This window comes from Pseudoalteromonas aurantia (genome assembly GCF_005886875.1).
GTDB lineage: Bacteria > Pseudomonadota > Gammaproteobacteria > Enterobacterales > Alteromonadaceae > Pseudoalteromonas > Pseudoalteromonas aurantia_A.
Genome location: NZ_PNBY01000068.1, coordinates 1 through 52,258, shown reverse-complemented (window position 1 = coordinate 52,258; position 52,258 = coordinate 1). Strand labels below are relative to the sequence as shown.

43 protein-coding genes are annotated in these 52,258 nt (G+C 41.6%); 18 read left to right on the top strand and 25 right to left on the bottom strand.

Features of this window, described 5'->3' with window-relative positions; all coding sequences use genetic code 11:
• Positions 1 to 41 precede the first annotated feature (41 nt).
• Together CWC18_RS14100 and ggt are read right to left on the bottom strand one after the other, a co-directional pair.
• A complete protein-coding gene (locus tag CWC18_RS14100) occupies positions 42 to 1,736 on the bottom strand; it encodes an NAD-dependent malic enzyme (protein WP_138589513.1) in 1,695 nt (564 codons plus the stop codon).
• A gap of 170 nt (positions 1,737 to 1,906) precedes the next feature.
• On the bottom strand, positions 1,907 to 3,667 hold the full coding sequence (ggt, locus tag CWC18_RS14095) for a gamma-glutamyltransferase (RefSeq protein WP_138675501.1): 1,761 nt from the start codon (positions 3,665 to 3,667) through the stop codon (positions 1,907 to 1,909).
• Between the two features lie 92 nt (positions 3,668 to 3,759).
• On the opposite strand from ggt, the gene rrtA reads away from it, so the two are divergent.
• On the top strand, positions 3,760 to 4,359 hold the full coding sequence (gene rrtA, locus CWC18_RS14090) for a rhombosortase (protein WP_138589515.1): 600 nt from the start codon (positions 3,760 to 3,762) through the stop codon (positions 4,357 to 4,359).
• A gap of 49 nt (positions 4,360 to 4,408) precedes the next feature.
• Here rrtA and CWC18_RS14085 read toward each other — a convergent pair whose 3' ends face one another.
• The 5 genes from CWC18_RS14085 to CWC18_RS14065 all read right to left on the bottom strand — a co-directional run bounded on the left by CWC18_RS14085 (position 4,409) and on the right by CWC18_RS14065 (position 11,558).
• Positions 4,409 to 6,886 carry a S9 family peptidase gene (locus CWC18_RS14085; protein WP_138589516.1) on the bottom strand — a complete coding sequence of 826 codons (2,478 nt, stop codon included), beginning with the start codon at positions 6,884 to 6,886 and terminating at the stop codon, positions 4,409 to 4,411.
• Positions 6,887 to 7,124: 238 nt separating this feature from the next.
• On the bottom strand, positions 7,125 to 8,051 hold the full coding sequence (locus tag CWC18_RS14080; protein WP_138675500.1) for a YeiH family protein: 927 nt from the start codon (positions 8,049 to 8,051) through the stop codon (positions 7,125 to 7,127).
• Positions 8,052 to 8,110: 59 nt separating this feature from the next.
• A complete protein-coding gene (locus CWC18_RS14075) occupies positions 8,111 to 9,259 on the bottom strand; it encodes a 5-(carboxyamino)imidazole ribonucleotide synthase (protein WP_138589518.1) in 1,149 nt (382 codons plus the stop codon).
• 1 nt (position 9,260) lies between these two features.
• Complete coding sequence (gene purE / locus CWC18_RS14070; protein ID WP_119860601.1) at positions 9,261 to 9,743, bottom strand: 5-(carboxyamino)imidazole ribonucleotide mutase; 483 nt, start codon at positions 9,741 to 9,743, stop codon at positions 9,261 to 9,263.
• A gap of 225 nt (positions 9,744 to 9,968) precedes the next feature.
• Positions 9,969 to 11,558, bottom strand: a complete 1,590-nt coding sequence (locus CWC18_RS14065) for an ABC-F family ATPase (RefSeq protein WP_138589519.1) — start codon at positions 11,556 to 11,558, stop codon at positions 9,969 to 9,971.
• 415 nt (positions 11,559 to 11,973) lie between these two features.
• On the opposite strand from CWC18_RS14065, the gene CWC18_RS14055 reads away from it, so the two are divergent.
• Complete coding sequence (locus CWC18_RS14055) at positions 11,974 to 12,498, top strand: TetR/AcrR family transcriptional regulator (protein ID WP_138589521.1); 525 nt, start codon at positions 11,974 to 11,976, stop codon at positions 12,496 to 12,498.
• Positions 12,499 to 12,513: 15 nt separating this feature from the next.
• Here the strand turns inward: CWC18_RS14055 and CWC18_RS14050 are convergent, their stop codons facing one another.
• Entirely contained in the window at positions 12,514 to 13,044 is a 531-nt protein-coding gene (locus tag CWC18_RS14050; protein ID WP_138589522.1) for a GNAT family N-acetyltransferase, read from the bottom strand.
• Positions 13,045 to 13,120: 76 nt separating this feature from the next.
• On the opposite strand from CWC18_RS14050, the gene CWC18_RS14045 reads away from it, so the two are divergent.
• Both CWC18_RS14045 and CWC18_RS14040 read left to right on the top strand, forming a co-directional pair.
• Positions 13,121 to 13,321 carry a hypothetical protein gene (locus CWC18_RS14045; protein ID WP_138589523.1) on the top strand — a complete coding sequence of 67 codons (201 nt, stop codon included), beginning with the start codon at positions 13,121 to 13,123 and terminating at the stop codon, positions 13,319 to 13,321.
• A gap of 204 nt (positions 13,322 to 13,525) precedes the next feature.
• Complete coding sequence (locus tag CWC18_RS14040; RefSeq protein WP_138589524.1) at positions 13,526 to 15,037, top strand: Calx-beta domain-containing protein; 1,512 nt, start codon at positions 13,526 to 13,528, stop codon at positions 15,035 to 15,037.
• A gap of 72 nt (positions 15,038 to 15,109) precedes the next feature.
• Here CWC18_RS14040 and bioD read toward each other — a convergent pair whose 3' ends face one another.
• From bioD to bioB, 4 genes are read right to left on the bottom strand one after another with little or no spacing between them, the layout of a single operon-like run.
• On the bottom strand, positions 15,110 to 15,793 hold the full coding sequence (gene bioD / locus CWC18_RS14035) for a dethiobiotin synthase (RefSeq protein WP_138675499.1): 684 nt from the start codon (positions 15,791 to 15,793) through the stop codon (positions 15,110 to 15,112).
• Complete coding sequence (locus CWC18_RS14030) at positions 15,790 to 16,572, bottom strand: methyltransferase domain-containing protein (RefSeq protein WP_138675498.1); 783 nt, start codon at positions 16,570 to 16,572, stop codon at positions 15,790 to 15,792. The genes bioD and CWC18_RS14030 overlap by 4 nt, the downstream gene beginning before the upstream one ends.
• Positions 16,569 to 17,702 (bottom strand): aminotransferase class I/II-fold pyridoxal phosphate-dependent enzyme, encoded by a 1,134-nt coding sequence (locus tag CWC18_RS14025; protein WP_138675497.1) that lies wholly within the window; start codon positions 17,700 to 17,702, stop codon positions 16,569 to 16,571. Before CWC18_RS14025 ends, CWC18_RS14030 begins: the two co-directional genes overlap by 4 nt.
• Positions 17,702 to 18,739 carry a biotin synthase BioB gene (gene bioB, locus CWC18_RS14020; RefSeq protein WP_432760766.1) on the bottom strand — a complete coding sequence of 346 codons (1,038 nt, stop codon included), beginning with the start codon at positions 18,737 to 18,739 and terminating at the stop codon, positions 17,702 to 17,704. Before bioB ends, CWC18_RS14025 begins: the two co-directional genes overlap by 1 nt.
• 122 nt (positions 18,740 to 18,861) lie before the next feature.
• Between bioB and bioA the strand changes: the two genes are divergently transcribed.
• Both bioA and CWC18_RS14010 read left to right on the top strand, forming a co-directional pair.
• A complete protein-coding gene (gene bioA / locus CWC18_RS14015; protein ID WP_138589529.1) occupies positions 18,862 to 20,151 on the top strand; it encodes an adenosylmethionine--8-amino-7-oxononanoate transaminase in 1,290 nt (429 codons plus the stop codon).
• 152 nt (positions 20,152 to 20,303) lie between these two features.
• Positions 20,304 to 21,641 carry a KamA family radical SAM protein gene (locus CWC18_RS14010; RefSeq protein ID WP_138589530.1) on the top strand — a complete coding sequence of 446 codons (1,338 nt, stop codon included), beginning with the start codon at positions 20,304 to 20,306 and terminating at the stop codon, positions 21,639 to 21,641.
• A gap of 79 nt (positions 21,642 to 21,720) precedes the next feature.
• On the opposite strand, the gene CWC18_RS21545 is transcribed toward CWC18_RS14010, so the two are convergent.
• Together CWC18_RS21545 and CWC18_RS21540 are read right to left on the bottom strand one after the other, a co-directional pair.
• Positions 21,721 to 21,927, bottom strand: coding sequence for a GNAT family N-acetyltransferase (locus CWC18_RS21545; protein ID WP_249348206.1), 207 nt, complete (start codon positions 21,925 to 21,927; stop codon positions 21,721 to 21,723).
• Positions 21,928 to 21,989: 62 nt separating this feature from the next.
• Positions 21,990 to 22,148, bottom strand: a complete 159-nt coding sequence (locus CWC18_RS21540) for a hypothetical protein (RefSeq protein WP_249348202.1) — start codon at positions 22,146 to 22,148, stop codon at positions 21,990 to 21,992.
• A gap of 498 nt (positions 22,149 to 22,646) precedes the next feature.
• Between CWC18_RS21540 and CWC18_RS14000 the strand changes: the two genes are divergently transcribed.
• From CWC18_RS14000 to CWC18_RS13990, 3 genes are all read left to right on the top strand, one after another.
• On the top strand, positions 22,647 to 23,153 hold the full coding sequence (locus tag CWC18_RS14000) for a hypothetical protein (RefSeq protein WP_138589531.1): 507 nt from the start codon (positions 22,647 to 22,649) through the stop codon (positions 23,151 to 23,153).
• 114 nt (positions 23,154 to 23,267) lie between these two features.
• Positions 23,268 to 24,032, top strand: coding sequence for a hypothetical protein (locus tag CWC18_RS13995; protein WP_138589532.1), 765 nt, complete (start codon positions 23,268 to 23,270; stop codon positions 24,030 to 24,032).
• A gap of 137 nt (positions 24,033 to 24,169) precedes the next feature.
• Complete coding sequence (locus CWC18_RS13990) at positions 24,170 to 27,214, top strand: SPOR domain-containing protein (RefSeq protein ID WP_249930136.1); 3,045 nt, start codon at positions 24,170 to 24,172, stop codon at positions 27,212 to 27,214.
• On the opposite strand, the gene CWC18_RS13985 is transcribed toward CWC18_RS13990, so the two are convergent.
• The gene (locus tag CWC18_RS13985) at positions 27,198 to 27,503 is read right to left on the bottom strand and encodes a hypothetical protein (RefSeq protein ID WP_138589534.1); all 306 of its coding nucleotides are present in this window, start codon (positions 27,501 to 27,503) and stop codon (positions 27,198 to 27,200) included. The genes CWC18_RS13990 and CWC18_RS13985 overlap by 17 nt on opposite strands.
• 485 nt (positions 27,504 to 27,988) lie before the next feature.
• Here CWC18_RS13985 and CWC18_RS21865 point away from each other — a divergent pair, with 485 nt between their 5' ends.
• On the top strand, positions 27,989 to 28,081 hold the full coding sequence (locus CWC18_RS21865) for a YqaE/Pmp3 family membrane protein (RefSeq protein WP_138589544.1): 93 nt from the start codon (positions 27,989 to 27,991) through the stop codon (positions 28,079 to 28,081).
• A 76-nt stretch (positions 28,082 to 28,157) separates the two neighbouring features.
• Here CWC18_RS21865 and CWC18_RS13975 read toward each other — a convergent pair whose 3' ends face one another.
• The 3 genes from CWC18_RS13975 to CWC18_RS13965 form a co-directional block, all read right to left on the bottom strand.
• Positions 28,158 to 31,298 (bottom strand): efflux RND transporter permease subunit, encoded by a 3,141-nt coding sequence (locus CWC18_RS13975; protein WP_138675495.1) that lies wholly within the window; start codon positions 31,296 to 31,298, stop codon positions 28,158 to 28,160.
• Positions 31,295 to 32,380 (bottom strand): efflux RND transporter periplasmic adaptor subunit, encoded by a 1,086-nt coding sequence (locus CWC18_RS13970; RefSeq protein WP_138675494.1) that lies wholly within the window; start codon positions 32,378 to 32,380, stop codon positions 31,295 to 31,297. The genes CWC18_RS13975 and CWC18_RS13970 overlap by 4 nt, the downstream gene beginning before the upstream one ends.
• 192 nt (positions 32,381 to 32,572) lie before the next feature.
• Complete coding sequence (locus CWC18_RS13965; protein ID WP_249348204.1) at positions 32,573 to 33,184, bottom strand: class I SAM-dependent methyltransferase; 612 nt, start codon at positions 33,182 to 33,184, stop codon at positions 32,573 to 32,575.
• Positions 33,185 to 33,367: 183 nt separating this feature from the next.
• On the opposite strand from CWC18_RS13965, the gene CWC18_RS13960 reads away from it, so the two are divergent.
• The 7 genes from CWC18_RS13960 (at position 33,368) to CWC18_RS13930 (ending at position 41,761) form a co-directional block, all read left to right on the top strand.
• On the top strand, positions 33,368 to 34,117 hold the full coding sequence (locus tag CWC18_RS13960) for a MipA/OmpV family protein (RefSeq protein WP_138675493.1): 750 nt from the start codon (positions 33,368 to 33,370) through the stop codon (positions 34,115 to 34,117).
• The gene (locus CWC18_RS13955) at positions 34,107 to 35,198 is read left to right on the top strand and encodes an efflux RND transporter periplasmic adaptor subunit (protein ID WP_171041115.1); all 1,092 of its coding nucleotides are present in this window, start codon (positions 34,107 to 34,109) and stop codon (positions 35,196 to 35,198) included. The genes CWC18_RS13960 and CWC18_RS13955 overlap by 11 nt, the downstream gene beginning before the upstream one ends.
• A gap of 3 nt (positions 35,199 to 35,201) precedes the next feature.
• Positions 35,202 to 38,225, top strand: a complete 3,024-nt coding sequence (locus CWC18_RS13950; protein ID WP_138675491.1) for an efflux RND transporter permease subunit — start codon at positions 35,202 to 35,204, stop codon at positions 38,223 to 38,225.
• A 23-nt stretch (positions 38,226 to 38,248) separates the two neighbouring features.
• Positions 38,249 to 38,914, top strand: coding sequence for a response regulator (locus CWC18_RS13945; RefSeq protein WP_138589540.1), 666 nt, complete (start codon positions 38,249 to 38,251; stop codon positions 38,912 to 38,914).
• Positions 38,911 to 40,287 (top strand): sensor histidine kinase, encoded by a 1,377-nt coding sequence (locus tag CWC18_RS13940; protein WP_138589541.1) that lies wholly within the window; start codon positions 38,911 to 38,913, stop codon positions 40,285 to 40,287. The genes CWC18_RS13945 and CWC18_RS13940 overlap by 4 nt, the downstream gene beginning before the upstream one ends.
• A gap of 146 nt (positions 40,288 to 40,433) precedes the next feature.
• Positions 40,434 to 41,216, top strand: coding sequence for a sporulation protein (locus CWC18_RS13935; RefSeq protein ID WP_138589542.1), 783 nt, complete (start codon positions 40,434 to 40,436; stop codon positions 41,214 to 41,216).
• Positions 41,217 to 41,317: 101 nt separating this feature from the next.
• Positions 41,318 to 41,761: a hypothetical protein gene (locus CWC18_RS13930; protein WP_138675490.1), complete on the top strand. Its 444-nt coding sequence runs from the start codon at positions 41,318 to 41,320 to the stop codon at positions 41,759 to 41,761.
• Between the two features lie 689 nt (positions 41,762 to 42,450).
• Here CWC18_RS13930 and CWC18_RS13925 read toward each other — a convergent pair.
• The 7 genes from CWC18_RS13925 to CWC18_RS13895 all read right to left on the bottom strand — a co-directional run bounded on the left by CWC18_RS13925 (position 42,451) and on the right by CWC18_RS13895 (position 50,597).
• Positions 42,451 to 43,149, bottom strand: coding sequence for a TorF family putative porin (locus tag CWC18_RS13925; RefSeq protein ID WP_138592955.1), 699 nt, complete (start codon positions 43,147 to 43,149; stop codon positions 42,451 to 42,453).
• A gap of 12 nt (positions 43,150 to 43,161) precedes the next feature.
• Entirely contained in the window at positions 43,162 to 44,379 is a 1,218-nt protein-coding gene (locus CWC18_RS13920) for a BCCT family transporter (protein WP_138592954.1), read from the bottom strand.
• A gap of 182 nt (positions 44,380 to 44,561) precedes the next feature.
• On the bottom strand, positions 44,562 to 46,229 hold the full coding sequence (gene betA / locus CWC18_RS13915; RefSeq protein WP_138675489.1) for a choline dehydrogenase: 1,668 nt from the start codon (positions 46,227 to 46,229) through the stop codon (positions 44,562 to 44,564).
• A 10-nt stretch (positions 46,230 to 46,239) separates the two neighbouring features.
• Positions 46,240 to 47,715, bottom strand: a complete 1,476-nt coding sequence (betB, locus tag CWC18_RS13910; RefSeq protein ID WP_138592952.1) for a betaine-aldehyde dehydrogenase — start codon at positions 47,713 to 47,715, stop codon at positions 46,240 to 46,242.
• A gap of 1 nt (position 47,716) precedes the next feature.
• Positions 47,717 to 48,292 carry a transcriptional regulator BetI gene (gene betI / locus CWC18_RS13905; protein WP_171041116.1) on the bottom strand — a complete coding sequence of 192 codons (576 nt, stop codon included), beginning with the start codon at positions 48,290 to 48,292 and terminating at the stop codon, positions 47,717 to 47,719.
• 545 nt (positions 48,293 to 48,837) lie between these two features.
• A complete protein-coding gene (locus tag CWC18_RS13900; RefSeq protein ID WP_138592951.1) occupies positions 48,838 to 49,017 on the bottom strand; it encodes a DUF2256 domain-containing protein in 180 nt (59 codons plus the stop codon).
• 86 nt (positions 49,018 to 49,103) lie between these two features.
• Complete coding sequence (locus CWC18_RS13895; protein ID WP_349304805.1) at positions 49,104 to 50,597, bottom strand: cryptochrome/deoxyribodipyrimidine photo-lyase family protein; 1,494 nt, start codon at positions 50,595 to 50,597, stop codon at positions 49,104 to 49,106.
• A gap of 184 nt (positions 50,598 to 50,781) precedes the next feature.
• On the opposite strand from CWC18_RS13895, the gene CWC18_RS13890 reads away from it, so the two are divergent.
• Complete coding sequence (locus CWC18_RS13890) at positions 50,782 to 52,146, top strand: ABC1 kinase family protein (RefSeq protein WP_138675487.1); 1,365 nt, start codon at positions 50,782 to 50,784, stop codon at positions 52,144 to 52,146.
• Positions 52,147 to 52,258 lie beyond the last annotated feature (112 nt).

Here is a 52,258-nt window from a genome sequence, read left to right as displayed (position 1 = left end):
ATCTGATCGGCATTAAGCAAATGCTGGCTTAATACTATTTACTAAATACTACAGCGTTTGTAGTTTCTATACTTAGGTAGCCAATAGTTTTTATTGATTGCCGCCCAGATAGCATCATCATCCATTTCAAGCGCAACGCCTTCTTCCATAGCAGATTTTGCAACAGCAAACGCAATACGTTTACTTAGCTGTTCAATATCAACCAAAGCAGGCAGTAAACAGCCCTTACCAGTATTAGCCAGTGGTGAAGATTCTGCCAATGTCTTACTCGACACCATTAACATATTATCGGTAATTCGTGTGGCTTTAGCAGCAATAACGCCAAGCCCTATGCCAGGGAAAATATAACTGTTATTACATTGGGGGATCGGGTAAGTATTACCTTCAAACTCAACGGGTTCAAATGGGCTACCGGTAGCAACAATCGCATTACCCTGAGTCCAAGCAATTACATCTTTTGGATGTGCTTCTACCTGACGTGACGGGTTACTTAATGGAAATATAATTGGACGCTCACATCCAGAGTACATCGCGCGGATCACTTGTTCGGTAAACAACCCTGGTTGGCCAGAAACTCCAATTAAAATATCTGGCTTTGCGCAGTGCATTACATCAAGAAGTGATGCAAAGTCGCCGCTATAACTCCATTCACTTAGCGCATCATTTGATTGAACTAAAGCCGCTTGGAAATCGCGCAGATCATCCATACCTTCACTAAGCAAGCCAAAACGATCAACCATGTAAATTTGGCTACGAGCTTGCTCGCTTGAAGCACCTTCAGCCACCATTTGACTAATAATTTGCTCAGCAATACCACACCCAGCAGAGCCTGCGCCAACGAACACCACTTTCTGCTCTGATAATTTAGCACCTTTGACACGACACGCAGCTAACAAAGAACCCACAGTCACAGACGCTGTACCTTGAATATCATCGTTAAAGCTACATATTTGATCTCTGTATCGTTTCAGTAGTGGCATTGCGTTAGGCTGCGCAAAATCTTCAAACTGTAGTAGAACACTTGGCCAACGACGCTTAACAGCGTCAATGAATAAACCTAAAAACTCATCGTACTCAGCTTGGCCTATGCGCTTATGACGTGCGCCCATATACATAGGATCATTGAGTAATTTCTCGTTATTTGTACCTACATCGAGCATGACAGGTAATGTATAAGCTGGGCTAATACCACCACACGCTGTGTATAGCGACAATTTACCAATCGGGATCCCCATGCCACCAATGCCTTGGTCGCCTAATCCTAGAATACGCTCTCCATCAGTGACAACTATTACCTTCACTTTGCCTTTTGTGGCATTACGTAAAATATCGTCGATTTGGTAGCGATCTTCATAAGAAATAAACAAGCCGCGTGAGCTGCGATAAATATCAGAGAATTTCTCACAAGCATCCCCCACCGTTGGGGTGTAAATAATTGGCATCATTTCTTCTAAATGATCGCGCACCAGACGGTAATATAACGTTTCGTTATTGTCTTGAATTGCACGTAAGTAAATATGCTTGTTTAAATTGTCATTGAAGCTTGAGTACTGCTGGTAACAACGTTCAACTTGTTCTTCGATTGTTTCAAAGCGCGGAGGCACAAGTCCCGTTAAATTAAAATTCTCTCGCTCATTTTGGCTAAATGCACTGCCTTTGTTTAACAATGGCGTTTCAAGAAGGTTAGGGCCAGAAAAAGGAATATATAGATAATTTGGATCTGTTTTTTTAGTCATATTTGCAAGCTAGACACATTTTAAAAGGCTAAGAGTTTATTATTGCTGAAAGTGGCCAAATTTCAATGAAATTCGTTCAGATCAGACCAATACAATCGACTCTGTAAATACACTGTTAAATGCCTTACAGAGCCCATCATTATAACGTAGTTTATTGTGCAAGCCTATGACTATTCGCTGCTTTCACCCAGCGCAATCCCTTCTCTACGAGGATCTACGCCACCGAGTAGTTCACCATTTTTCAATTCAATTACATGTAACCCAGAATTTAAGTCTCTTAGATGAACTTTATGCCCACGTTTTTCAAAATCCGCTTTTATCGACGCCAGATTTGTTCCCTTTTCTAACGTAGTGTAGCGATTTCGATTGGTAATTTTTGGCAAATTTACTGCTTGCTGTGGGGTTAATCCCCAATCTAAGACCCCAATAACCGTGTGTGCCACATAATTAATGATCCGACTTCCGCCTGGTGAACCAACCACAAGTTTTAGCGAGCCGTCAGCATTAAAGACCATCACCGGAGACATCGAACTTCTTGGTCGCTTGTGCGCTTCAACGCGGTTCGCCATCCACTTGCCATTTTTCTTTGGACTTAATGAAAAATCGGTTAGTTGGTTATTTAATAGATAGCCGTCAACCATAACCGTTGAGCCAAACCCCATTTCGATCGAGCTGGTCATAGAAACCGCATTACCCTGTGCATCAACAACAGAGACGTGCGTTGTTGAAGGGAGCTCAAAGCCGTCATCTTTCGCATAAGCTAACTTGCCAATCGGCTGACCTACTGGCACATCATGGTTATCCTCATCTGAAATAAGTTTAGCGCGCTCAGCTAAGTAGTCAGCTGCAAGTAATGCGGTTGTTGGTACGCTCACAAAGTCGGGATCTGCGACATAATGGTTTCTATCTGCAAATGCTAACCGCGATGCTTGTGTGAACAGATGCAATGCATATTCATCATTTGCAGGATACTGTGACAGTTTTTTACCTTCCAGCAATTTCAATATTTGTAATACCGCAATGCCGCCACTACTTGGCGGAGCCATAGAACATACCTTATATTGATGATATTCAGTGCAAATTGCATCTCGAATTTTACTGGTATAGTTAGCTAAATCAGACTCAGTTAACGTCCCTGGCGCAATTGCTGATGTTTGCACCGCGTTTACTAACCGTTTGGCATGTTCGCCTTCATAAAATGCACGAATGCCATGAGCGGCAACTTGCTTATACAGCGCTGCAAGCTCTGGATTCTTTTTTAACGTACCAACTGTCAATGCTTTTCCATTTGGGTAAAAGTACTCTTTAGCAGGTGAAAGTTTTGCTAAGCCGGGGTTAAATTTTTTCTCTAACAGCATATTTAACCGAGCTGACACAACAAACCCGTGTTCAGCCAATTCAATGGCCGGTTTAAATAACGTCTGCCAATCTAATTTTCCATGCGCTTTATGTGCTTGGTTAAACGCGTGTAAGAGACCAGGTACCCCCACAGAGCGGCCACCTACAACCGCCTCAATCCACTTAGCGGGTTTACCTGTGTCATCTAAAAATAGGTTGTGATCAGCACCTGAAGGGGCTGTTTCTCTGCCATCGTATGTGATCAGTTGCTGTGTTTTATTGTCGAAATACAATAAAAATGCGCCACCGCCAATACCTGATGACTGTGGCTCTACCAAAGTGAGTACCAATTGCGTTGCAATCGCTGCATCGACGGCATTTCCACCTAAAGCCAGCATCGCTTGCCCTGCTCGACTAGCATACGGATTCGCAGCTGCGACCATATACTCATTTGCAGTCACTTGCTGCTTGATTTGTAGACCCGTGGCCGCTTCAGGTTCTCGCGTCTCTCTTTGTTGTGTTTCTAAAATAGTGCAGCTAGATAGCAGTAAACTGATAGTGATTGCCGCGAGTAATGGCAGAGACTTTTTCATGTTATTCACTTTTGTGTTGTTCTTAGCATTGGCATAATAAAAGTAAAGAGGCACAATATGCAAAAAATAAAGATGCTTATAACCAAATTATTATGTTTGATTTACCTATCAACCGAAAATATATTTTACCGCCCCTATGTTTAATATTACTCAGTACTCTCTTTATGGCGGTCAATAGTAATCCGCTATTTGAATTTAACCGTTCACTCATTGAGCAGCATCAATGGTGGCGCATTGCCACGAGCCAATTTGTTCATGCTAACTGGACACATTTAGGGCTTAATGTACTGGGCATTGTATTTATATGGTTATTGCATGCAGAACACCGCTCACCCCTTCGTTATCTCGTTCATACACTTTTCCTTGCTATTTGGACTGGTATGGGGATCTGGCTATTTTGTCCAACAATTAATGTCTATACCGGATTAAGCGGTTTACTGCATGGTGTTATTGTCTGGGGGGCAGTCAAAGACATGTGTGTGGGTATGCGCACAGGATTATTGTTATTTGCTGGTATTTGGGTAAAGCTTGGTTGGGAACAGTGGCATGGGCCAAGTGTTGATGTGGGTAATCTAATAGACTCAAGAGTTGCCATTGAAGCACATTTAATCGGTGCAATAGGTGGGTTGATATTAAGTCTCAATTTGCTTTATGAGCTATTAAAAAACCACTTTTTCACAGATAAGAAGTAATTGAGAAACAAAAACGCCAACACAATGTTGGCGTTTATTATATAAACGTTTATAAGTTTTCTTGGAACAACTTATAAATACGACGATATTCATCTAACCAGCTTGAAGGCTGAACAAAACCATGCGGTTCAACTGGGTAAATGGCCGTTTCAAAATCTTCTTTTTCCAGCTCAATTAAACGCTGTACCAAACGCACAACATCTTGGAAAAACACATTATCATCAATCATTGGAGCATTGATCAACAAATCATTTTTCAACCCTTGTGCATGATAAATTGGTGAGCTTCTACGATAGGCTATTGGGTCAACATCAGGATGATTCAATATGTTTGACGTGTACCCTGTATTGTAATAAGCCCAATCAGTAACAGGACGAAGTGCCGCACCTGCTTGGAATAGATCTGGTTGCGTGAACATTGCCATAAACGTCATGAAGCCGCCATATGAGCCGCCATATGTACCCACCGATTTGGTGTCTACATTGGCGTACTCGGCCATCCACTTCACGCCATCCGCTAAATCTTCAACTTCAGGTTTACCCATTTGACGGTAAATCGCAGTTCGCCAGTCTCGGCCATAGCCTTTTGAAGCTCGATAATCCATATCCATTACTACGTAACCTTCACTGGCTAACAGAGAATGAAACATAAATTCACGGAAGTAGACTGACCAACCCATATGTGAATTTTGCAAGTAGCCAGCACCGTGATTGAAAATCACCGCTTTACGCTTTTTACCACCCTCACCTTCAACATAATCTGCTGGATAGTATACTTTGGCATACACGGGTTGATCTGTATGACTTGAAGGCACTGCGACTATCTTTGGCGCAATCAGTTTTTTATTTAAAAATGTGTCTGATACTGTATTTGTTAAACGTGTAGTTGTCGCTCCGGGCTTCGCATCAGCAACGTATAATTCATTTGGCATCATTATTTTTGAATGATTCAATAACAGCTTAGTGCCATCAGGGCTTAAACTGTAATCTGTCATACCATTTAAATCTGTCAGCGTTTCTGTCTTTGCGGTTTGAGGATCCACACGATATATTTCGTATAACCCAGGGTGCTCAACATTCGCTTTGTAGTAAATAGCGCTGTCGTCTTTACTAAGCGTTAAATTCGATACAACATAATTGCCTGATGTCAGCTGCGTTGCACGCCCACCGAGTGGTTTGGTGTATATATGGCTATATCCTGATTCTTCAGATAAGTAGTACAAGGTATCTGTATTATTTAACCAGCCGAAATCGTTGTAAACATAGTTCACCCACGCCTCATCATGTAAGCGATGCTGAGATACAAACTCTTGCTGTTCAAAATCTACTGTCGCTAACCAACGGTCTTTGTTATCCCACGCCTCAAGCATGACTGCCACTTCTGAGCCTGTGCTATTCCATTGAATGGCGCTTTGACTCCAGCCCCAATCTCGTATTAAGTTGATTGCACGTGGCGACTTCTCTGACTGATAGGTTTTACCTATAGCTGCTGCATTCTCTTTTTTAACACCTGCTAACACATCTTCATCATAACCCGGTAAAGTGTCATAGCTTAAACTTGTTTGCGCTTTAGTGGCTAACTCTAGCAGCACAACCTCTGAATAAACCGCTTTTGCTTGTGCAACACGACGGCGAGCTTGCACAGGGTCGATATCACCGTTTTGACTCACATAGTTTGGCATGATGTCTGTTTCTGCATTCCAGCGAGTTTTGTCTGTCACGACCGCAATCAGTTTATCCCCTGCTGGAGATAGGCTTGCTGATACCAATGCTTTGCCTTTACCAAGGTAAAAGTGGCTATTTGCTACTGTGCTATTTTGTTCTTTGAGTGCCTTGGTACGTTGCTCACGATCTAGGCTATTTTTATGCGTTAAAGCAACATATTCAATCAGCTTATGTTGCTCTTCGGCAATAAAACCATTAGGTGCAGCTAAGCCTTTTGGTGCATCAGACAAATGAAGTTTTGTTAGCTCTTTTGACTGACCGGTACGAACATTCACAGTGTAAAAAGTATTTCCAACCCGGTACGCAACATCGCCTGAATTTAAAAATTGTAATTGAAATGCTCGCTCTGACGAAAACGTTAACTGTTTGATGTCGCCAGTACTAATCGTTTTAGCAAACACATTGCCTTTAAACGTATAGACTTGATACTCACCATTTGAAGAATACACCGCATTTTTGGCACCAACCGAATGTAATTGCGAAAGCAATACTTTTGTTGGTGCAGTGTTATTTGCGACAATGAACGTGTCTTTTAAATCACTACCTGCTTGCTTTTGATTGAATACAACCGTTTTGCTATCTGCTGCCCAAAACGCATTTTGCGGTTTACGTCCTAGCCAGTCTGGATGAGCCATCGCTTGCTCTAACGTGATTTGCTCACCACCAAAATCGACTGGTGTTGCTACAACTGAGGCTGGTATACCTTGGTCTTTAATTTGATTTGATGAGGTATGTGTTGTTTGGCAACCGGTTAAAAATAAACTTGATGCGATAGCGGCTGAGATAAGAGATTGTTTGATCATTGCGCTTCTATTTTTATGAAAATTGCCTTATTTAAGCAAATTCACTGCAATATTTCGACTTATTTTAGACTAATCGCCGAGTTTTAAGACGAAAAAAAGGCCAGTATGGGATACTGGCCAAATACTCTCTGCGCTCACATATTCGTTGCCAAACAACGAATATGAAATGAGGCCTATCCACGCCTCATAAAATAAGACCGTACAACCTTCAAAAGAGTTCCGTATAATTTAAAATATATTACGAAATGTAACCATCTTTTATCAGCAGTAGCAGTGTACTACTTACTATGATCCACAAAATCATAGCCATAGTAAAAGGTCGCCAGCCAGTTTCAACTAAAATTTTTCTTGAAACACCCGCTCCAATTAAAAACAAGGTTGCAACCAACACATGCTTTGCACCAGCATACAGGGTTTGCCACAGAAAATAGCCTTGTTCAAACCACGTATTACACAGTGCAGCCATTAAAAAGCCCACGATAAATAGCGGAATGCTAGCTTTCTCTTCACTCTTCCAAAAAACACCGGCTAAAGCAGTATACGGAATGATCCACATTGCACGTGTTAATTTTATGGTCGTGGCGATGCCAACCGCTAAAGGACTAAATGTCGCAGCTGCAGCAACTACACTGCTCGTATCGTGGATTGCCAACGCAGCCCATACAGCAAACTGTTGATCCGATAACCCAAAATACAGCCCAATACTGGGAAAGATCATCAACCCTATCGCGTTCAGTAAAAATACCACCGTCAATGCCACAGCAATTTCATGTTCTTTCGCTTTGATTACTGGTGCCATCGCAGCAATTGCACTACCACCGCAAATCGCAGTACCAAACGAGATCAAAACACCGGTATTTTTATTCAACCTGAATAATTGTGTGAGGATCTCACCTAAGCCAATTATGGCGGTGATACTCACAATCGTTAGGACAATTGAGCTTCGGCCCACTTCCAACACATCATAAATATTAACATTGAAGCCCAGCCCAATTACCGCTACTTTTAACATCCACTTACTGGCTTTGGAGCTCAACGCAACCATAGGGTTACCAAAAAACCACGTAAAAGCGATCCCCATAAATAGCGCCAGAGCAGGACCAACAAGGGGAGTGAAAGACAGCAGAAACAGGAGGAAGAAACCGACTGTATGTAATGGCACCATAATTTGAAACTCTATTTTTTAAGCACAAAAAAGCCGGATATTAAATCCGGCCGTAGCAGTTAATTTAAAATGAGCTGCTGCCCTGTGGCGAGGACGCCTGGGAAGCTTTCTTCTGGTAAAATATCTGCTAGTTCTCCTAGCTTTTCACCCAAGCTGTGCAAAGAACTGGCAGATACATTGATATGACCCATCTTACGCCCTGCTTTCGCTTCCTTAGCATACCAATGACTGGTCACGTCACTAACGGATAATACCGCTTGTGGGATCTGATGTTGGCCAAGCACATTGATCATAGCCGTGGGCCTCAATAACTCTGTAGAACCCAAAGGCAGACCGGCAACGGCCCGCATATGATTTTCAAATTGGCTTGTATGGCAGCCTTGCTGGGTCCAGTGTCCTGAATTGTGCACGCGAGGCGCAATCTCATTAACCAGTAATTCACCTTGCACATCGAAAAACTCAATGGCCAACACACCAACATAATCAAGACACGTTGCAATAGCATTAAAAGCACGCTCAGCTTGTTGCTGAATTGCCCCTTTTTCTTTACCTGCAATCGATAGTGTTAATACGCCATTAGTATGTTGATTTTCAGTCAGTGGATATATTTTACACTGGCCATTACGATCTCTAACACCGATGATCGATACCTCACGGTCAAATGGGATCATTTTCTCAGCAATAATAGAGTGCGGTGTTAATTCACTTCCTGCTGCTAAAAACTCTGCCATTTCAGCCCAAATAACGTCAACATCATCCAATGACTTTACTCGCCATTGACCTTTACCGTCGTACCCTGCTTGGCAGGTTTTAACTACCATTGGCATCGCCAGTTCAGTGATCGCATCTAAAAAGTGCTGTTTTTCTGTAATTAACTTATAGGGCGCGCAACGAACAGAGGCAGTATCTAGTAATGCTTTTTCCTTCGCTCTGTCACCCCCAGTTGCAATCGCTTCAGCACCCGGATAGAACTTACCGCTCGCAGAACACAGCGCTAATACATCTGCTGGGATATGCTCAAACTCAGCCGTGATTGCACAACTTTGCGCGATGGCCTCAGTCAATGAGAGTTCATGTATCTGCCCTGTTACCGGGTTGATGATCTGCTTATTCGCGACATCATATGCCAACACGTGTAAATCTAAATGCGTCGCAGATAAGCTCATCATGCGCGCTAATTGCCCTGACCCTAAAACTAAAATATTCATATTATTCAGCTGGATTTGGGTTAGCTAAAATAGTTTCCGTTTGTTCTTTACGGAATGCTTCAACCTTGTCAAATATTTCTGGTTGCTGACAACCCAATATTTGTGCAGCGAGTAATCCAGCATTTGCTGCACCAGCATCACCAATAGCCAATGTTCCTACAGCAACACCTTTTGGCATTTGGCAAATCGAAAGTAATGAATCAACACCATTTAATGTTTTAGATTTAACTGGTACACCCAACACTGGCAGGCTTGTAAAAGCCGCAGCCATACCAGGAAGGTGTGCAGCACCACCAGCGCCGGCAATAATGACTTTAATACCGCGCTCAGCAGCGGTTGATGCATAATCAGCCAAAAGTTGAGGAGTACGGTGCGCTGAAACAACTTTTGTTTCATACTCAATGCCAAACTTATCTAACATATCTGCTGCATGTTGCATGGTAGGCCAATCTGATTTTGAACCCATAATAATGCCAACCGTCATAGTAAATCCTCGGTAGTAGTAAATTGAACGATACGATATAAATCACAGTTTTGAATGTACTTTGGGGTATTCAAAACCATGCTAATTTTTGCGCGGTATTATACCTAACTATAGGGCTAATACCATTGTTATTACTGCTTTATGAAATACAGCGCATCTTATAAAAAGCAATAAAATTAACTGCGACCCAACCAAAAACCGCGCTCAAAAGCGCGGTTCGTTCAGTTATGGCTGCTCTTGTGAGGCAAGGTACTCTTCGTAACTGCCTCTAAAGTCAATCACTTTCCCGTCTTTGATTTCCCAAATACGCGTCGCGAGCGATGACACAAACTGCCTGTCGTGAGACACGAAGAACAAAGTGCCTTCATACTGCTCTAATGCTAAGTTAAGTGCTTCGATAGACTCCATATCCATGTGGTTAGTCGGCTCATCCATCAGCAACATGTTGTGTTTGAACATCATTAGCTTACCAAAAAGCATTCGACCTTGTTCACCACCAGAGAGTACTTTAACTGACTTTTTAATGTCATTTTGAGAAAACAGCATACGGCCCAAGTAGCTACGAATAACTTGCTCATCATCGCCTTCTTGTTGCCATTGCTCCATCCACTCAAACACCGTCATTTCTTTATCAAATTCTTCGGCATGATCCTGAGCGTAATAACCGATATTTGAATTCTCAGACCATTTAAAGTCACCTTCTTTAAGGTCTAGTCGACCTGCCAAAGAATGCAATAACGTTGATTTACCAACACCATTTTCACCAATAATAGCTATGCGCTCGCCGACTTCAACTAAACCTTCCAGACCTGAAAACAATAACTCATCATAACCTTGACCCACTTTATTGAGTTCAAGTGCATTTCTGAATAATTGCTTTGACTGCTCAAAACGAATGAATGGAGATTGACGAGACGATGCTTTTACATCATCCAGTTGAATTTTATCAATTTGTTTAGCTCGTGATGTCGCTTGCTTTGCTTTAGAAGCATTTGCAGAAAAACGCGAAACAAACTGTTGCAACTCAGCAATCTGTGCTTTTTTCTTAGCGTTTTCACTCAGTAGCTTTTCACGCGCCTGCGTTGCCGCAAACATGTACTCATCATAGTTACCTGGGTAAACACGCAATTCACCGTAATCAATATCTGCCATATGTGTACAGACTGAGTTTAAGAAATGACGATCGTGAGAAATAATTAGCATGGTGCAATCACGCTGATTCAGAATATCTTCAAGCCACTTGATTGTATAAATATCCAAGTTGTTGGTCGGTTCGTCAAGTAACATGATATCTGGATCAGCAAATAGTACCTGTGCTAACAGCACTCGTAATTTAAAACCCGGTGCCACTTCAGACATTAAGCCATAATGCTGCTCAGTGGGAATACCAACACCAAGTAACAATTCACCTGCTTTTGCTTCAGCTGAATAACCGTCCATTTCGGCAAACTCAGTTTCAAGATCAGCGACTTTCATACCATCTTCTTCACTCATTTCAGGCAAAGAGTAAATACGATCTCGCTCTGCCTTTACGCTCCAAAGCTCCTTATGACCCATGATAACAGTGTCAACAACAGAGTATTCTTCGTATGCAAATTGGTCCTGATTTAGTTTAGCTAGACGGGTGTTCGGTGACACACTCACGTTACCGGCGCTGGCTTCAAGTTCGCCACCCAGGATCTTCATCAATGTCGACTTACCACAACCATTTGCCCCAATCAGGCCGTAACGATTACCATCGCCAAATTTTACAGAGATATTTTCGAATAAAGGTTTTGCACCAAACTGCATGGTGACGTTAGCTGCGCTTAAAATAACAGGCTCCTCAGATTTATCTGAATTTACATTTCATCAGAGCCTGATTTTAAACTAAACGCGCGCGTAAAACCACGATGTTCAGGGAGAAGTTACGGCTTTATCCTCTTTCTGGCTATTTTTCAGTTGCGGGTAAGCAGCCCTGATATGCGCCATAAAATCCGTTGGACCCAGAATGAGTAAAAACAACAACATCCCCCCTGGTAGCAAAACCAGCTTTAAAATGGGCCCCAGTATAAAAGAGTAAAAACCTATAAAGGGTAAAAACAGTAAGTAACCTAATATCTTATACATAACACGTCCTTATAAATTGAGCGCGCTCATTATAATAATTGAGCACGCTCACAATCAAGCGAAATATGTGCTTGTATCAAAAATAGTGCTAGTATATTTGCAGACATATATGGGTAATGTTATGAATAAAAGAGAAAAAACATATTTAGCTATTCTAGATGCTAGCTGGAATTTATTTAATGAGTATGGCTATCATGAAACCACTACTCGGCAAATATCACAGCAAGCAGGTGTAGCAACCGGCACTGTTTTTAGTCACTTTCCTTCCAAAGCCGAAATACTTAAAGTAGCAATGTATCGTAAAATCGAAGACGTCATTAAAAATGCTGCTTTGTCAGATACTCACCATACGCCAAGATTAAAGCTGCGCCACTACGCTAAGCACCTATATGCTTTTTACTTAGAAAATAGAGAATTTAGTAAAGAGCTCGTTGTTTGTATTCTTTGGCAACAAGCTTACTTTGTCGACCAATTAGACGCGTTTAAACTGACCCTTTACTCAGAGACGCAATATGATGCAGCTCAAGCAAATATCATGATGGATTGTTACTTTATGACGCTGTTACAAGGCCTCTGTAACGAAGCGCAGACAGCTGATGAGATGGTCCGTGTACTGAGTAACAAATTACACTTAATTCAAAAATAAAGAGAAGGATTAAACTCATGTCAGAGAATTACACTGTATTCTTAATTGATAATGGTGGTGATCTGACTTGTCTGCGTCTTGTGACTCAACAAGGTAAAACTGAAGCCGGTTTAAGAGCTGTGCACACCGCGCATTATTGCGTGCCACTTTGGCTGATATAACCAAGTTACCATGAAACAGGGTATTGCCGTGCTGTATAGTTTGCACTAGGCAGTCTAGTGCTTCATACATAAGCCCCCTTCCCCAATACATACTGGACAGCTCAAAGCCAATATGGCACGTGTTGCTTAATTTATCATGATCATAGATGCCCAACGTACCGACGAACGTATTGCATGGCTTAAGTAACATAGCGTAACGTGTACCAACACCAAGATACATTTGCTCTAAGTCCCACTGTATCAGGGCTTTAATTTCATCACGGGATAAACACATACCATAATCGTTGTATTGCGCTACACGAGGATCATTAAGAATGCTCAATAGTACATCTGTGTCTCGATATGAAATTGGCCGAAATAATAAACGCGATGATTCAAGGTTCATTTTACATTGTACTGATTGGAAATTTTCAAAATTAGTATAAACTATCCGCGCAAAGTCAGTCTATCTAGGAAACCCAATGTCTGAAGAATTTGAAGTGATCCAACCTACCACGAAAGTATTTTGTCCAGAAAAAGGTGAAGGTTGGACATTAACTGGGATCACCGGTATCGACGAACAGACATCAGTCATGTTTAACGGGGTACGCTATACCATCCCTGCAAAAAAAATTGTAGAAGAGCTGCTCCCTAACTATCTAAAAATGAACAACAATGACTAACCCAACTAAAAAAACCAACCCTTTAGTACCAAATAAATGTTGATAAATTGTTTTGTGATGTAGATAATAGCCTAAGATTGCAAAGTCAATAACGGAAGCACTCGCCTCAAAGGATTAAGAAATCATATCTGTTATATGGATCGGATGTGACATTACTTTGTGTTGTATTAGCTGTTCGGGATGAACTACCTTAGGTATTGCACCATGCTAAAAACTTCACTAACTTTACCCGCACTTTCATTGATCGCAATTAGTATTTCTACCTCCGGGTATGCAAACGAATGTCAGGGTGAGCTCTATGGCATTAATGCTGGTCGTGGCGATTTAGGCTTATTATTTAGCTTAAATGAAGAAGCTCAAACTGCACAAGCCAACTCTGTTGCTAAATTTAGTTCTAGCGCTTTGGCGTTCGACAGCGCTACTAATCGAATGTACTATGTGGCCTCACCCCGTCCCACAGAATATGAAGTCGACATCAGTGGACTTGCTATCAGTGCTGATGAACTAGCGCACTTACCAATTAAAGGTAAAAAATATAGAACGACCAAACTCGCCTACTATGACTTCACGAGCCAAAGTCATACCACCGTGGGAACAACTAAGTCCGTCGTTGGGATGGTTTATGATAGTCAAAATGACGTTTTACTCGCTAATAGTTACAATAAGCTGTATCAAATTAACAAGGAGACTGGCGAAGCAACCGAGCTTGCTTCACTTGGCGGTGTATCGGGAAAATACCGCGGCGACCTAGTTATCCAAGATGCTAAATTGCTTCTTGTGACTTCTAGTTCAACCTATGAAATAAACCGCAGTAACTACTCATTAAGCTTGCTTTCTAGCCATGGGCTAACCTCAGTGACAGGTGCAACCCTTAACCAAGCGGGCGATGTGATGATCAGCCGCACCTTGATCAACGACCACGGTCACGCTAATAAGTCACAGTTATATGTCTTAGAACCGAGTACAGGGTCGACATGTCTTGTGGCAACCGTGCCAGTTAGATTAAACGACTTAGCAACTAACACCAACCAACCCGTTGCCTGTTACACCAATGCACAGTGTGGCACCGTGCCAAAGCCGTCGTTCTCGTTACAACCAGTGACAGACTCGGTTGTTGAAGGTGGTACGCTCACATACAGTGCGACCATCAGCGCGACGTTTAATGAAGATATCACGGTGGCTTTATCTATAACAGATGGCACAACGTCGCCAAGTGATTACACATTAACAACGAGTGCCGTAACCATTCCTGCAGGTCAAACAAGCGCGACCGTTACCATTCAAACAATTGATAACGATGTACACAGCGCAGACAAAACATTAACCGTCAATGCCACCGCACAAACAGGCGTTACAGGCCAAAGCAGCGCCAGTGGAACTATCATTAATGACGATGAAGCCTGTACTCCGGTAAATTACACTCGGATAAACTACCAATTTGTTTCTGAAAGCTCATTTTACAATAATGATTGGGGCGTTAAGGTCAATGGAAGTTATGTGAAGTTACTTGATGAATATGGCGCAAGCGGCAGTTACGACGTATTACAGTCAAGCTCTATTACTTATGTATTAGCCATAAAAGGGAATAGTAACCAGCTGACGACCAATATGAGACAAAGCGGTAATGTACAATACTGGGAAGATGAAAACGACAGTGATTACAATGATTTTGCTGTTCGAGTAACAACCCAAACGGTACAAAAAGGGTGTAACTAACCGTGTAATTCCTATCTCCGACATGTAGCAAGCAAAGCCAAAGTAAACGGAACACTTTGGCTTTTTATAGTTTTACAGTGTGATCCCAAACAGATCTGTTAACGCTGCATGAATTTGCAGTTTAGGTGTGTCTTCGGTGTAAGGTGCAACAGCCAGTAATGGCGCATCGATGCGCTGCCTGAGCGTCGCTAAATTCTCATCAAATTCCGCCATATCTTTGTCAATTTGATTAGCGACCCAGCCAACACACTTCACCCCTTGCATTTTTAAAACTTGCATTGTTAATAATGCATGATTTAAGCAGCCCAACTTCATTCCGACCACTAACAAAACAGGCAGCTGCTCGGTCTTAACCCAATCATACATATACTCGGTATCGTTAATCGGCAGTGCCCAACCACCCGCACCTTCTACCAACGTGAACTCCGCACCTAACGTAGCTAGCGCATGATAATGATGCTGTAACTGCTTTACCGTCACTTCAATACCTGCCCTTTTAGCCGCAATATGAGGCGCTATTGGTGGTTCAAAGCAAAATGGGTTAACTTGCTCATACTTCGCATGAGTCGATGCACATTCCATCAAACTCAAAGCATCGTCATTCACTAACTGACCAAACGCTTCTTCTGCGCCTGCTGCTATCGGCTTAAAACCAATGGCTTGGCGTTTGTGTTTAGTCAAAAATTTTAGCAATAACGACGTGACATATGTTTTACCAACTTCGGTGTCGGTGCCGGTAATAAAAAATGCACTCATCGTTTTATTAACTCCATTAATGCAACTTGATAGGTAACGGGTGCACACCCATTTGTTAAAGGGTAATTATTAAGAACTTTAGTGTAAGCTGCTTTGCCCATCAACCCTTTGTTAGCACGCCCAGTTTGCAATTGGTTTGCACCAATTTGCTTTATCGACTTTATCGCAGCCTTTGCATCAGGATACTCATCAACAAAACATTCCTGTGTCATAGTACGTACGTCAAAACCCGCGTCTATGGCATGCCTGTGCAATGTCGATAATGCTAAGAATGGATTAACATGTGCCCTACCATCGAGTGCATGCCAAGCGATATCTATCTCAAATAAGGAACCGGTCAATACCGACGACAACACAACTTGCCCATTCGGTTTACATAACCTCGCTAATTCAACAAATAGTTTAGCTGGATTTTGACTCCACTGAATGGCAAAGTTTGAGAAAACAACGTCAAATACCTGAGATTGGAATGGTAAATTATCCATATCAGCACATATGCGATGATCACCCACTTCTCCTTGCATGAGCATTGAGTGACTTAAATCCATATTAACGATAGAGTCAGCATAGTGCGCTAATGTCTGCTGGTGTAAAAGTGGCCCAGATCCTAAATCAAGTAAACTCTTGTTACCAGTTCGCAGCATACTCAATAACAAATGCGCTGCCTTGGCTTGTACTTTTGCATATTGACCATACTGGCCCGACGCCCTTGAAAAGCACTGGGCTGTATGTTGCTTCACACTGTTATTAAATTCATTATTTACAGACAAGATCGTCATAATACGTCACTTAAACTGTTCACCAAATGCGCTACATCTTCAGCCTGATGAGCCGCCGTGATCGTCACTCTTAAACGCGCAGTATTATGAGGCACAGTAGGCGGCCTTATCGCAGTTAACCATATATTGCGTGACTTAAGCGCCATCTGCGCTTGCAATGCATTTTCTGATGAACCTAAGACAATCGGTTGTATCGGCGTGTTTGATGCCAACACAGGGATGCTTTTTTTTGCACACAGTGTTTTGAACAACGTAATATTTGATTGCAAAGCATGACGCTGTGCGTCTGCATTGATGAGCCTATCAAGTTGTGTCAATGCGCTCTTTGCCATTAAGGGCGATAGCGCAGTTGAATAAGTGTACTCTCTGCTAGTTTGCAGTAGATAGTCAACAATGTCTTGGTGCGCTAGTATCGCTGCGCCTTGACTTGCCATCGCTTTACCAAATGTTATCACCAGTATGTCTGGTTTATTCGCACCAGCGGCGCTCCCGAGCCCTTGTTCACCCACCACACCAAATGCATGCGCATCATCAATCATTAGCCACGCATTGTGTTGCGTTTTTAGCGCACTTAATTGATCTATGGGGGCAGTGTCTCCATCCATTGAGAACACACCTTCACTGACTATGAGTTTGTTGGTGACATGACTCTTTTCTAATCGAGCGTGTAAATGATTCATATCATTGTGATTAAAGCGTATGTGTTTCGCACCACTTTGCAAAGCTCCATCAATTAAACTTGCGTGGTTAAGCTTATCTTGAAATATGACGCTATCTTTCGCAACGCTCTGCTCGCTAAACAAGGATTTAAGTACGCTACTGTTGGTACTAAACCCGCTGCTAAAAAGCAATGCAGCATCATATCCCAACAAATCGCACAGCTTTTTTTCTAGTTGTTTATGAATCGCTAAATAACCCGTCACTAAAGAAGAGCTTCGACTACCTGACTCACCACTTGCTGCAAGTGCACAGTCACCTAAGCCCAAATAATCATTACTGGCAAAGTTAATATACTGCTTTGAGTTAACAACGATATGCCGTGCATTAGCCTCTTCAACACAAATACGTGTTCTAAGCAACGACGCATCACGTCGCTGCTGAACACTGTCTTTTATAAATTCAAACGCCATTAGTTTGCTTCGTAAAATAACTCTGATGTGGCTTTATCTGCAATTGCGGATGATAGCGAGGCTTCATAGGCTTCGTCTGAATAATCATGACGCTCTTCAGGCTTCATACCGAGCTTCTTCAGCAAATTCATATCAGCATCTGCTTCTGGGTTTTCTGTGGTTAGTAGCTTATCACCATAAAAAATCGAATTTGCTCCAGCAAAGAAACACATAGACTGCATCTGCTCATTCATCGCGGTACGACCCGCCGATAGACGCACATAACTGTATGGCATCATGATCCGCGCAACAGCAATAGTACGAATAAACTCGAAGTGATCTAAATCTTCCACATCTTCTAATGGTGTACCTTTTACTTTAACTAACATGTTAATTGGCACACTTTCTGGCTGTTGCTCAAGGTTTGCTAACTGGATCAACAAACCAAAACGGTCAGATGCTTGCTCACCCATACCGACAATACCACCTGAACACACTTTCATTCCGGCATCACGCACATTATCAATGGTATCCAATCTATCTTGATAAGTACGTGTAGTGATTATTTGTTGATAGTATTCTGGCGATGTATCAAGGTTATGGTTGTAATAATCTAGACCTGCTTCTCTTAGAGAGTGTGCTTTATCATTATCTAGCATACCCAAGGTCATACAAGTCTCTAAGCCTAGCTCTTTGACTTCTTTTACCATCTTTTCAATGTATGGCATGTCACGATCTTTAGGATCTGACCATGCTGCGCCCATACAAAAACGCGTAGCGCCCTTGTTCTTGGCCAAACGAGCTTGTTCAACTACTTTTTCAACTTCCATCAAGCGTTCACGCTCAAGATCCGTTTTATAGTGCCCCGATTGCGGGCAATATTTACAATCTTCTGGGCACGCACCGGTCTTAATTGAAAGTAGTGTTGAGATTTGTACTTCATTGGGATTAAAGTTTTCGCGGTGAATACTCGCAGCTCGGAACAGTAAATCATTAAACGGCATTTCAAATAATGCTTTTACTTCCTTATGTGTCCAATCGTGACGAACTGTGATCATATTAATTCTCTTTATTCTTGTTACAAGTGTCTAAATAACGTGCACTTAGCTTGACGGTCATTGGCTTAGTCTACGCAGTGGCGTAGTATTGTCAACGACTAAGCAACCACCAAGGTTTACAAGTGAGCAAAAATAATACAATAGATTTAGATTTTGATAAAAAGCATATTTGGCATCCTTACACGTCAATGATTGACCCACTCCCGGTATACCCTGTTAGTCACACAGACGGCGCTTACCTTTACTTAGAAAGTGGCGAACAACTGATCGACGGTATGGCCTCCTGGTGGAGTGCGATTCACGGTTACAATCACCCCAAACTGGTTAATGCAATCACAGAGCAAGCGACCACCATGAGCCACATCATGTTTGGCAGTATTACGCATGCACCCGCAATAACACTGTGTAAAAAGCTGGTCGAGATCACCCCTGCTCCTCTGCAAAAGGTGTTTTTAGCCGACAGTGGTTCAGTTAGTGTTGAAGTCGCGATAAAAATGGCCCTGCAATATTGGCTCAGTCAAGGCCAGCATACTAAAAGCAAACTGATGACCGCTAAAAAAGGTTACCATGGTGATACCTTTGCTGCGATGAGTGTATGTGACCCAGTTAACTCTATGCATAGCATGTATCAAGGCTTTTTACCTGAGCATATTTTTGTTCCAGCGCCGAGTGCATCTATCGCGGGTGATGTAAACCAGCAAGAGCTACTCGAATTGGAGTTGACTTTTAAGCAACATCATCATGAAGTTGCTGCCTTTATAATAGAACCCATCGTGCAAAATGCAGGAGGAATGAACTTTTACCATCCCGCCTATTTAGCAAAATTAAGAGCATTGTGCGATGAATATAATGTGCTTCTCATCTTAGATGAAATAGCCACGGGGTTCGGTCGTACAGGTAAGTTATTTGCCAGTGAACATGCCAATATTAGCCCTGATATTTTATGTATTGGTAAGGCGCTTACTGGCGGAATGATGACACTTTCAGCAACATTAACGACCGATAATATTGCATTAGGAATTAGTAAAGGCAGTGCGGGAGTATTAATGCATGGACCAACCTTCATGGGTAATCCATTAGCCTGCGCTGTTGCATCTGCCAGCATAGAACTATTATTTGAAAATGACTGGCAGGCGCAAGTGACTCGCATTAGCAAAGCCATGCAAGCTTTAACACAGTGTATACAGTTAGATGAGGTTCAGGATGTACGAATCCTTGGTGCGATAGGTGTTGTCGAAGTAAATCGCACCATTGATGTGGCTAAAATTCAAAAATTCTTTATTAGCCAAGGGCTTTGGATCAGACCGTTTGGTAAACTTATTTATATCATGCCGCCATATATTACCTCTGACCAACATATTACCGCCTTATGCAATGGTATTTACGCGGCAATCGTGCAACAACAGTATTAACAGGCTATGCTGTGGGCAAGGGCTATAAATACTGACACCTGACAGGTCTTAAATCTAAATTATTGCAAATATTCGTATTCAAACTGAACTTTGTTCCTAAACCTGATAGACTACGCCCTTTTTTTAATGTAGCAAGCCAAAAAAGGGCAAATATGCAACAAACCGTCAAATTGCAGCCAGTCGAAGCGTATAAAGCGCCTCGATTCACCGTTTATCAACATCGTCAAATTGACAAGATTGAACAACTGGACAAACTACCTGAACACCTTCGTTTTGAAATGAAGGTTGTTGCTAATGTCTTCCCATTTAGGGTGAATAATTTTGTTATTGAAGAATTGATTGATTGGGACAAAGTCCCTAATGATCCTGTTTTTCAGCTTACTTTTCCTCAAAGAGGTATGCTCGATGATGAATCATATGATGAGATGGCCGCTTTACTGCAACGTGAGCATACCCCTGAAGATGTATTCAATTTAGCAACAGAGCTTCGCCAGAAATTTAATGCGCACCCTGCTGGGCAAATGGAAAAAAATGTCCCTGAATACGAAGGCGAGCGCGTTGATGGTATTCAGCATAAATATAAAGAAACCGTGTTGTTCTTCCCTTCACAAGGTCAATACTGTCACTCTTATTGCACGTTCTGTTTCCGTTGGGCGCAGTTTGTTGGCAAAGCAACACGCTTTAATAACAATGATGAAGACTTACTTCATAACTACCTGGCTGAGCACACCGAGGTCACTGACTTACTCATGACCGGTGGCGATCCTATGGTAATGCGAACTGTTAAGCTACGTAAATACCTAGAGGCATTAAAAGAGCCACGCTTCGATCACATTCGAACGATTCGGATCGGGACTAAATCCCTGACATTCTGGCCATTCCGTTATGTTACCGACCCTGATGCCCAAGAATTACTCGTGCTATTAAAAGAGTTGGTAGATGCCGGTAAACATGTTTCTATTATGGCTCATATCAACCATAAGCAAGAGTTACGTACCGAGGTTACCAAAGAAGCGATTCGCTTAATTCGTCAAACGGGTGCTCAGATCAGAACACAGGCTCCCCTGCTTAACAACATTAATACAGACCCTAAAATGTGGTCAGAGATGTGGAAAGAGCAAACACAAATGGGCATGATCCCGTATTACATGTTCATTGAACGTGATACGGGCGCTAAACGTTATTTCGAGTTACCACTTTATAAGAATTGGGAAATTTTCCGCGAGGCTTATAAAGAAGTATCGGGTGTAAGCCGAACTGTGCGTGGACCTTCAATGAGCGCAGGCCCCGGTAAAGTTGAAGTGTCTGGCGTGAGTGAAATAAATGGCGAAAAAGTGTTTGTACTGCGCTTTATACAAGCTCGAAACCCAGACTGGGTTCAACGACCATTCTTTGCTAAATATGATGAAAAAGCCACCTGGCTTGATGGGTTAGTTCCAGCTTTTGGTGAAGAAAAATTCTTCTGGCAAGACGAATACGACGCGATGTAAACACGCTGCTTCGAGACGTGATTAAAATAGTAAGTGACCTCATTGCGTAGGTCACTTTACTCTATCAATAAACATAAAATTAAGCAGGTTTTATAACAAAACCTTTTTCTATCCCACCTTTAAACCCAACCGACTCATAAACCCGATGTGCTGATGTGAGCGCTTCTCCAGATAACACCATCACTTTTGCACAATCATGTTGCCATGCAAGTTTGAGCGCATACTCAAGTACTTTTCGGCTTAACCCTTGCTTGTGAAAATTCTGACTGGTATCAACATGTTTAATGATCCCAAAAGGTCGTGCCTCATTTGCAATACTGCGATTTAAACCCAGAGCACAGGTTAATGCTAATTCGCTATCACGCTCAGCAACATCGTCGGTTCATCTATTAGTTCGCCCCATTTTGTTCTTGCAAACTGCGCTTCAAGCTCCACATCATGTGGTCGTAGTTCTTTATAGAGCGCCAGCACCCCCTTTAGATCTTCTCTTATCGCCAATCTTATCATCCTCACGCCTTGTGCTAATTCTGTTCACAATATGCAGTCATACTATCAATACTTACACGTACCCAAAAATACAAATTCGCGTACTCCAATATGATTAGAAACTATTTATTATTGCAATATAGAGTTAGATGCCAATTGCTAAATATTGATATTTCCATCTACAACTAATTGATTAATTTCAATGAATGTACATCATAAAGAATAAAAACGGTGCTGATTGTAAAATTTTAATCGAATTGAGATACTAATTTTTGATTACATTTATGATTATTAGAATATATATAAAACATAAACTTAAGATTAAAGTACGAGTTAAACCCCTTGCATTGTTACAAAATTATTTCAAAAACCGACTTAATGTAAAAATAAAATATTTTGATCTACATCAAGTTATGGTTAAATTACACCTTAAGGACTCAAAAACTTATTCTTTTAATGGCAATAAGTTTACTACATGGATGTGAACATTAAAGAGCAACAATAATTGTGGTAAACAATATGAATAAAAAAATACTTGTATCAGCAGCACTCGCGCTTTCATCAACAACGCTATTTGCATCAAACCAAACATTTCAAGCCAGCATAAACGGTTGGAGTGAACCTACTTTTGCAGAAACAAATGCGCTGCATTTTGGTAAAATTCGTCTTGCATCTGGTTCAACATGTACCATGGATAATGCAGGTGCAGTAACAGGTGACTGTGATGCATCAGATGCAAACATTCAACTCGGTGGGATCACGGTATCAGGACTTGCGCCTAACTCAGCAATGAATATCACGGTATCGGGCAGTTCAAGTGCAAATTTAACATTCGCACCTGCCACAACCGCAACAGATGGTACATCGACAGAAACAACGGCAAACGGCGTTGCAACTGCTTTCACAACGGATGGCTCTGCATCTGACATAACCATTAACGTATACGGCCAAATGTCAGTAGACACCGCGCTAACTGCAGGTGCCGACTACAGTGTTGATTATACCGTCGATGTGTCATTTCAATAAATAGCCCACATTAACTTTATAAGCTAGATTTTTAGCTAACCAAGTAATACTTATTTGGTGGAGCATCGCTCCACCTCATCTTATTCTCATTTATTCGAGTCGGTAAGCTGTATCATGATCCGAAAAAACATCACCAAGCTGTGGCTTTTTGTTCTTGTCTTTTTTTCACATAACGTATTCGCCAATTTAGCACTATCTGAATATCGATTATATTTTGATAATCAAACTAAAAATAATGCCCTGATGATCCGTAATACATCAGATAAACGCCTTGACTTTAAACTCATGCTAACCCACAAAGACATGACAGAAGATGGCGCATTAATAGATGTCCCTCTATCTGAAGTCACAGAGCGCTCAGCAAAAAGTATGCTGCGTTTTTCACCGCGCAGAGGCAATATCGCCCCAAAGCAGATTCAAGCAATTCGTATGACCGTTCGTAAAAAGGCAGATTTACCACACGGTGAATATCGTGCTGTTTTGCGTATTATCGCATCCGAGTCGTCTGAACCGTCGGCCACAGGGATCAGTATAAAACCTAAGGTCGCTTATAGTGTCCCTGTTATTGTAAGACATGGTCGTTTAACTGCAGACTCAGCATTAGTGAACCCACAATTTGTCACTCAAAATGGCCGTCCAACTGTAATGCTATGGCAAACATTGTCTGGTGACCGGTCTTTATATGGCAACTTTACGGTATTAAACGAGAATGAACAGGTCGTAGGTGAAGTGCGTAACGTCGGCGTATATACGCCGCTTTCTCGTAGGAAAGTATTCATTCCGTTGCACGCACCAGTTCAAGGCCCAGTTACAATACACTACCAAGAAAGCACACAATATGGTGGTAACATCGAACTAGAAGTCCCTATGCAACTTTAGTTATAAGCATAGTTACCGCGCGTTTTAGCATGCGTCTGCTTTTGGTTATTGGTATTTTGCTTTGTAGCTTTACTGCTTTGGCTCAAACAAAATCCTTAAATCCACTCGTTCAATGGCCTCTCAATGAGGAGGCTTTTGTGATCGTCAATGTTAAACTAAATGGCCGCTCTATTACATCTGATATGGAAGCGTACTATACCGAAAACAAACGCTTACTCATGCCGGTAAGTTTACTTAATAATACACTCGATATTACCATTGACATCAATGACGGGATTTTAATCGCTCAATTAACACAACAAGAAGAAACCTATTCCACCACATTATTAATGGAGACACCTCGGCAGTCCACCAGCTGGCTATGGGTGAAGGATGACTTTGATCATTATATCGATCTCGCACTCTTAAATGAAATATTAGGTACACAATCAAAGTTTAACTACTCTCTTATGCAGGTGTCGTTTTCCACTACCCTGGTTGACGCCACTCAATCAAATATGCGTGCACAATTAAATGGCTCTCAGCAAACAACGGTACAATTTGATCATAGTGTTAATGACGAATATCAACACTTTACTTATCCGGTTACTGAATACGATATAACGACACAATATAACGCTCGCCAAGGTCAACTGAAAAGTGCATTGCGGCTCAATAGCTACTTCGATCTGCTGAATCATCAAGCGCAATGGCGATTGAATCAAAATAACACCCAAACACACAGTTTCTTCAAGTTAAGCAAGCACGTTGATTTACTGTCAAATGATACGTCTTTAACCAGCCCTAATTATGAATTAGGCGATATTCAAGCCCGTCAAGATCCATTGGTAATGGTTGCAACACAAGGTCGTGGGTTCACCCTTTCGAATGCAAACCCACAGTCATCTGATAGCTTTTCTTCCATTACAATCGAGGAGCCAACACTGCCAGGCTGGATTGGTGAACTGTATCGTAATGGTCAATATATTAGCGCTTCTGAAGCTAAAAATGACAATGTTGTACGCTTTGATAATGTTGAAACATTTTATGGTAATAATGTGTATGAAATTAAATTATTTGGCCCACAAGGAGAGCAAATAACCCGAGTACAAAAAGTCACTGTCGGTAAAAATGCGCTTGCAGCTGGTCAGATCAACTACCAATTTGACATACTTGATGCCCAGCACAACTTATTTAAAAGCAAGCAATCAAATACACAGCCATTTAAAACCATGCTTGCTTCAGGCGTATCTTATGGGCTTACCGATACATTAACCATTGATACACATCTCACCTTGCTAAATAGCGAAAAACTTGTCCCTTATTTTCGCTTTGGCGTTCACGGTATCACGACACAAGGCAGCTACAAATTAGCCATTGCCAAACAAGTTGACGCAGGTCAAGCTATGTTTGCAGGCTATCGAGGGGTGATCAGTCAATGGACTGAAAACGACATCAGCCTTAACCTAGAAACCAGTATCATTGATGATTTCACCAGTGGCGTCTTTCTTGATCAAGCTCACCCTTTAAAAAGTCGCTTTTCTTTGGCAATGAACAGTAAATTAGCCAATACCGATAATATTAGTTGGGATCTGCGGTGGCTACACGAACACAGAAAGCATACATCATCACGTAACATTACATCCGTCGGATTTAATAGCAGTTACTTAGGGGGAACCTGGTCTAATCAATTGCAATATGATGATTCTCAAGCGTCGCTTTTAAATAGGCTCTACTGGTCGCAAGATATTGCACGCTGGCGTTTGACCAATGCAATAGATTGGCTCCCTCTAGAAAGTGGCGCATTAAAAAATATTCGTAGTACACTGCGCTGGCCACAAACACATAATAGCTTTAACCAAACACAGTTATCTTACAATCCGAATGCCAAGGCAAAAATGCTGCTAGGTCATCAATATACCTATCGCCATCCTTATTTCAATATGAGCTTTTCAGGGCAATATGACAGCCTAGACGATTGGCGAGTATCTTTTGGGTTAAGTGGAACATTTAGCTTTGATTATGTTGAGCAAGCCTTGATTTTCAACGCGCCCAGAGCACTTAACAGCGGACAATTAGAGATCCACTCATTTATCGACTGGAATAATAACCAAGTATTTGACTTACATGATGAGCCATTGGATAACACCGCTCTAACTGGAAATTATCGCTGGAAAGGACGTCAAACTAATCAAGCTGGAAAAGTGCTGCTCCCCAGTAGCAGCGGAGGTCAAATACTTGAAATTGATGTTAGATCTCTACCTAACCCCTATCTGAACTCAACGCATGGAAAAATAAAAACAATATCACACCGTGGTGGCGTCAGTACCGTCAACTTGCCTGTTACGGTATTTAACGAAGTAGAGGGCACAGTCTATGTGGCAGAGTCAGATTTAAGTAAGCCCGCAGCGGGCGTTTCTGTATTTCTGCTACGAAATGGTAAAAAACCGCTTGAAACGATTACCCAATACGACGGATATTATTATTTTCCCAATGTGCCTGCTGGTACATATACGGTGCATATAGAGTCAAACCTGCTCAATATTGAGCAATTTACGGCTCAAAATATACCTGAAAAAATCATTACCCCAAAAACAGGTGATACACTAATTCTGCGAGATATAATCTTGACTGCGAACAACACTCATCTCGAAAATCCAAAAAACACATCGCCGCCAACTCCCCTTTCCTCTCATTATTTTGTTCAGCTTGGGGTTTTTAAAAAATTTAGCTCTGCCCTCGTTGTCGCCAAGGAACTTAATGCTCATATAACAAAATTACAATTTTATAGAAACCGGACGCACAACAATTATTATATGATATCAGGACCTTATAAAACGCAAGCTGACGCGCAGACGATGATCAATACTGTGTATAAGCTGCCATCTTTATTCGGTAGTTTTATGATTGATGCTCGACGTTACCAGTCAAAAGAATGGCAAAAATTAGGGACGTTTGAAAAAAGTAAACATGGAGAAACTTTCTTTTGCCTCTATGCACACACCGCTTTAAAACAACACGCGCAGGCGCGGCTAACCAAGGTAGATAATGCCTTTTTAGTTAAATCAAAGAACAGACAATACCTTGCACTCTCAGGCCCTCATCTAACGTCAAATTTAAATGAATGTGATTCATTACCTTTGTCTAAAAACCAGCAGCGAACTAAGGTGTCTTGGGGTGAACTTGCTAATTTACTTTACTAATACGATTAAAAATAACCAACGAATCAATTTCTCTCATATGACTTACGTCAGTGCAATGGACTTCGCAAATTGCACCAAATGAATCTAGCTGCCATGTATTATCTGATTTTGAATACAGCATGCAGGCAGATCTTTTTAAATCTTGTTTAATGGCGTTAACCACTTTACAGCTCGAAAACACACCTAATTGAGTAATTTGATGATTGAGGTGTAATTCCTGCGCTATTACTCCAGCTTGAAAGCTCTGTTTACCTTGTACAGGTGTTAAAAAGTATAAGCTTGCTATCATTAAACTCAAACATAGCAACACTGAAGACTGACGAAACATAGACTGGTTATCCATCATATTGATGGAATAAGTTTAGCGGGTTCTTAGCAACAATAAAGTTCCAAAACGTTCCCTGCATCATCAATGCGTTTTCAGTTAACAAATTATCCGTTTCATGTTGCTTTAAATGCGCTCAAATAAGAAAACACAGCATATCTTTGTTTTCCTTTATATTAATTTACATATATTTACTTATAAATAATGTGATCTTCAACCAGTTCGATACCCGCGCTTTCCATCAAATTAAGCACTAAATAAACGCCCCTGCCTGTTACTGTTTGGCAATACGAGTCTGTGCTCTGATTTTCAATATACAGATTCGCATAAGTACAACCATTCGTTCTTGTACTTGGTTGTAAATATTCACAAGCCAATATTGCTCTGTTATGCCGTTTTTTTTTACATTTTTAAAGCTTAGCAATGAAGACTTAAAGCAATAGTTAGACATCTGTTACGGATCAAGAACCGTCATTTTATTAACGCTATTTGGCTATTTTCCCGGCATAGTTCACGCGGTATGGATCATCGCTAATAAATAGCCTCATTAGGTTTTACACATCCTAAAAAATGGCCATATTAGTTACTAATACGGCCATTGTCTTTATTTAAAGCTTATTAAGCAGTCTCCTGCGGGGCCTCTCTTTGTTTTATTACCGCAACCAGTAAAGCCGGTAAGAATGTAAGGCTTAATAGTGTCGAGACTAAAATCCCGCTCAATACAATCACCCCCACACCACGGTATAACTCAGTCCCCTCGCCTGGGATTAACACCAATGGCGCTAACCCAAATAACGTCGTTGCCGTAGACATTAAAATCGGGCGTAATCGCTTAGCAACAGCTTGGTCGACAGCTTCTCGCACAGGCATAGCTTGATCAATAATAAAACGGCGTGTTTGATCTACAATCAAAATTGGATTGTTGACTACTGTGCCAAGAAGTATCAAAAAGCCAAGCATCGTGATCATGTCAAATGGTTGATGAAACGCAGTTAAGCCCAACGCTGTCAGAGCACCGTTAACCCCGTTTACTGTCACCAGTCCAAGTAATCCCCCAGCCATACCCAAAGGTACTGTCGCAAGGATAAATAATGGGTAACGCCAATGGGTAAATATCGCCACCAACAACAAATAACTCAGTACCAACGCAATCAAAAAGTTACCCGATAGTGCAGATTTAGTTGCTTCTAACTGATCAGCAGCGCCACTAATACTCACTTTGATCCCTTGCGCTATTTTACCTTGCTGCCATAAATTCGGGAGTAATTCCTGTCGTACAATCTGCTCTGCCGTTTCTAATGCAACATCGCGAGGAGGGATAATATAAACCGTCACGGTTCTGTTGCCATCGACTCGACGAACAGAATTACTATTTTTACTCTCGACCAAATCAGCTAACGCATTTAGCGGTAATACTTGCCCCTGTGGCGTAACAATCGGTGTTGTTTGCAGCTCTGTTAGGTTTTGACGATTTCCTGCACCACTAAACAAGAACATATCAACTTTGTCGTCGTTCAAGATAAATTCATCAACATACGCACCGTCACTCATAGCGGCCACTGCATAACCAAAGTCGCGATTATCTATCCCAAGTTCAGCAAGACGGTCCCAGCGCGGTTTAATTTCAATCAGTGGCTGCTCTAATGCAAGAGAACCAGGATCTGAATCAATTTGAGGGTTATCAAAGAGCCTATCAGCTTCTTTATAAACAGCTTCAGCCGCACTATAAAGCTCAATAATATCACTGCCTGCTATATCTACCGCAACTGCGCGTGTTCCACCGTCATTGCTCGATATAATTGAACCACGTGCTGAAAAGGCGCGCATACCGTCATAACTTTTAAACTTAGCAGTAATAGCCGCCATCATATCGTTTATATTTTGCGGTTCAACAGGTGCACTCAAGAACCAAATACGGCCAACCGACACCGACATAGAGTAATATTCTAGTGGCGGTAAATCTGTTTTACCTGACTCGTAATCACTGCTGTCAGCCTCTATATGCTTATCAAAATACGTTCTTAGTTCTGCACCAATTTTTTCCATTTCTGATAAATTATAGTTTGGTGGCGCAATCATCATAGAGAACGCTTTGGGCTCTTCCCCTTCAGGCAAGTATTCCGCTGCAGGCATTAAGGTATAAGCTAATCCTAATATAGCCACAACAAATGCAATACTAATAACGCGAGCTTGCTGTTGTGAGCGAGTAAATAGCTTAGACAACGATAACCACCACGTACCTAGTTCAAACTGACGCTTTTCATCTAAATCTTGTTTCTTTCCAAAATTTGCCAGTGCGACAGGCACCACAAAAATAGCAACCAACATTGACGCGATAATCGCACCTGAAATAGCAATGGCAATATCAGAATAAAGCTGTCCGGCCTCTTGCTGCACAAATAAGATTGGCGCAAATACCAATACAGTTGTCGCTGTCGATGCCAGTACCGCAGGCCATACTTCTTTCACACCTTTAATGGCTGCCAATCGTTTACTCAGCCCTTCGCGTTTCGCCTGTACAATCGATTCAAGCACCACAATGGTATTATCTACCGTCATACCAATTGCAAACGCAACACCCGCTAAGGAAATAACGTTAATCGTTCGACCAAAGCTCATCAAGGCAAAAAAGGCCGCGACTGTACATAACGGAATGCCCATTACCCCAACTAACGTCGCCCGGCCTGAGCGCAAGAAAAAGTACATCACAAGCGTCGCAAGCAAGGCACCCAACGCTAAGTTGGTCCACACATTTTGCAAAGAACTTTTCACATATTTGACGTCATCACTCATCAAGTTGAGCTCTAACCCATTTTGCGCCAATAACTGTGCATTAAGTTCAGCCACAACAGGTAGCATTTGCGCTTTAATTGCTAATACATTTGAGCCACTTTCACGTCGAACAGACAAACTCAACGTGCGTTCACCGTCAGAATAAGACATCCCACGGGTCTCAAAGTGATCAAGTGTAATACTAGCAACATCTTTTAATAAAATGTTGGCCGCACCAATACGCTTTACAATGAGGTTTTCTAATTGGCTGAGCTGCTCAAAACGCCCAACTACACGCAGTAAATAACGACTTTTACCACTTTCAATATCACCACCTGACGCATCTCTATTACGCGCCCTGATCGCAGTTCTTACATCAGTCAAACTAATGCCGCGCTGTGCTAAACGTGCCGCATCAACTTTGATTTGGATCTGACGCTGTGCTCCACCGCCAACTCTGACTTGCGATACGCCCGCGACACTCTCCATACGAGGGCGAACAAAATCTTCAGCAAAATCACGTAGTAAATCCACGTCTAATTGTAATGGGTTACCAGCCTGCGGTTTGAGTACAAAATACATAAACGCATTATTAGAAAACGAACTTGAAAAAAGCCTAGGTTGGTCCACATTCTCAGGGTACGCAGGTACCTGACTCAACGCATTATTTACCCTAATAAGTGCATCATTAACACCAACGCCAAACGGAAACTCAAGCTCAACGGTGGCTTCACCCATTTCAGCGTATGAGATCATACGTTTTAAATTAGGCAAACTTCTTAAATATCGCTCTTGTTCAATGAGTATTTCTTTTTCTACATCTTGTGGTGTTGCACCTGGCCAACCAGTTTGTACCGTTATGGTCCGCACTTCTAAATCAGGGATCATTTGTACCGGAATGTTAAGTGCTGAGATCACCCCCAAAATCGCCGAGATCAAAACAACGACCGTAACCAGCGTCCCTCGCTTTACAGCAGCTTCAATCATAGTTCATCACTCACTGTTGATTTTACCGAGAGCAACGTGCCATCTTTCAGTAACTCAACCCCAGAAACCACAATACGTTCAGACCCAGTCAGTCCTATTACCGAGACTTGCTCGCTCGTCGAGCCTACTACGGTTACCAAACTGCGTTTTGCACTGCCATTTTCTATAGAAAACACACTGCTCCCACCGTCAGGATGCTGTTTGATAGCCGACTTAGGTAACCATACTTTACTTTTAGAAGACGCTAAGAGAACTTCAGCACTTGCTGACATACCGGCAATAAACTCATGACTATATGTCTCGTTAGGTATGTCTATATGCGCAACAAAGGTACGGCTCATCGGATCAGCAACCCCCACAAGACGCGAAATTTGTGTGTTAATTGTATGGCTATTTTTTATATCTGCAGTGACCGCAGCAGACACCCGCTCTTGCGATGCAAAGTCGCTATAATACTCTTGTGGCACATCCAGCACTAAACGTAAATCAGATTGAGCCACCAAAGAGAAAACGCTATTTTGTGGCGTAACCCATTCACCTACATCCACACTTCTACTTGCGATCACACCAGTAAAAGGAGCATACAGCGTGTGGCGATTAACAATTTCTTTTGCTAAGGAAACCGCAGCCTGCTGCTTGACTAATTCGGCCTTGGTATTGGCTAAATTAGCGCGCCGTTCACCTATGAGTGTTTTAGCCACACTTTGCTGATCTGATAATGCCACTACTTCAGCCAATAAACGTTCAGCTTCTTGTTTTGCCACTGTTGCTGCTTGTAAGCTCGCTTTTGCTTGAGCCAACTCTAATTTAGCGAGCGTGTCGTCAAGTTGCAGTAACACCTCTCCTTTTTTTACTAAAGAGCCAACATCAACCTGTAAAACAGACACGGCGCCAGCTTCCAAAGAGGCTAAGCTTGCATCGCGTGTGGCTTCAATTGTCCCAGTCAATCGCATCACATCGGCTTGCTTATTTAATGACGGAATATATATATCAACCTCTGTGGTCTGAGCATAAACTTTTGACGCAACTAATGAAACACTGGCCAAAACAACACAAAAAACCGCACGTACAGCAAATTGCATAAAAACCTCTAATGATAATTATTTTCATTTAATTCTAAATAACTCACAAAATAAAACATCTCATTTGCGATAACTTACTAATAATGCCAGATATTAAGAAATTGGTTTATTTCTGACAGCGTATAAATATAAACGCTGGCCTTGTTGACAGCTTTTCATATGTTTTAGCACACATTGTTTGCACAACTGGGTCTACCTGCCCTCACTAAGAGCAGACACTAGTAAACCATTTTGCGTTATTGCCTGCATAATGCAGGTTAATGAACGTCTGTAAAAACGAACTTCTACTGGTGTACCAACCGTATCCCAGCGCTCAATAACCATTTGTGTCTCGAAATAGTTTTTTGCATGACGCATCTCAGATTTTGCACAAGGATGATGGGTAGAAAACACTATATATCCACCGGGCTTGAGTACTCTATAAACCTCTGCGAAAAACGCCGTCACATCCGACAAATAATGTAACATTAATGGACAAATGACCACATCCACACTTTGTGTTTTTTCATTTGGTAGGCCCAGCGCTAAATCTTGCTGATAAGCATGCACACGATCACCTAATGTGGAGCCAACCATAGCGAGCATTTCTGAAGAAACATCTATACACGTTACATGACTAGCACCTTTATCTAGAAGATACTGCGCATAAATCCCCGAACCGCAGCCTAGATCTAAGACCTTTAGCCCTTTAATATCCCCTATCAATGCCTGCAGTGATGGACGCTCATAATGTGCGTTATAAATATTGTGAGTAACTGACTCTGCATATTGTGCTGCGTGTGTTGTGTAAAGCTCTGAAGCCATATTTATACTCTTGTAAATGTTTTATATCAGTCATAAGACGGGTTGATATAAAAAATGAATTAATTACCGCTTGTAAGTTTCTAGAAAGTTTCGCCTCTTAAAGTATTCACATTCACTGAACACAGTGAGCAACGTACCAAGTATTAGGTACAACTTAGTTTACTTACTTTTAAGGAATATCACATGACTTTTATGAAATCTGCATACGCTGCTTGTCTACTAGCATGTTCAACACACACACTGGCTCAACAAGAGTCTTCTGATGTAACTTGGAGCTTAGGTATTGGAGCAATATCATCAGATCAAGGATACGTTGACGTTGGTACAGAAACCAACATCGTACCAATTGTTGGCATTCAGTACGGTAATTTTTCGTTACTAGGCCCACGTGCAAGCTACAAAATATTTACCAGTGACCAGTTCGAGATTTCAGCTATCGGTAATTTGCGTTTTGATGGCTATGAAGCAGCAGATGGTGACATATTTACGGGAATGGAAGACCGTGATATGAGCTTTGATGCGGGTATCGAAGCTGAAATAGACACCTCATTTGGAGAGTTTGGCCTCGGACTGGTACACGATGTAACCAGTACCCATAAAGGGTTTGAGTTAAGTGCCAGTTACGGGGTCCCGTTTATGTTTGAAAATGGCCGTGTTATGCCTTATGTCGCCGCGAACTATCAAAGTGAAGATTTAGCGGATTACTACTTTGGCGTACAACAAAATGAAGCAACCTCATCTCGTGCCTTTTACCAATTAGATGCCACAACCAATATTGAGATTGGGATCGGGAGCGATTGGATGTTTAATAACAAACACTATATTAAAGCAGACATTAGCTACGCTTCGTATGGCAGTGATATTAAAGACTCTCCGTTGGTTGATAAATCAGGTGAAGCACAAATTTTGGTTGGGTATGCTTATGTTTTTTAATAAAAAAGTTCAAATAAAACATTTATGTATTAGTGCGATAGGTTTGGGGTTAATTGGCTGTGATGCAAGTTCCGCCAATACCGAGCAAGTTGTTATAAGCCAACCAAGCTCAGTTATTGTATTTGACCACTCGGAGATTGCTACGCCAATTAAGACGATGCCAGAACATCATTTCTTTGGCAGAGTGCAAGGGGGAGAAAGTTACAACATGGCACTGTTTGTTGATGGCCGAATAGAGCGAGTACTTGTCAAAGAAGGACAAATTGTTAACTCTGGCGATGTTCTGGCTACATTGTACTCGCCAAATCTTGCTCAACGCGTCACATCACGTGAGTCTAGCTATGAAAGTGCTAAGGCAGTACTGTACCAAGCTAAAATACAACAGCAAAGAAGCAGCGAACTCGTTAGAAAGAAATTACAACCTAACGCCGTGCTGGATGATGCACAGCGGGCCTTAAAAGTGGCCACACAACAGGTCAATAATGCCCTTGCACAGCTTGAAGAAGCAAAAAACCAACAAAAAGAGACCCAATTACTGGCCCCACAAGCGGGCGTTATTGGTAAACTATATTCTCGCTCTGGTGACTATATTAGCGCGGGAGAAAATATAGTTCGATTCGAGTCTAGCGAAACACAAAAAGTGGTTTTTTCACTACCAGAACGCATTGCTATTTCGCTCCCTAAAACAAAAAATGTTCAAGTATCATTTCCGAGTATCAACATCACGACACAGGGTATCGTGACAGAAAAAAGTTTACCGAATTTGGGCCAACCAGCTCTATTTGAAGTCACTGTTACTCTGCCAAAAAGTAGTTATGAATATCTAGGTATAACAGCGCAACTGCATGTGCCTATTTCAAATGACAGACTTTACAAGGTATCACATTCGGCACTTCGCTATGATCAAAGCAATCGTGCCTATTTATTATCCGCAGCAGAAAACAATACACTCCCCGTATCTGTGATTGCTGTAGAAAAAGATGGGGTGTTAATTACGAGCAGTACTCCCCTACTTCAACCAATTAGCCGAGTGTCAGAGATCATTAATCCGCTGAACTTAGCCGCATTAGACAAGAGGTAACTTATGCCAACGCCAAATTCACATTGGTATTTCCAGCCACGATTAATTCTAGGCATTATTACCATTTTAGCGCTAACAGGCTTATTCAGTTGGCACTATGCAAATGAGCAAGAAGATCCAAGTTTTGCCTACCGAAATGGTATGATCTTGCTTTCAAACCCTGGAATGAGTATTGAGCAGCTTACCGATCAAGGTGTTCGGCCTATTGAACGAATACTGAGTGAAATTGACGAAATACACACATTTAGTGCGCGAATAAAGCAAGGTTATGCAAATATCGACATCGAACTCAAAGACAGTATTTATGACACCGATGTAATTTGGCAAAGAGTGAAGGACCGTACACGACAGGCTGCAAACCGAATGGGTGAAATAAACCTCTCTGTGCATGATCGCGTGCAAGATACACAAGGCATTGTACTGTCGGTGAATTCAGGCCAAGGGCTACTCGAAGATAGGCGTATGGCACTGGTTGTTCGTGATGAACTGCTAAAACTTGCCGATGTCAGAACTGCCAGCTTAATTGGTGCCCCTCAAGAGCAGCTTAGCGTCGCATACTCGTCACAGAGTATGCGTGAAACGGGCGTTTCCCCTATTGATATTGCACTTACCTTACAGCAAAGCAATGCTCAAACCAGCTTAGGTACTTTACAAAACCCTTCATTTACCACTGGCGTCAACTCACTTACTCGCCTTGATACATTAGAATCAGTTAAAAATATCCAAATCAGCATGCCCAATGGACAAAGTGTGCCCCTTTCTAGCATTGCTGATATCGCGTATCGCGCAGATCCGCAAAGTAACGAACAATTTTGGTATAATGGACAAAGAACCGTTGGCATAGCCCTTACTCTACCACCTGACTCTATTCGCGTCACTGAAACAGGGCGTTTGATAAGAAACAAGATCGATGAACTGAATCAAAGGTATGCACAAGCGAGTATCACTATTCATTTATTTCAACCTGATTGGACCCAAAAACGCCGTAGCTCTTTGCTTTCATCATTATTATATAGTTGCCTGGGTGTTGCCCTTGTTTTAATGTGTTTAATGACATTTCGTAGCGCACTTATTGTTAGCCTCTCTATTCCGGCCATTGCACTGTCTGCCATTGGTTTATTCGGCATGTTTGGCGGTGTGATCCATCAAATGACCATTGCAGGGTTGGTGTTATCGTTAGGGCTAATGGTCGATAATAGTATCGTTATGGCTGAACGAATTGTACACCACCTAGAGCGCGGTATGACACGTTCACACGCTGCCATCTCGGCCATAAAAGAGTTATATAAACCACTGGCAACAGCAACACTTACCACAATAGCCGCATTTGTACCCATGCTACTCTCAACAGGCGGTGTGGCTGACTTTATTGCAACGATCCCCATTTTAGTGATCATTTGCATTCTCTTCAGCTATGTCATTTCGTTATCTTTTGTGCCAATACTGAGTAAATTACTCGCCTACCAAGACAAGCCAACAAACCGCATCACGCGTATTTTTAACACGACAGGCGGACATATTGCACACGGCGCTTTAAATTATCCTAAAGCAACGCTCATGGTTAGCCTTTGTGTCATCACCTTGTTACTAAGCTTACCTGCGAGCAAAGGCGAGTTTTTCCCAAAAACCAATCGAGACCAAGCTTATGTTGACATTCAACTTCCTCTTGGCTCTTCGGTAAGTGAAACGACGAAAGTTGCTAATGGCATTGCTGATAAACTGAAAAATAATGACTCGATCACGAATACGTTCAGCTTTACAGGTAATTCTGGACCTCGTTTTTACTATAATTTGGTACAACAGCCAAATGAAAGCCACATAGCCCGCATTGTATTTGAAACCAAAGCAGACGTCGCTGTGGCTGACGTTGTAAACCGTCTTAATGACGAATTTAAAGTGCAATTTCCTAATTTCATCGTAACCGCGCATGAATTAGGGCAAGGCCCACCAATTGAAAGCCCAATAGAAGTGCGCGTTCTGGCTAACACAAACCAAAATGCGCTGGGTGCCGCAGAAGCATTATTTGCGTTACTTAATGAGCGCGTTGACACCAAGAGTGTAAGAAGAGCCTACGTACTAGGTAAGCCTGCACTGAACTTAGCGACAAACAAACAACAGTTACAAGTGAGCAATATTACAGAGCAACAACTCAGTCAATATCTTGCTTGGCAAACCACGGGACTTACCGCCACAACGTTAAATTACACTCTAGACCCAATTGATTTAGTTGTTGTAGTGCCGCAACCGGTAAATAATTCGACAGAGTTATTATCAACACAAATACTGACTGACACGAGACAATTTATTCCTGCATCTCTATTCCTTGAACAAAGCGTCGTTGGCATTCCCCCAGTCGCGGTGCGACAAGATGGATTTCATACTTTAACTGTTCTTTCTGATGTTGCAGAAGGTTATAGCGAGGAAGAGATCATTGAACAACTGCAGTTAAAAGCAAAAGTTTTAACTGAAGAATTTGGTGTTACTATCGAATTTGGCGGAGAAGCCGCAGAATCTGAGCAAGCAAATAGCGCATTATTGGTCGCAATGCCCGCTGGCATCGTATTGTTGTTTGTCGCACTGGTTTTGCAGTTCAATTCATACCGATTGAGTCTGGTGGTTATGTGTAGTATTCCACTGGGTGCGATTGGTGCGCCAGCGATGCTGTCTCTCGTTAATATTCCTTTTGGTTTTATGTCAATATTAGGGGTATTAGCGTTGGCGGGTATCGTGGTAAACACCGCCATCATTTTAATTGAAAGCACGCTTCAAGGAATAAAAAATGGATTACAGAGAAAAAAAGCAATCGCTGCGGCAGTAAATGAACGCTTTAGACCTATATTATTGACCACAATCACAACCATTATAGGTATGTTACCGCTAACCTCATCGCAAAGCCCACTTTGGCCTCCATTAGCGTGGGCTGTTATTGGTGGATTAATCACCTCTACCGCCTTGATGATGTTTATAATGCCTGTGGCGCTTAATTTACTGCTAAAACCAGTTAGAAATGACATACAAACACAGTAATGATTAGAATAAAGGACATAACCATGCGAGTGCTAATCACTGAAGATAACCAACAGCTTGCTGAATTTATTCAGCAAGCCATTATGCAAGATGGCCACGCAGCCGATATTGCTTTAGACGCAGCCACTATGTTTTACCAACTGTCTATCATGCAATACGACGGTATTGTTTTAGATTTAGGCTTACCTGACAAAGATGGCTTAGACGTGATAAAGCATTTACGCGCTAAAGGCATACCCATTCCTATTCTTATTTTGACTGCTCGCGGTGGTATAGATGACAGAATTAAAGGGCTTGACCTCGGTGCTGATGATTACCTCAACAAGCCATTTTCTATAGACGAGCTGAAAGCGAGGCTGCGCGCTTTGATGAGAAGACCTGTTGATTACTCAGGCAATGACTTAACCAGAGGCAATGTCACAATAGAAACCAAGTCTCGCCGTGTTACTGTTGACACTCAAAACCTCACCATGGGCAAAACTGAGGTTGCTATTTTAGAGTACATGTTAAAGCATGCAACATTAACAGTAAGTAAAGAGTCATTATTTGACGCCATTTATTCTATGGGGTTTGAAGTGACGGACAATGCCATCCAAGTGGCCATGCACCGTATTCGCAAAAAACTGGACCAAGCCGGTGCAACGACACAAATTAATACCATTCGCGGCATAGGATACATATTGGCATGATCCTCCATAAAAACTCGTTATCTTGGCGGCTCCTAAAGCACTTTTTATTAATTGGCGGTAGTGTTTTTTCATTAATTGCCGTTATTCTTTATTTTTTTTCAATCAATTTTGCCAATCTAGCGGTAGAGCAAAGTATGTTTGGAATGGCGGAAGACATTCAAACTAACTTAGAGTTTGACAATAGATCACAGCTAATTTACAAACCAGAACGAGTTGCAGAGCGATGGGGGTATGACGCACTTTACAATAATTTAGGGTTTCGTGTTATTGATTTATCGACGCAACAAGAGCTAGTTAGGTCTTTTGTAAACCCCAATATTACGACCATAATTGATACCTTGCCGGCTACGCTACCTGAAGGTTACTCACAAATTGCCGCGCGAAATGATACACATACCGACTTATTCAGAATAATATTTATACTTGATAACAAAAATCTTGCATTAGACTTAGCACGAAATGACTTATTAGGGGCACTCGCGAATGAAGCCGTTATGCCAGTATTAAGTCAGGTTGCCTCACTTACTATCGGTGCTGCATTTCTTGTCTTTGTTTGCGTCACTTTTATTTCAATTCGCGCCTTAGTTAGACCAGTTAAAAATGTCACCACGCAACTACTACAAATCAAACCTAATCAACTAGATAGACGACTTTCAACCACAGGTGTTCCCGCAGAAATTCTGCCGTTAGTATTAGGCTTAAACGAAGCAATGGAACGTGTAGAGCAAGGGTTTGAAGAACAAAAGCGTTTTGTCGCCAATGCAGCACATGAATTGCGAACTCCTCTGGCCATTTTATCTACTCGAGTAGAGCTCACTGAAATTCCGCCAGAGGTTGAGCCTGCGTTAATGGGCGACATTAAATATATGTCCCGAGTCATTGAACAGTTACTCGACTTATCACGTGCGCAAAATCAGGTTGGCTTTACCCATAGTTTGGTTGACTTAAAAGACATAGGTAAAGATGTATGTATGTTGCTGGGCCCACTTTCTGTGACTCATCAAAAAGAGCTTTCACTAGAAGTCATTGATCAATCATGTGATGTACTCGGCGATAAGGGTGCATTGATCATTTTAACCAAAAACCTACTAGAAAATGCCTTAAAATATGCCGATAAGCATGCTCAAGTACAGCTTATCATTACTAAAAATACCCTGAGTATAAAAGACTCGGGGCCTGGGATCAGTGAAGGTGACAGAGTCAAACTATTTGAGCGGTTCTGGCGAAAGGAACAATCAGCCTTAACTGGTAGTGGTCTGGGCTTATCAATCGTCAGTGAAATTGCCAATGCACATAATGCCGACATTGATGTGTTATGTAACAATGATTTAGGCGGTGCAACTTTTACCATAACATTCAATGCTATGCCATAAGGGGCAGGCAAATTACTCAACTTTAACCGCTAGATACCTGAAATATCGAGAATAGTGATTGACTGATAGAATAAGGCTTTTATAATCTCGTCAGGACTAAGCCCCTCAGGAATGGGGGGTAATTTTGATAATATATAAGGATGCGTATGTCGTTTTTCAAAAAAGTATTGGGTACTGTAGGCATTGGTGCAGCAAAGGTTGATGCAATTTTAGAGTACAATCAAATCGCGCCAGGCGAAGAAATATCAGGCACAGTTAAAATTGTCGGTGGCAAAATAGAGCAAGAAATCAATAAAATTGATTTGAATGTTGTTTGTAATTATACCGTTGAAAAAGAAAATGATGATGGTGAGTCGGTTACCATCAACAAAAACCACACTCTCGCAAAATACCATATCAACGAAAGCTTCACGATTTCTCCTTCAGAAGAAAAATTGATCCCTTTTGCATTTGACTTAGCGCTAGAAGCGCCAATCACAGTGGGACAGTCAAGAACTTGGTTAACAACCAACCTAGACATTGATATGGCACTCGACAAATCTGATAAAGACTTTATTCACGTCACGCCAACTGAATTACAGCAAGCAGTGATAGACAGTTTAGAAGAGTTAGGGTTTAAACTGTATGAATCAGATTGTGAAGGCATTGAATCAGCCTCATTTTCACGCTTACCATTCGTACAAGAATTGGAATTTAAAACCATTTCTGGCGATTTCCACGGCCGCTTTGATGAAGTTGAAATAGTGTTTTTTAACCGAGGTGAGCAGCTCGAAGTAATTTTTGAGATTGACCGTAAGGCTAAAGGCTTAATGGGCTTCTTTGCGGAGGCACTTGATTTAGATGAATCAAACGCACGACTGGTTGTTACTGAAGACGACATTGAGGACTTAGAAGATCATATCTATACTATTTTAGAAGCTAACAGTTAAATCGAATGTTAGCTTAATACCAATCCCATCGATTACAAGGTTGTAATGTAGTTGGTATAAGATACATATTCTATTGGTAATTAATGATTATAAGGAACGTAATGAAAAAACCATCTTTTTTAATATGTATAGCTTCGGCTATCGTCCTCACTGCTTGTGGTTCTGACAATCAAGTTGATACTAACCCGCTATGCGACGATGATGATGTAATTGAACTCGTTGATGAAATTGTTAAAGACGAAGCCAAATCACAACTGTTTGAAGCCATGCTGAAAAAAGCAGGAAAGTCCGGCGAAATAACTTACCAGCAAGCAGTCGACGTTGCAGGTCGTTCAGCTGAACTTGATGGCGTAATAGCATTGGTCAACGAAACCATTGATCAGCAGCAGCTAATATACTCTAACATCTCGATGTCAGAACAAGACTTAGATCTACACAAAGTGTGGTGCAGTGCCGGTATGGGTGCAGAAGGCAAAAAACCAGCCATCATAAATTATACCGCGCTACACACAGCTGAAGACGTTGAAGTTTACGTTACTTTTTAAACATAAACACATAATTAGAAGGCCAGCGCTAACCAATAAAACTTTATAGCCTAGCTTAATGCTAGGCTGTAAATATTAATAAAAGATCTGCAATTAGTACTCACCCCTTTAGTAACCCCCCACAGCATAAAGTAATACCCAAAAAACACCTCACCATAAAATAAAATCGAAATAGGCTGACCACTTATGAAAAGTAACTAACTTCAGGTTTGGATAAAGTTTTTGGAATAGAAAATGTTATTAAATAATTTACGTAAAATCTAATGATGATGTTTTTCTCAATATCAAGGCACTTTTATGCAGTAATCGCGGGCTATTACAAATGAAAGCAATGCCGAGAGTGAGAAAAATAGCTTTATTGGGCAAATTCGCTTATCCAGAGCTGAGGTTAACTATAGAGTTAAACAATGTTATTTAATTGGCTTACTGCCACAGAGGAAAATAATTTTTAAAAATATAAAGCCTGAATGAAAAACAATTATTAAATTAAAAAATCTATATAACATTCGCGTTAGTCGCAACGAAATCATGTGTTATGACATTACAGCTATTTTTTGTCATTATACAATGTCATTTAAACGGGTTATATAAAAAAGGCCAAGCATATACTTGGCCTTTTTGAAATATTTATTGCAGCTAATAAGTCACGCTAACCTTATCTGACTTTATCACAATAGAGCATCCCATTTTTATAGCGAGAATGTTCGCGCCAAAGAGAAAACTATACGTTCATCTGCACTGTCATAATCTAAACTGGTGTTTTCTGCTGCTATTTCTAAGTTAAAGCCTTCGATGACCGTTTGGTACGCTAAGCGGTAATGATAATAAGATTTATCGCCCGCATCCCACATATATTTGTCACCATCTAATGAATTAGAGACATCAAAGCTTGCACGCAAAGTATGGCCTTCAGCTATTTCAATACTGTGCGCAACCATACCGATAACATGCTTTGCTCCCGAGCCAAAGTAATCCCAACTATACCAGACGTTAAATTCAGTGTGCCCCAGCTCGTTAGCAAAGCCAATCTTAGTATACGCTTCAAAGTAATTGCCATCACTAGAATTGCTGTCGCCATGATAGCTGTAATACGCTAGGCCATAGTCCACACTCCAATGGTCATTTAATGTGACATACTTACCCACATAAAAATCCCATTCAAGGTTCGTGTCATCAGCAAAATCCACTGTTGAAGCCCAAGAACCTGCATACATCCCATCATCAAAAGCATAATCTAAACTGCCTTGCAGTGCAGGGTCGTTTTGCGTTTGACTCACACCATTAAAGGTATAATCTGATGCACCAGTCACGGTTGTCGACCAATCGGCCATTGCATGGGTAGAAGCCAGCGTAAGCGCAGTAAAAATAATTTTTTTCGTTGTTGTCATAATAATGGTTCCTTAGCTAGCTGTTTCAATTTTACTGTAATCAATTGTGTTATCTTGTGGCGAACTCTCTATTCGTCTCACTGCATTAAACTTACCGTACCCTATGTATAGAGCACAGGATAGGAATAAACCAATGACCAATGCACCGACCCATTGGATTTGGATGAATTCAAGCTTAAATAATAGTGTTAATAATGATAATGCGACAATATTAAAAATCATATAATTACGCATACCTAACCGCTTTACGGTGAGGTTCAAGTTATCAGTGTAAAGGCGGATCAAGGAATCAAGCGAGTTGATCACAAACACCACGCCAACAAACACCATCGCAAAGTTTTTAATACCAGTAGTTGAAATTCCAGCTTCGTGGTAGTGGTAAAGTACACCAAACCACAGTGCAATCGGGATTGATGGGAATATCAACATTGCGCCAAGTACTTGATAGGTTTTTAACCCCCCCACAAAACGAGAAGTGAATTGACCAATCATAATACTCCAAGCGAACCACCAAAATAGGTAGAACTCATGATAGTCATTGAGCGGTAAAACAAACTGCTCAATATTGGTAAAATATTCACCAATCAAACCGAGTTGACCGATAAAGTCAACAACAGAACTATCATCAAATATGAATACTGCGCTCCACATGAATACAATCAAGGCAATAAACAACCACGTAGTAGCAACGCTTAAAAAGCGCACATACTTCAAACTTGTGCTTGAATAGACCGCAAAGCATATCGCTGCAAAAACCAATACATAAAATGCAGGGATAACTGTACTGCCATCTCCAAGCTCTGGTAAATACCAAGGTAAGTTAGACAATAAGAGGTAAGCAGTAAACGCACATGTGCCAATAATGATCACGTTGTTCAGTAGTTTCACCCAAGGTATTTCAAAAAATTTAACCTTAGGTTCTATTACGCAGAAATAAAAACAGGTAAGGAAGTAAAACCCCCAGATCAGAAAACCCCAATAGCCAAATTCAATGGCCAACGGATTTGCAAAAGCATACTCTGGGCTTGCTTTTATGTCTGCGTAACCCGCAAACTCAGTCAATGGAAACATAATTAACCCAACATCAAGGCCGGATGTAAATAAGATAGCGATAAAGGTAAATGTTTTTACAGGCGTTACACCTATACACTGTAAATTACCCCATTTATACAAAATCATTACGATTGCTAAAAGGGTGAAAATGATACCTATACTAAGCCATAAGGTCATTGTCACCCTCCCAAAACAAATAAAAGTAACTCATTGTTTCTCCGTTATTATTTTGCTTGCGTCAATACTTTATTGTTGAACTAAATCACTTCAGCATAGGTAACCTATTTACCCGTACGCCACCACAAGCACTGCTTGACTTACCTCGCCAAGCAGCTGGCAAATTCATTTAACCTCTGTAATTACAGCTCTGAGCTGCGTTGTACTTTCTCCCATTTATCCCCAATAGCGACATTCGCATTAAGGCTTGGTAATAGCGGGTTACCTAAAATATGGTCTGCTGCTTTCTCTGCCACCATAATTGTCGGTGCATTTAAATTGCCATTAGGAATAGTCGGAAAGATAGACGAATCAACAATCCGTAAGCAATCAATGCCATGTACTTTTGTATGTGAGTCAACCACCGCCATACCATCTTCACCCATTTTGCATGAGCATGAAGGGTGATAAGCACTTTCCACAGCTTGGCGAACAAAAGTGTCGATTTGTTCATCAGTTTGAATATGTTTACCCGGCTGAATTTCGCCATCACGGTAATCATCAAAAGCACTTTGCTCGATGATCTCTCTGGTCAGGCGCACACACGCCCTAAATCCTTCAATATCAGCTTGGTCTTGTAAATAATTAAACTGAATTTTAGGTGGGACATCAGGGTCGTTTGAAGCAATGGTTACCGCTCCGCGACTATTTGGCTTATTGTGGCCAACATGCACCTGAAAACCATGACCGGAAAAAGCACTTTTGCCATCATAACGAATGGCAGCAGGCAAAAAGTGGTATTGGATATCAGGCCATTCAACGCCCGGTTTTGAACGAATAAACGCGCATGATTCAAAGTGGTTCGTTGCACCTAAGCCACTTTTGTTTAGTAGCCATCGGGCACCAATCATGCCTTTTGAGAACAGCCCAAGTTTGCCATTTAAAGTGATCGGCTGCTTACATTTGTATTGAAAGTAGAACTCTAAATGATCCTGCAAATTTTGACCTACTCCCGGTAGGTCATGCTGTAGTTCAATACCCGCTTTGCTCAGCACATCTTTATCACCAATGCCTGACAGTTGAAGTAAGTGCGGCGAACCAATTGGCCCAGCACTTAAAATAACGTCTTTTCTTGTAGTGGCAACCTCAAGTTTATTGCCAACTTTATATTCAACCCCAGTGGCACGTTTATTTTCAATTATAACTCGCTGTGCCTTCGCACCAGTCACTATGGTGAGGTTCTTTCTTGATTTAATCGGATCTAAATATGCACGGCTAGCTGAGCAACGACGGCCATTTTTCACCGTCATGTGCATAGGACCAAAGCCTTCTTGTTGCGCGCCATTATAATCATTGGCTTTCGCATAGCCGGCTTGTTGGCCTGCCTCAATAAACACGCGGTATAGTGGGTTTTCCATTTCATTACCGTTGTTTATGCCAAGCGGCCCCTGTGAACCGCGATACTCAGTGTTGCCTAAATACCACGATTCCGCCTTTTTGAAGTAAGGCAAACATGCTTGATAATCCCAGCCTTGTGCACCATGCTGTTGCCATTCATCAAAATCTTTTGCATGACCACGCACATACACCATGCCGTTGATTGAAGAAGAGCCACCGAGTACTTTTCCGCGTGGGCAGTGCATTTTTCGGTTATCTAGATACGGCTCCTCTTCAGTATGAAACTGCCATGCATACTTATCTGAATTCATTGGAATAGACAGTGCGGTGGGCATTTGAATAAAAATACTCTTATCGCTTCCACCCGTCTCAAGTAAGAGTACCTTATGCTGGCCACACTCACTCAAGCGGTTTGCAAGTACGCAACCCGCAGAGCCTGCGCCGACAACTACATAATCAAATTCTTCGGTCATATTATCTCTCTTAAAACGGGCTATCGATTTTGTCCATGCCTACATACACAGATTTTGTTTGAGTATAATTATCGAGTGTTTCAACCCCATTCTCTCGACCGATCCCAGAGTGCTTATATCCACCTACTGGCATTTCTGCTGGTGAATTACCATAAGCATTGATCCAACAAATACCTGCTTTTAGTTGGTGAATAACGCGGTGCGCGCGCTGAATGTCTTTAGTAAATACCCCAGCGGCTAAGCCTAAATGGGTGTCATTGGCACGCGCTATTACCTGCGCTTCATCATCAAATACTAAAATGCTCATTACAGGCCCAAAGATCTCTTCTTTAACTATGGTCATCTCGTCAGTGCAATCTATAAACACAGTTGGCGCAACAAAATAGCCATTCGGTGCAGACTCAGGTGACAAAGCCTCGCCACCAGTTAATAACGTTGCGCCTTGATTCAATCCAGTTTGAATATAATCGAGTACGAGCTGTTGATGCTTAGCAGAAATGAGTGCCCCCAAATTAACCCTTGGATCTAGCGGATCACCTGCGATAATATTGTGTTCAATGCGAGATTTTAACTCTTGGGTAAACTGCTCATACACATCACGTTGCACAAAGACTCGAGTACAATTGGTACATACTTCACCTTGGGTATAAAAATTACCTAGCATTGCCGCACTGACAGCTTCACTGATATCAGCATCGTTAAAAACAAGTAATGGAGATTTGCCACCTAATTCCATCGTGACGTCTTTGAGTGTACTTGCCGCACTGGCCATCACTTTTTTACCCGTCCCCACTTCACCTGTGAATGACACTTTTTCTATCTCAGGATGCGCCGTTAGCCACTGACCAACTTCAGCCGCCCCTTGTACTACATTGAAAACACCTTCAGGTACTCCCGCCTCAATGAATATCTCAGCGAGCTTTAATGCACCTAGCGGTGTTTCTTCTGATGGTTTAAACAATAAAGCATTACCCGCAGCAAGTGCAGGACCTGATTTCCAACAGGCTATTTGTAAAGGGTAATTCCACGCCCCTATCCCAGCACAAACTCCCAAGGGCTCTTTGCGCGTATAGTAAAAATCATTACCAACCATCTGCTGCTGCCCAACTTGCGCTGGGGCAAGCCCTGCGAAATACTCAATGACATCGGCACCTGTTTGTACATCGACACACTCTGCTTCTTGCCATGGTTTACCTGTATCTAATACTTCAATTTTAGCCAACTCATCGTTTCGCGTTCTAAGAAGTTGAACCGCTTTTAGCAATATACGACTGCGCTCAATGGGCGTCATAGCAGACCATACGGAAAACCCAGATTTAGCACTATTGATTGCAGCTTCTTGCACTGATTCATCAGCAACTTCAACTTGATAAATGACTTCACCCGTTGCGGGATTTATCACGTCAAAACATTCACCAGATTGATTGGCAACATAACGGCCGTGAACAAAGTTTTGATAAATGGGGGTTGTTACAGAGGTGGCCATTTTAAGCTCCATATTGCTGAATGAGTGATTTAACGTATTGTTTTGCGAGTTGCTCGCTATGATTAAACTGATCTTTATTCGACTGACTAAGCACAGCCCGTAGCCACAGCCCATCGATCATCGCCGCACTCAACTGTGCAGCCTGTGTCGCATGTTCTTTCGGTAACAGTTGTTTAAAAGAGAAGGCTAAGTTGCTCGTTAAACGCTTGCTATTTACATTTTGCAAACGGTGTAACTCTGCATCGTGCATCGACTGAGCCCAAAAGCTCAGCCAAGTTCGCGTGGTATCTGCGCGTTGTTGTACCAACGCAAAATTGGCTTCAATAATATACATCAGTCTTTGTTCAGGTAAGGTAGACTCATCAACTTGCGCTAACAAAGACTGCTTTAAGCTCGATAATAAGTGCCTAACTGTTGCTTCAATTAACCCTTGTTTTCCACCAAAATAATGACTAATAATCCCTGAGGACAATCCTGCCTTTTTACTAATACTATTTATCGTTGTTCCTTGTAAACCCAGCTCCCCGACTGACGCAATAGTTGCATCAATAAGTTGCTGACGGCGCACAGGCTCCATTCCAACTTTAGGCATGTTTTTATTAATTGAACGTTCAATATAAAATAAATGTTAACCAACGCAGCTAACTTTTTCAAGTTTAATAGCCTATTAAAAGTTCAAACCCGACCAACAAATCACACTAAGGCATTGAATTAAATAAGTTAAATGCAAATCATATATTCTTGCATTATTTTTAACTTACTAGGAGATGTTGATCTTTCAGATCCATTTTCCCAGCAGTTTGCTTGACTTTTATACAAGGCAGTGGCTGCGTAGCATGGTTATTCCATGTGGATCAGCCGATAACATAGTTGGAAGGCCAATCAAGCGCTGCCTACCGGTTTTTCTGTGTGGCCCTTTTTCCTTGTTGCTTAATATACGCTTAGATTACTAGGCCACACATTAAGCGCCGTGATAAAAACTCGCCAAACAGAACAAAAGTAGAACAGCAGAGCTCAACTGCCCCTACAAATGTAACAATCAATAATTTAATTAGTATGAATATGAAGCTAATTAGACGAATTAAATTTGCGGCTTACTGAAAGTGTATTAAGTAAACTAGGTTATTCTTTTGCCATTTTTAATTCATTAAAACGTTTTTCCCTACGGCATCGAACGGAGCAATACCGTACCTCAGACCAGACGTTTTCCCACTTTTTTCTCCAACTAAAACTTAACCCACATGTCACACAGATCTTACTCGGTAAATCTGCTTTTTTAACTCGCTTATTTCCACGTTGCATTGGGAGTCCTGTGTTAATATTATCTTATAGATTTTATACAGCCTGCGGGCCTGACTCTCATATAAGATGCCCACTTAGACTGCGCGTTATCTCGATTTAACTTGTACGTGACGCGCCAGTATCCGCGCACCTTCTTTCCTTACAGCTCCACTTTTTTGCCACCGCCACAAAACGTCACGCGCCACCCTACCGGTCTCAACAATATCAACAATCGGCTTTGGATAATCCACGCCTAATTGCACTTGGTACATTGCTTGTTCCATCGGTGTTAATAACCAAGGGGTATGTATCAATTCATTTGGCAACTCAGCAAGTTCAGGAACATACTCACGAATAAAAATGCCGTCTGGGTCTTTTTCTTGCGATTGTTTGACGGGATTGTAAATTCGCAATGTATTAATGCCTGTCATACCTGATTGCATTTGGAATTGCGCGTAATGGATCCCCGGTTCAAAATCTAGAAACAGTCTTGCTAAATGAGGCGCCCCCCAGCGCCAATCAAGTTGTAAATGATGGCACAGAAAACTCACTAACATCGCACGCATTCTAAAATTCACATACCCGGTTTTATGGAGGGCCCGCATACATGCATCGACCATAGGGTAGCCGGTATACCCTGTTTTCCAGGCTTCAAAATGCTGCAATGCGCTGTCATCATTTTTGTAGGTAAATGAACCATAAGCGCGATTTAGAGGCTGGTATTCAATAGAGCATTCTGACTCGAACTTTTGTACAAAATGACAATGCCAATGGAGCCTTGATGAGAGCGCTATAAGTGATTTTCGCCACCCTTTTTGATCCCAGTTCGCCAAAACCGTTTGGTAAAACTCACGTAAACTGATGTTACCCCAAGCAAGGTAAGCAGACATTCGCGAGCACGCTAAGCGGCTTAAGTCAGGGCTCGATAGATGAAAAGCATAAGACTGACCACGCTCTTGAAAGAAGCTATTTAATACCCGCCATGCGTTTGCTGTGCCACCACTTTGAAAATGCGTGTCTGTTGCTCGCCACGCAAGAGGTGCTTTAAATACAGGAAGCAGCTCTAATTTATCGGGTTGAGGTCTTAACCAATGGACCCGCAACGTATCAATCGGAGAAATAGTGGCTCGCATGGTTTTTTGCCAACTTTTGTCCCAATCAAGCCGGTTGGTTATACCACGACGTACCGCGCCTGTTTCAAACTCAGACCAGGTCACCTTATTTTCTGTGCACCACTGCTTTATAAGCAAATCCCTGTCAAAAGTCACCCCTAAACCCACTTCTTGATGACTCCAAATTGTAGTGAGTTGCCAGTATTGGTTTAACTGTTCAAAACACTCCAATGCTGAACCGGACAACACAGTGACAGTTACATCAGCTAATTGGCAGTTCATATCCTCAATTGACTGATGAACAAAACGCCAGTGCCTGATGTCATAATGAGGGTCACCTAATAATTCGGGTTCGACAATATAAAGCAGTAAAACGGGTAAACTAGAGCACATTGCCTGCTGTAAAGGGGCATGATCACTCAGCCGTAGATCGCGCTTTAACCACACCACATTAATACTTTGCTTCTTGAATGGTCTCGTATCATTCACGTGTAATACCCCTACTTTTATCGCCATAAGGCATTTGCGATAAAACCTTCTATAAAATAAATAATACGTTTTGCTGTAAAATTTAGATTAGTTTTTATAGAGATAAACTAATGCAGACAGTGCGCTTTTTGATACATAATGTCGTATAACGAGTCAAATAAATAACACAAATAGAGTACCCATCATGCACAGTGACAAAGGAAAAAAAGTACCTGCCACTAAACTCGCGAGACTTTCAAAGTTAGGGCAACTAGTCACACAGGTCACCGGTAATGTTGCATTAGAAGGTATGAAGCAATTGTCACAGGGTGAAAAGCCAAAGCTCTCCAATCTCATAATGCACCCAAATAACATCAAAAATGTAGCAGATAAACTCGCACAAATGCGTGGAGCAGCCATGAAATTAGGACAACTCATTTCAATGGATACAGGTGACTTACTACCCAAAGAGTTAAGCGCCCTATTAAGTCAACTGCGTTCCAATGCACGGCCTATGCCTAATAAGCAACTACTGCAAACATTAAAAGAAAATTGGGGAGACAATTGGTTAGATAACTTTAGTCATTTTGAACTAAGTCCGTTTGCATCAGCATCAATTGGCCAAGTTCATCTCGCGTATGATGATCGAGGGACTAAGTTGGCCATAAAAATTCAGTACCCAGGCGTACGTCAATCAATTGATGCCGATGTAGATAACGTGGCTAAAGTGATAAAGCTCTCAGGGTTACTACCAAAGCATATCGAAATGGATAGCCTGCTCCAAGATGTTAAAACCCAGCTAAAAATAGAGTCTGATTACCTTCAAGAGTCTAAGTACCTAAGCAGGTATGCAGAACTATTAAAGGGCAATGAAAACTTCATTGTTCCTAACCTTTACCCTAAGCACATTACGCAAAATATTTTACCCATGACGTTTGTTGATGGCGTTGAAATAGACAAAGCACTCGCTGAGCCACAAGAGGCCAGAAATCGTATGGTACGGTTGTTAATTGAGTTATTTTTCAAGGAGCTTTTTAGCTTCAAACTGATGCAAACTGATCCTAATTTTGCTAACTATTTATACCAATCTAGCGGTCAAAAAGTCGTTTTGCTCGACTTTGGCGCTACCCGCGAAATATCATGTGATATAAGCGAAGGTTATTTAGCATTAATAAACGCTGCCTGTGAGAAAGACACGGATAAAATAAGACGAGCCGCGATGAAAATTGGTTTCTTTAAACAAGATATTGAAGAAGACTACTTTGACCAAATCGCCACTATTTTTTCACTTGCGACTGAGCCCCTTCAATACGATGGCGTATATGATTTTTCAGCCTCGAGCCTAGCTCAACGAATTCAGCATGCGGGGCAGTCGATTAATAATAGAAAAGATCAATGGCATACACCGCCTGTAGATGCACTCTTCATTCATCGTAAATTAGCAGGATTATATTTATTAGCCGCAAAACTGGAAGCCAAGGTCAATGTTGCTGAGTTATTTAAACCTTACCTATCAACAAATGAAGACGACAGTCTCTCAGTTAAACAAAGCAGTGATGAAGGTATTTAGATAAAGGGGTTTAACGAGATGCCTTTTTAGCGGTAAGCCATGCCGCTATTTTTTTTTCAAATTTAGGAATAGTCGCTACGGCCACACTCACGCATAACAAATAAGGATAGGT

Bases quoted from the DNA above. Each gene is read 5' to 3' on its own strand.
- CWC18_RS14010 (WP_138589530.1), top strand. From the start codon at position 20,304: ATGCAACAAACCGTCAAATTGCAGCCAGTCGAAGCGTATAAAGCGCCT.
- CWC18_RS13930 (WP_138675490.1), top strand. From the start codon at position 41,318: ATGAAAAAACCATCTTTTTTAATATGTATAGCTTCGGCTATCGTCCTC.
- CWC18_RS13945 (WP_138589540.1), top strand. From the start codon at position 38,249: ATGCGAGTGCTAATCACTGAAGATAACCAACAGCTTGCTGAATTTATT.
- CWC18_RS13970 (WP_138675494.1), bottom strand. From the start codon at position 32,380: ATGCAATTTGCTGTACGTGCGGTTTTTTGTGTTGTTTTGGCCAGTGTT.
- CWC18_RS13985 (WP_138589534.1), bottom strand. From the start codon at position 27,503: ATGATAGCAAGCTTATACTTTTTAACACCTGTACAAGGTAAACAGAGC.
- CWC18_RS13995 (WP_138589532.1), top strand. From the start codon at position 23,268: ATGATCCGAAAAAACATCACCAAGCTGTGGCTTTTTGTTCTTGTCTTT.
- ggt (WP_138675501.1), bottom strand. From the start codon at position 3,667: ATGAAAAAGTCTCTGCCATTACTCGCGGCAATCACTATCAGTTTACTG.
- CWC18_RS14025 (WP_138675497.1), bottom strand. From the start codon at position 17,702: ATGGCGTTTGAATTTATAAAAGACAGTGTTCAGCAGCGACGTGATGCG.
- CWC18_RS13965 (WP_249348204.1), bottom strand. From the start codon at position 33,184: ATGGCTTCAGAGCTTTACACAACACACGCAGCACAATATGCAGAGTCA.
- CWC18_RS13975 (WP_138675495.1), bottom strand. From the start codon at position 31,298: ATGATTGAAGCTGCTGTAAAGCGAGGGACGCTGGTTACGGTCGTTGTT.
- CWC18_RS13925 (WP_138592955.1), bottom strand. From the start codon at position 43,149: ATGACAACAACGAAAAAAATTATTTTTACTGCGCTTACGCTGGCTTCT.
- CWC18_RS14080 (WP_138675500.1), bottom strand. From the start codon at position 8,051: ATGGTGCCATTACATACAGTCGGTTTCTTCCTCCTGTTTCTGCTGTCT.
- betI (WP_171041116.1), bottom strand. From the start codon at position 48,292: ATGGAGCCTGTGCGCCGTCAGCAACTTATTGATGCAACTATTGCGTCA.
- CWC18_RS13955 (WP_171041115.1), top strand. From the start codon at position 34,107: ATGTTTTTTAATAAAAAAGTTCAAATAAAACATTTATGTATTAGTGCG.
- CWC18_RS14030 (WP_138675498.1), bottom strand. From the start codon at position 16,572: ATGACGATCTTGTCTGTAAATAATGAATTTAATAACAGTGTGAAGCAA.
- CWC18_RS14000 (WP_138589531.1), top strand. From the start codon at position 22,647: ATGAATAAAAAAATACTTGTATCAGCAGCACTCGCGCTTTCATCAACA.
- CWC18_RS13890 (WP_138675487.1), top strand. From the start codon at position 50,782: ATGCACAGTGACAAAGGAAAAAAAGTACCTGCCACTAAACTCGCGAGA.
- CWC18_RS13950 (WP_138675491.1), top strand. From the start codon at position 35,202: ATGCCAACGCCAAATTCACATTGGTATTTCCAGCCACGATTAATTCTA.
- CWC18_RS14100 (WP_138589513.1), bottom strand. From the start codon at position 1,736: ATGACTAAAAAAACAGATCCAAATTATCTATATATTCCTTTTTCTGGC.
- bioD (WP_138675499.1), bottom strand. From the start codon at position 15,793: ATGAGTGCATTTTTTATTACCGGCACCGACACCGAAGTTGGTAAAACA.
- CWC18_RS13940 (WP_138589541.1), top strand. From the start codon at position 38,911: ATGATCCTCCATAAAAACTCGTTATCTTGGCGGCTCCTAAAGCACTTT.
- CWC18_RS13935 (WP_138589542.1), top strand. From the start codon at position 40,434: ATGTCGTTTTTCAAAAAAGTATTGGGTACTGTAGGCATTGGTGCAGCA.
- CWC18_RS14050 (WP_138589522.1), bottom strand. From the start codon at position 13,044: ATGAACCTTGAATCATCGCGTTTATTATTTCGGCCAATTTCATATCGA.
- CWC18_RS13920 (WP_138592954.1), bottom strand. From the start codon at position 44,379: ATGACCTTATGGCTTAGTATAGGTATCATTTTCACCCTTTTAGCAATC.
- betA (WP_138675489.1), bottom strand. From the start codon at position 46,229: ATGACCGAAGAATTTGATTATGTAGTTGTCGGCGCAGGCTCTGCGGGT.
- CWC18_RS13900 (WP_138592951.1), bottom strand. From the start codon at position 49,017: ATGCAACGTGGAAATAAGCGAGTTAAAAAAGCAGATTTACCGAGTAAG.
- CWC18_RS14075 (WP_138589518.1), bottom strand. From the start codon at position 9,259: ATGAATATTTTAGTTTTAGGGTCAGGGCAATTAGCGCGCATGATGAGC.
- bioB (WP_432760766.1), bottom strand. From the start codon at position 18,739: ATGATCACAGTTCGTCACGATTGGACACATAAGGAAGTAAAAGCATTA.
- CWC18_RS21540 (WP_249348202.1), bottom strand. From the start codon at position 22,148: ATGATAAGATTGGCGATAAGAGAAGATCTAAAGGGGGTGCTGGCGCTC.
- betB (WP_138592952.1), bottom strand. From the start codon at position 47,715: ATGGCCACCTCTGTAACAACCCCCATTTATCAAAACTTTGTTCACGGC.
- rrtA (WP_138589515.1), top strand. From the start codon at position 3,760: ATGTTTGATTTACCTATCAACCGAAAATATATTTTACCGCCCCTATGT.
- CWC18_RS14085 (WP_138589516.1), bottom strand. From the start codon at position 6,886: ATGATCAAACAATCTCTTATCTCAGCCGCTATCGCATCAAGTTTATTT.
- CWC18_RS14040 (WP_138589524.1), top strand. From the start codon at position 13,526: ATGCTAAAAACTTCACTAACTTTACCCGCACTTTCATTGATCGCAATT.
- CWC18_RS14055 (WP_138589521.1), top strand. From the start codon at position 11,974: ATGAATAAAAGAGAAAAAACATATTTAGCTATTCTAGATGCTAGCTGG.
- CWC18_RS13960 (WP_138675493.1), top strand. From the start codon at position 33,368: ATGACTTTTATGAAATCTGCATACGCTGCTTGTCTACTAGCATGTTCA.
- purE (WP_119860601.1), bottom strand. From the start codon at position 9,743: ATGACGGTTGGCATTATTATGGGTTCAAAATCAGATTGGCCTACCATG.
- CWC18_RS14045 (WP_138589523.1), top strand. From the start codon at position 13,121: ATGTCTGAAGAATTTGAAGTGATCCAACCTACCACGAAAGTATTTTGT.